55 protein-coding genes (2 of these 55 running past the window's edge) are annotated in these 57093 nt (G+C 64.7%); 36 read left to right on the forward strand and 19 right to left on the reverse strand.

Translation table 11 applies throughout. From position 1 onward, the window contains the following. Together IG178_RS06500 and IG178_RS06505 are read right to left on the reverse strand one after the other, a co-directional pair. Window positions 1–543, reverse strand: partial view of a PQQ-binding-like beta-propeller repeat protein gene (locus IG178_RS06500; RefSeq protein WP_193211715.1) — the 5' end (the start) only. Its footprint begins 672 nt before the window's first position; only the first 543 of its 1215 coding nucleotides appear in the window; it begins with the start codon at window positions 541–543; its stop codon lies off the left edge, out of view. Between the two features lie 42 nt (window positions 544–585). Then, window positions 586–2019: an outer membrane protein assembly factor BamB family protein gene (locus IG178_RS06505; RefSeq protein WP_193211716.1), complete on the reverse strand. Its 1434-nt coding sequence runs from the start codon at window positions 2017–2019 to the stop codon at window positions 586–588. 168 nt (window positions 2020–2187) lie between these two features. Here IG178_RS06505 and IG178_RS06510 point away from each other — a divergent pair, with 168 nt between their 5' ends. The 19 genes from IG178_RS06510 to IG178_RS06600 all read left to right on the forward strand — a co-directional run bounded on the left by IG178_RS06510 (window position 2188) and on the right by IG178_RS06600 (window position 26428). Next, on the forward strand, window positions 2188–4266 hold the full coding sequence (locus IG178_RS06510) for a TonB-dependent receptor (RefSeq protein ID WP_193211717.1): 2079 nt from the start codon (window positions 2188–2190) through the stop codon (window positions 4264–4266). A gap of 13 nt (window positions 4267–4279) precedes the next feature. Further along, window positions 4280–6514, forward strand: coding sequence for an outer membrane protein assembly factor BamB family protein (locus tag IG178_RS06515; RefSeq protein WP_193211718.1), 2235 nt, complete (start codon window positions 4280–4282; stop codon window positions 6512–6514). Between the two features lie 18 nt (window positions 6515–6532). Further along, a complete protein-coding gene (locus IG178_RS06520; RefSeq protein ID WP_193211719.1) occupies window positions 6533–7060 on the forward strand; it encodes a hypothetical protein in 528 nt (175 codons plus the stop codon). A gap of 12 nt (window positions 7061–7072) precedes the next feature. After that, a complete protein-coding gene (locus tag IG178_RS06525; RefSeq protein WP_193211720.1) occupies window positions 7073–8587 on the forward strand; it encodes an outer membrane protein assembly factor BamB family protein in 1515 nt (504 codons plus the stop codon). A 2-nt stretch (window positions 8588–8589) separates the two neighbouring features. Beyond that, window positions 8590–8814: a DUF3311 domain-containing protein gene (locus IG178_RS06530; protein WP_193211721.1), complete on the forward strand. Its 225-nt coding sequence runs from the start codon at window positions 8590–8592 to the stop codon at window positions 8812–8814. Between the two features lie 66 nt (window positions 8815–8880). After that, window positions 8881–10434 (forward strand): sodium:solute symporter family protein, encoded by a 1554-nt coding sequence (locus IG178_RS06535; protein WP_193211722.1) that lies wholly within the window; start codon window positions 8881–8883, stop codon window positions 10432–10434. A 4-nt stretch (window positions 10435–10438) separates the two neighbouring features. Next, a complete protein-coding gene (locus IG178_RS06540; protein WP_193211723.1) occupies window positions 10439–11509 on the forward strand; it encodes a hypothetical protein in 1071 nt (356 codons plus the stop codon). A gap of 41 nt (window positions 11510–11550) precedes the next feature. Beyond that, complete coding sequence (locus IG178_RS06545) at window positions 11551–12969, forward strand: aldehyde dehydrogenase family protein (RefSeq protein WP_193211724.1); 1419 nt, start codon at window positions 11551–11553, stop codon at window positions 12967–12969. Window positions 12970–13254: 285 nt separating this feature from the next. Beyond that, on the forward strand, window positions 13255–14382 hold the full coding sequence (locus IG178_RS06550) for an iron-containing alcohol dehydrogenase (RefSeq protein WP_193211725.1): 1128 nt from the start codon (window positions 13255–13257) through the stop codon (window positions 14380–14382). After that, window positions 14379–15554 carry an outer membrane protein assembly factor BamB family protein gene (locus IG178_RS06555; protein WP_193211726.1) on the forward strand — a complete coding sequence of 392 codons (1176 nt, stop codon included), beginning with the start codon at window positions 14379–14381 and terminating at the stop codon, window positions 15552–15554. The genes IG178_RS06550 and IG178_RS06555 overlap by 4 nt, the downstream gene beginning before the upstream one ends. 199 nt (window positions 15555–15753) lie before the next feature. After that, entirely contained in the window at window positions 15754–17085 is a 1332-nt protein-coding gene (locus tag IG178_RS06560) for a coproporphyrinogen-III oxidase family protein (RefSeq protein ID WP_193211727.1), read from the forward strand. 39 nt (window positions 17086–17124) lie between these two features. Beyond that, window positions 17125–17670: a hypothetical protein gene (locus IG178_RS06565; RefSeq protein ID WP_193211728.1), complete on the forward strand. Its 546-nt coding sequence runs from the start codon at window positions 17125–17127 to the stop codon at window positions 17668–17670. After that, on the forward strand, window positions 17667–18917 hold the full coding sequence (locus IG178_RS06570; RefSeq protein ID WP_193211729.1) for an NAD(P)/FAD-dependent oxidoreductase: 1251 nt from the start codon (window positions 17667–17669) through the stop codon (window positions 18915–18917). Before IG178_RS06565 ends, IG178_RS06570 begins: the two co-directional genes overlap by 4 nt. 55 nt (window positions 18918–18972) lie before the next feature. Then, the gene (locus IG178_RS06575) at window positions 18973–20259 is read left to right on the forward strand and encodes a glycosyltransferase (RefSeq protein WP_193211730.1); all 1287 of its coding nucleotides are present in this window, start codon (window positions 18973–18975) and stop codon (window positions 20257–20259) included. Then, window positions 20256–20690, forward strand: coding sequence for an acyl-CoA thioesterase (locus tag IG178_RS06580; RefSeq protein ID WP_193211731.1), 435 nt, complete (start codon window positions 20256–20258; stop codon window positions 20688–20690). The genes IG178_RS06575 and IG178_RS06580 overlap by 4 nt, the downstream gene beginning before the upstream one ends. Window positions 20691–20749: 59 nt before the next feature. Further along, window positions 20750–21292, forward strand: coding sequence for a hypothetical protein (locus IG178_RS06585; protein ID WP_226895009.1), 543 nt, complete (start codon window positions 20750–20752; stop codon window positions 21290–21292). A gap of 23 nt (window positions 21293–21315) precedes the next feature. Continuing rightward, window positions 21316–22524: a phenylacetate--CoA ligase family protein gene (locus IG178_RS06590; RefSeq protein ID WP_193211732.1), complete on the forward strand. Its 1209-nt coding sequence runs from the start codon at window positions 21316–21318 to the stop codon at window positions 22522–22524. Further along, on the forward strand, window positions 22521–23207 hold the full coding sequence (locus IG178_RS06595; RefSeq protein ID WP_193211733.1) for an ABC transporter ATP-binding protein: 687 nt from the start codon (window positions 22521–22523) through the stop codon (window positions 23205–23207). Before IG178_RS06590 ends, IG178_RS06595 begins: the two co-directional genes overlap by 4 nt. A gap of 17 nt (window positions 23208–23224) precedes the next feature. Next, window positions 23225–26428 (forward strand): ABC transporter permease, encoded by a 3204-nt coding sequence (locus tag IG178_RS06600; RefSeq protein WP_193211734.1) that lies wholly within the window; start codon window positions 23225–23227, stop codon window positions 26426–26428. A gap of 10 nt (window positions 26429–26438) precedes the next feature. Here IG178_RS06600 and IG178_RS06605 read toward each other — a convergent pair whose 3' ends face one another. The 4 genes from IG178_RS06605 to IG178_RS25405 form a co-directional block, all read right to left on the reverse strand. Next, a complete protein-coding gene (locus IG178_RS06605; protein ID WP_343225938.1) occupies window positions 26439–26795 on the reverse strand; it encodes a hypothetical protein in 357 nt (118 codons plus the stop codon). A 48-nt stretch (window positions 26796–26843) separates the two neighbouring features. Further along, entirely contained in the window at window positions 26844–27611 is a 768-nt protein-coding gene (locus tag IG178_RS06610; protein ID WP_193211735.1) for a hypothetical protein, read from the reverse strand. A 21-nt stretch (window positions 27612–27632) separates the two neighbouring features. Then, window positions 27633–28427, reverse strand: a complete 795-nt coding sequence (locus tag IG178_RS06615) for a DUF1194 domain-containing protein (protein WP_193211736.1) — start codon at window positions 28425–28427, stop codon at window positions 27633–27635. 93 nt (window positions 28428–28520) lie between these two features. Continuing rightward, window positions 28521–28661, reverse strand: coding sequence for a hypothetical protein (locus IG178_RS25405; RefSeq protein WP_226895011.1), 141 nt, complete (start codon window positions 28659–28661; stop codon window positions 28521–28523). 94 nt (window positions 28662–28755) lie between these two features. Between IG178_RS25405 and IG178_RS06620 the strand changes: the two genes are divergently transcribed. Further along, window positions 28756–29229: a hypothetical protein gene (locus IG178_RS06620; RefSeq protein WP_193211737.1), complete on the forward strand. Its 474-nt coding sequence runs from the start codon at window positions 28756–28758 to the stop codon at window positions 29227–29229. Window positions 29230–29235: 6 nt separating this feature from the next. Here the strand turns inward: IG178_RS06620 and lpxD are convergent, their stop codons facing one another. Together lpxD and IG178_RS06630 are read right to left on the reverse strand one after the other, a co-directional pair. After that, a complete protein-coding gene (lpxD, locus tag IG178_RS06625) occupies window positions 29236–30264 on the reverse strand; it encodes a UDP-3-O-(3-hydroxymyristoyl)glucosamine N-acyltransferase (protein WP_193211738.1) in 1029 nt (342 codons plus the stop codon). A 22-nt stretch (window positions 30265–30286) separates the two neighbouring features. After that, entirely contained in the window at window positions 30287–30916 is a 630-nt protein-coding gene (locus IG178_RS06630) for an OmpH/Skp family outer membrane protein (RefSeq protein WP_193211739.1), read from the reverse strand. 114 nt (window positions 30917–31030) lie between these two features. On the opposite strand from IG178_RS06630, the gene panC reads away from it, so the two are divergent. Next, the gene (gene panC / locus IG178_RS06635) at window positions 31031–31876 is read left to right on the forward strand and encodes a pantoate--beta-alanine ligase (RefSeq protein WP_193211740.1); all 846 of its coding nucleotides are present in this window, start codon (window positions 31031–31033) and stop codon (window positions 31874–31876) included. A 12-nt stretch (window positions 31877–31888) separates the two neighbouring features. Here the strand turns inward: panC and IG178_RS06640 are convergent, their stop codons facing one another. Then, window positions 31889–32131 carry a hypothetical protein gene (locus IG178_RS06640; RefSeq protein ID WP_193211741.1) on the reverse strand — a complete coding sequence of 81 codons (243 nt, stop codon included), beginning with the start codon at window positions 32129–32131 and terminating at the stop codon, window positions 31889–31891. Window positions 32132–32330: 199 nt separating this feature from the next. Between IG178_RS06640 and nadB the strand changes: the two genes are divergently transcribed. The 8 genes from nadB to IG178_RS06680 all read left to right on the forward strand — a co-directional run bounded on the left by nadB (window position 32331) and on the right by IG178_RS06680 (window position 41156). After that, window positions 32331–33944: an L-aspartate oxidase gene (nadB, locus tag IG178_RS06645; protein WP_193211742.1), complete on the forward strand. Its 1614-nt coding sequence runs from the start codon at window positions 32331–32333 to the stop codon at window positions 33942–33944. A gap of 71 nt (window positions 33945–34015) precedes the next feature. Then, window positions 34016–34894: a hypothetical protein gene (locus IG178_RS06650; protein WP_226895012.1), complete on the forward strand. Its 879-nt coding sequence runs from the start codon at window positions 34016–34018 to the stop codon at window positions 34892–34894. 55 nt (window positions 34895–34949) lie between these two features. Continuing rightward, entirely contained in the window at window positions 34950–37289 is a 2340-nt protein-coding gene (locus IG178_RS26150; protein WP_193211743.1) for an alkaline phosphatase D family protein, read from the forward strand. A 143-nt stretch (window positions 37290–37432) separates the two neighbouring features. After that, complete coding sequence (gene tal, locus IG178_RS06660) at window positions 37433–38392, forward strand: transaldolase (RefSeq protein ID WP_193211744.1); 960 nt, start codon at window positions 37433–37435, stop codon at window positions 38390–38392. Window positions 38393–38489: 97 nt separating this feature from the next. Then, window positions 38490–38717 (forward strand): AbrB/MazE/SpoVT family DNA-binding domain-containing protein, encoded by a 228-nt coding sequence (locus IG178_RS06665; protein WP_193211745.1) that lies wholly within the window; start codon window positions 38490–38492, stop codon window positions 38715–38717. Beyond that, window positions 38714–39115 (forward strand): type II toxin-antitoxin system death-on-curing family toxin, encoded by a 402-nt coding sequence (locus IG178_RS06670; RefSeq protein ID WP_343225939.1) that lies wholly within the window; start codon window positions 38714–38716, stop codon window positions 39113–39115. The genes IG178_RS06665 and IG178_RS06670 overlap by 4 nt, the downstream gene beginning before the upstream one ends. Beyond that, window positions 39112–40353 carry a thymidine phosphorylase gene (locus IG178_RS06675; protein ID WP_193211746.1) on the forward strand — a complete coding sequence of 414 codons (1242 nt, stop codon included), beginning with the start codon at window positions 39112–39114 and terminating at the stop codon, window positions 40351–40353. The genes IG178_RS06670 and IG178_RS06675 overlap by 4 nt, the downstream gene beginning before the upstream one ends. Further along, on the forward strand, window positions 40350–41156 hold the full coding sequence (locus IG178_RS06680; RefSeq protein WP_193211747.1) for a hypothetical protein: 807 nt from the start codon (window positions 40350–40352) through the stop codon (window positions 41154–41156). Before IG178_RS06675 ends, IG178_RS06680 begins: the two co-directional genes overlap by 4 nt. A 2-nt stretch (window positions 41157–41158) precedes the next feature. On the opposite strand, the gene IG178_RS06685 is transcribed toward IG178_RS06680, so the two are convergent. Then, window positions 41159–41599, reverse strand: a complete 441-nt coding sequence (locus tag IG178_RS06685; protein ID WP_193211748.1) for a DUF5069 domain-containing protein — start codon at window positions 41597–41599, stop codon at window positions 41159–41161. A 105-nt stretch (window positions 41600–41704) separates the two neighbouring features. Between IG178_RS06685 and IG178_RS06690 the strand changes: the two genes are divergently transcribed. The 3 genes from IG178_RS06690 to IG178_RS06700 all read left to right on the forward strand — a co-directional run bounded on the left by IG178_RS06690 (window position 41705) and on the right by IG178_RS06700 (window position 45696). Then, window positions 41705–43882 (forward strand): sulfatase/phosphatase domain-containing protein, encoded by a 2178-nt coding sequence (locus IG178_RS06690; protein ID WP_193211749.1) that lies wholly within the window; start codon window positions 41705–41707, stop codon window positions 43880–43882. 133 nt (window positions 43883–44015) lie between these two features. Then, window positions 44016–45041 carry a zinc-binding alcohol dehydrogenase family protein gene (locus IG178_RS06695; protein WP_193211750.1) on the forward strand — a complete coding sequence of 342 codons (1026 nt, stop codon included), beginning with the start codon at window positions 44016–44018 and terminating at the stop codon, window positions 45039–45041. Window position 45042: 1 nt separating this feature from the next. Continuing rightward, entirely contained in the window at window positions 45043–45696 is a 654-nt protein-coding gene (locus IG178_RS06700; RefSeq protein WP_193211751.1) for a phytanoyl-CoA dioxygenase family protein, read from the forward strand. A 4-nt stretch (window positions 45697–45700) separates the two neighbouring features. Here the strand turns inward: IG178_RS06700 and IG178_RS06705 are convergent, their stop codons facing one another. The 8 genes from IG178_RS06705 to IG178_RS06740 form a co-directional block, all read right to left on the reverse strand. Further along, window positions 45701–46186, reverse strand: a complete 486-nt coding sequence (locus tag IG178_RS06705; RefSeq protein WP_193211752.1) for an LURP-one-related family protein — start codon at window positions 46184–46186, stop codon at window positions 45701–45703. Window positions 46187–46282: 96 nt separating this feature from the next. Further along, window positions 46283–47314, reverse strand: coding sequence for a hypothetical protein (locus IG178_RS06710; RefSeq protein ID WP_193211753.1), 1032 nt, complete (start codon window positions 47312–47314; stop codon window positions 46283–46285). A gap of 6 nt (window positions 47315–47320) precedes the next feature. Beyond that, the gene (locus IG178_RS06715; RefSeq protein ID WP_226895020.1) at window positions 47321–48277 is read right to left on the reverse strand and encodes a hypothetical protein; all 957 of its coding nucleotides are present in this window, start codon (window positions 48275–48277) and stop codon (window positions 47321–47323) included. 117 nt (window positions 48278–48394) lie between these two features. Beyond that, window positions 48395–49543 (reverse strand): Gfo/Idh/MocA family protein, encoded by a 1149-nt coding sequence (locus tag IG178_RS06720; protein WP_193211755.1) that lies wholly within the window; start codon window positions 49541–49543, stop codon window positions 48395–48397. A 49-nt stretch (window positions 49544–49592) separates the two neighbouring features. Further along, on the reverse strand, window positions 49593–50903 hold the full coding sequence (locus IG178_RS06725; protein ID WP_193211756.1) for a hypothetical protein: 1311 nt from the start codon (window positions 50901–50903) through the stop codon (window positions 49593–49595). 43 nt (window positions 50904–50946) lie between these two features. After that, window positions 50947–51948: a sugar phosphate isomerase/epimerase family protein gene (locus tag IG178_RS06730; RefSeq protein WP_226895021.1), complete on the reverse strand. Its 1002-nt coding sequence runs from the start codon at window positions 51946–51948 to the stop codon at window positions 50947–50949. A 28-nt stretch (window positions 51949–51976) separates the two neighbouring features. Next, the gene (locus tag IG178_RS06735; protein WP_193211757.1) at window positions 51977–52291 is read right to left on the reverse strand and encodes a hypothetical protein; all 315 of its coding nucleotides are present in this window, start codon (window positions 52289–52291) and stop codon (window positions 51977–51979) included. A 196-nt stretch (window positions 52292–52487) separates the two neighbouring features. Then, entirely contained in the window at window positions 52488–53591 is a 1104-nt protein-coding gene (locus IG178_RS06740; RefSeq protein WP_193211758.1) for a hypothetical protein, read from the reverse strand. A 105-nt stretch (window positions 53592–53696) separates the two neighbouring features. Between IG178_RS06740 and IG178_RS06745 the strand changes: the two genes are divergently transcribed. The 4 genes from IG178_RS06745 (at window position 53697) to IG178_RS06760 (ending at window position 56489) form a co-directional block, all read left to right on the forward strand. Then, a complete protein-coding gene (locus IG178_RS06745; protein WP_193211759.1) occupies window positions 53697–54542 on the forward strand; it encodes a sugar phosphate isomerase/epimerase family protein in 846 nt (281 codons plus the stop codon). 82 nt (window positions 54543–54624) lie between these two features. Next, entirely contained in the window at window positions 54625–55245 is a 621-nt protein-coding gene (gene upp, locus IG178_RS06750; protein ID WP_193211760.1) for a uracil phosphoribosyltransferase, read from the forward strand. Window positions 55246–55334: 89 nt separating this feature from the next. Continuing rightward, window positions 55335–55490: a small basic protein gene (locus IG178_RS06755; RefSeq protein WP_193211761.1), complete on the forward strand. Its 156-nt coding sequence runs from the start codon at window positions 55335–55337 to the stop codon at window positions 55488–55490. Window positions 55491–55589: 99 nt separating this feature from the next. Continuing rightward, window positions 55590–56489, forward strand: a complete 900-nt coding sequence (locus IG178_RS06760; RefSeq protein WP_193211762.1) for a pseudouridine synthase — start codon at window positions 55590–55592, stop codon at window positions 56487–56489. A gap of 79 nt (window positions 56490–56568) precedes the next feature. Here IG178_RS06760 and IG178_RS06765 read toward each other — a convergent pair whose 3' ends face one another. Then, window positions 56569–57093, reverse strand: the 3' portion of a protein-coding gene (locus IG178_RS06765; RefSeq protein WP_193211763.1) for a hypothetical protein. It continues 114 nt past the right edge of the window; the window shows 525 of its 639 coding nt (coding positions 115–639); its start codon lies off the right edge, out of view — the gene reads right to left on this strand; the stop codon is at window positions 56569–56571.

Here is a 57093-nt window from a genome sequence, read left to right on the forward strand (position 1 = left end):
CACGCCGCCGTCCTTCGCGCAGGGCAGGCAATAGAGCAGGTCTCCTTGCACCAACGGCGATGCCGAGTAGCCCCAGCTCGGTGCCTTGCCCTTGAAGTCCGTCTGGTAGTGCTTGTGCCATTTCGGCTGGCCGTCGGCCATCGCCAGGCAGAACAGGTTACCGGTCCGGCTGAGGGTGTAGACCACGTCCCCGTCGATGGTGGGCGTGCAGTTCGGCCCGCCGTCGTAGAGCTTCGGGTCCAGTTTTTCGGGATACTTGTAGGTCCACACCTCGTCACCGGTGGCGGTGTCGAAGCACCAGACGATGTCCGTGTTGTCCTTGTTCCCCATCACCACCACCTTGTTGCCGGAGATGGCGAAGCTGGTGCAGCCCTGGCCGAGCTGCTTGCGCCAGAGTTCCTTCGGGGCGTTGTCCTTCCAGTCCGTGCGGAGGGTCCCCTCGATCTTCGCAGCACCGTCCGGCCCGAGATAGCGGGGCCAGTCCTGGGCATGCGAGACGACAGGCAGAAGCAAGGCGGCGGAGAGAAGCGGAATCCTGTTCATGACCGGTGATCCTAGGCCAACTCCCGGCGGCGGCAAGTTGCATCACTCCGACCGGAACGCGCGCAGCTTCTCCTGCGTCCGCAGATAGCAGAGATCGCCGTCGAAAATCGGCGTGCTGCGGAAGGGTTCCACCTTGGTCCGCGAGACCTCCGCGAAATCCTTGCCCGGCTTCACGAACGCCGCGTTGCCATCCTCCGCCCCGACGAAAATCACATCGCCCGCCAGCGTCAGGCTCGGGTAGGCGGTCCCGGTGAAGCCCTTCACCTTCTCCTTGTAGAAGACCTCGCCGCTGGCGGCATCGAGCGCCTGCATCCAGTACTCGCGGGAAATCAGATAGACGATGCCGTCATGGACGAGAGGCGAGGAGTAGTAGCGGTTCTTGTCGACCTCGGTGTGCCAGACTTGCTTCAAACCGTCCTTCTCCAGGGCCTCCGCGCTCGCCGGGATCTCCAGGCAATAGGCGTCGCCCTGCTCGCCCTCGCAGCCGTGGGCGGTGTAGATGCGGTTGCCGATCACCGACGGGGTGTTGAAGAAGCACCACGGCTTCGCGTCCGTCCTGAAATCCTGTGAGGGCAGCTTCTTGCCGTCGCTCACCCGGAAGAGCTCGCCTCGACAGGTGTAGAGGTAGTGCTTGCCCGCAACCTCGAAGCTCGCCGGGGCATTGAAGGTCACGCCGCCGGCCGGCGCCCGCCAGAGTTCGGACCCGTCCGCGGGATCGAGCGCCACATAGTCGCCGAAGCGGATGATCAGCTTGCCATCCACCAGGGTCGGCGAGGTGGCGCCGCCCCAGTCGTGGTCCGGGTTGTCGGTCCGCTTGTGCCAAAGGCGCTTGCCGTCGAGGTCGTAGCAAACGACCACGCCGATCCCGAAGCAGGCCCAGACGCGCTTCCCGTCGGAGACCGGGGTGTAGGACGAGTAGCCGTTCACATCATGGGCGGGCGGCTTGTCCATCGCCTGCCCCACCGGCCCGAGGGTCTTCTTCAGGTCGTCGATCCGCTTCCTCAACTCCTCGACCTCGGCCCGCAGTTCCTGGTTCCCCCGGTCCCGGCGCATCCGGCGTTGGGCCCGGTAAAGTTCCCGCTCCAGCGGTTCGGTCTGCTTGCTCAGCTCCGCCGCCTTCGCCTTGGCGGCCTCGATCTCCTCCCGCTTGCCGGGCGTCATCTCGATCAGATCGACGTATTCGTTCGGCTTCTGCCAGAGGATCTCCCCGCTTTGGGCATCCGCGCAGACCAGGGTCGCGGGTTCGGCGGTGAAGAACAGCTTCCCGTCGACCAGGATCGGGCAACCGTTGCTGGGCGCGGCCAGCGGCTTTTCCCACGCCACCCGCGACGCGTCCGTCCAGTCGAGGGCGGGCTGCGCCCCGGGGTAGAGCCCGTTGCCACCGTTGCGCCAGGCCGGGACATCCGCGGCCGCCAATGGAGAGAGGGACCCGGCGACAACCAGGCCGAACGAAATCGGGAGATGGAGGATTTTCATGAAAATTGTTGGAAGAAAACCGGTGCGAACACGTCCTGACAATCGCAAGCAACCCCTGTTAGTCGGCAAAGGTTGCTCGAAAAGTTCCGATGACAAGCAGTTGCCAGCTTGGGATTGACCCGTCCCCATCCATTCACAGACTCCCGTCACGATCCTCGAAAAAACCGCATGTCCACCACCCTAGGCCCCCTTTGTTCCGCCTCCTTCGCCTTCGCATTCTCCGGAGCCCTGCTTGCCCAGGATGCCGACCTGCTCGACCCCACCATCGTCGAGGCGGAACGGGTCGAGGATGAACTTTCCGCTGTCAGCGTGATTTCCCGGGATTCGCTGGAGCTGTTCCAGGCACGCTCCTTCTCCGACCTCACCGGACTCGTTCCCGGCTTCAACATCGTCTCGGCCGACTCGCGGGGTTTCGGCCAGGTCGTCGCGATGCGCGGATCGACCAACACCCTTTTCTTCGGTCCGCCGGCACTCGGCCTCTACGTCGACGATGTCCCGCTGGGCGACGCGTACAGCTACCCGTCCGAGCTGCTCGAGCTTTCCGAGGTCCGGGTTCACCGCGGTCCGCAGGGTCCTTACTTCGGCCGCAACGGCGCCGCGGGCATGGTGGAAATGTTCACCCCGCGCCCCGGCGACGAAAACGTCACCCAACTCACCGCCGAGTACGGATCCTACGACCACGTCGGTCTCGGGTTGCTCACCTCCGGCCCCCTCGGCGGGGATTTCTCCTACAGCCTCCAGCTCTTCCACGACCAGCGCGACGGATATGTCCGCAATGCCTTCTACGGCACCGAGCTCGATGACCGCGAGGCCAGCGGCGGACTCCTGAACCTCTACTGGAATCCCTGCGATGACTTCGAGCTGCGGCTGCGCTTCTACGCCGAGACCATCAACGACGGCTCCCAGCGCCTGACCTCGCTGTTCAGCCCGGACCCGTTCACCGACTCCTCCGACTTCCCGGGCGCGACCGACCTGGAGCGCTACCAGACTTCCATTCACTCGCGCAAGGACCTCGACTGGGGGAAAATCGAAACCATCTCGAGCTACCAGACCTGGGATCTCGACCCGTCGACCGTCGACCTCGACCTCACCTTCGCCAACCCGTTCAACGGCTTCGCCGACTCCCGCTCGACCATCACGCAGCACCAGGACCTGATCTCCAACGAGCTCCGCTTCTCGTCCAATGACGACGCCACCCCGGTGAGTTGGCGCGCGGGGCTGTTCCAGATGTGGATCGAAAACGAGGGCCTGGCCTCCCGCCAGTTCCCGGTTTTCTTCCCGGTGGCCGCCACGATCATCGAGGACACCAACTTCTCGATCGAGCAGCTCAACCTCGCCGCTTACGGCAATTTCACCTGGCATGCCACCGACCGCATGGCCGTCGATGCCGGCCTGCGGGTCGACTACCACGAATCGGAGATCGACCGAGTGATGCGGACCACCACGGTACCGAACTTCGGCATTCCAAACACCACGGTCCGCGGCGGCCAGGATGAATGGTTCGTCTCCCCCGCCCTCGGCGTGACCTACGGCGTGACCGACGCGGTCGATGTCTTCGTCCGCTCGAGCATCGGCAACAAGCCCTCCGGCTACTCCGCCTACGCCGACACCCTCGCGCTCGCCGCCTTCGACCGCGAGCAGAACTGGTCGAACGAGATCGGCATCCAGTACGACTGCCCGGCCTACGACCTCCGCGTCGGGCTCCGCGGCTTCTGGGACCAGATCGACGACTACCAGTTCAACGAGTCGGTCCCCAACTCCACCAACTTCGTCATCGTCAACGCCGACGAGGTCACCTCGCGCGGCGTCGAGCTCGACCTCGCCTGGACCCCGACCGATCACCTGACCGTCCGCGGCAGCTTCGGCTACGTCGACGCGGAGTTCGATTCCTACCAGAGCCCTTTCAATCCGGCCACCTACTACAACGGCCGCAAGGTGCCCTTCGTCCCCGAATACACCGGCAGCGCCGGCATCCGCTACGACTTCGACTGCGGCTTCTACGCCCAGACCTCGGTCCGGGTGAGCGGTCCCACCCGCTACGACGCCGCCAACACCACCACCTTCACCCAGGACGCCTACTTCAACTGGGACGCCGAGATCGGCTACAACTGGGAGAACTTCAGCATCGCCCTTTACGGCCGGAACCTTCTGGATGAAGAATACTACACCTTCGTCAATCCGCAGGTGTTCGCCGGAGCCCCCGGCGACCCACAGATCTTCGGCCTGCGCGTCCGCACCATGTTCTGAAACTGTCATTCCCATGAGACCGCTCCTCCTTACCCTGCTCCTCACGCTTCCCTCCTTCGGTGACGTATCCGGCTGGTTGAACTGGCGCGGCCCGCTGCATTCCGGGGTTTCCCTTGAAGAAGACCTCCCCGGGAAGCTCGATCCCTCCGCCCCGCTGTGGACCTTCGATGTCCACGGCGCCGGCACCCCGGTGATTGCCGACGGACTGCTCTACGCGTTCGGCTACTACGGCGAAACCGGCGAGGCGACCCAGGAGTCCCTGACCTGCCTCGACGCGGTGACGGGCGAGCTGAAGTGGGAGGCCCGCTTTTCCGATTACATCAGCGACGTCGTTTACAACCGCTACGCCATCGGCGCGCCGATCGTCGATCCGGCCACCGGCAACGTCTATCTCCAGACCTCCAACGGCCGCTGCGTCGGCTACACCCGCGACGGCAAGCAGCTGTGGGAGATCTCGCTGATGGAAGACTACGGCCGCCTGACCTTCCCCAACGGCCGCTCGGGTTCCCCCGCGGTCTTCGGCGATCTGGTCATCTTCCACTGCGTCACCGCCAACTGGGGAGCCACCGGCCCGGCCGCCGACCGCTTCTACGCCTTCGACAAGATGACCGGCAAGCTGGTCTGGGACTCGACGCCCGGGATCAGGCCGGTCGACAGCTCCTACGCGATGCCGGTCTTCGCCAAGCTCGAGGGCCACGACGTCTTTTACGCCGGCACCGGCTGCGGGAATATCGTCTGCGTCGATGCCAACACCGGCAAGCCGCTGTGGCGCTTCCAGCTTTCGCAGGGCGGGGTCAATTCGCAGATCCTGCTCGATGGTGACGACCGGCTGATCGCGGTTCACGGCGCGGAAAATACCGACGCCTCGACCACCGGGCGGCTGGTCTGCATCAAGATTCCGACCACCTATCCGAAGGAACAAATCGTCCTCGGCAAGGATGCCGAAATCTGGCGCAACGAGGAGCTCTGCGCGTTCTCCAGCTCGCCGGTGCTCGCCGACGGCAAGGTTTTCTCCACCGTTTCCACCGGCACCCTGGAATGCGTCGATGCCAAGACCGGCAAAACCCTCTGGTCCGAGAAGCTCGGCCACGACCAGATCCACGCCTCGCCGACCTGGGCCGATGGCAAGCTCTACGTGCCGATGCACGACGGCTCGGTGCACGTGGTCGACGTTTCGGGGGAGAAGCCCGTGAATCTCTCCAAGGCGGAGCTCGGAGCGAACTGCCTCGGTGCCCCGGCGATCTGGGCCGGAAAGATTTACGTCTTCAGCAAGGAGAAGCTGTTCTGCTTCGGTTCGAAGGAGGGAGAATACAAGGATGCTCCCGCGACCGCCGCGACTCCCGCCGGCACCGAAATCACCGCCTTGCAGGTCGTTCCCGCCGAGTTCGTGATGAAGGCCGGGGAGTCGGTCGATTTCACCGTCCACGGGCTCGACTCGAATGGTCGCCGGGTCAAGGAGGTCACGCCCGAGAAGTGGGAAGTCTTCGTGCCGCCCACCGCCCTGGTGAAAGCCCAGGTCGACGCGACTTGGGAGGGCAACACTCTCAAGGCCGGCCCGGACGCGAAGCTCTCCGCCGGCGCTTTCAAGGTCACCGTCGGCGGCCTTTCCGCCATCACCCGCGGCCGCGTTGTCGCCGGCATGAACTACGCCGAGGATTTCGAGGGCATCGAGCTCTCGATGAAGAACGAGTTCAACCCGGAGGAAGCCGTGAATTTCCCGCCGCTCCCTTGGCTCGGCGCGCGGGTGAAATGGTATGTGCTTGAGAAAGACGGCTCGAAGGTCCTCGCCAATCGGCTCGACAACATCTTGTTCCAGCGCACCACCAACTTCTTCGGGGCCACCGACATGCACGACTACGTGCTCGAGGGCGATGTCATGACCGACGGCACCCGCCGCATCATGTCCACGGTCGGCTTCGTCAACCAGCGGTATCTCATCGCCTTGGTCGGCAACGCCCAGATCCTTGAAGTCTCGTCGAACCACGAGCGGGTCAAGCAGTCGGTCAAGTTCCCGATCAAGCCGAACACCTGGTACCGTCTGAAGACCCGGGTGAAGGCGAGTCCCGACGGCACCGGCACCGTCTTCGCGAAGGCCTGGCCGCGCGGCGAGGAGGAACCCGAGGCCTGGACCATCGAGGTTCCGCTCACCAAGGCCCACCCCCACGGCGCTCCCGCCGTCTTCGCCTTCTCCCCGCAGGCCCAGAAGCGTGTTTACATCGACAACATCAAGCTGAGCCCGGCCGACTGACCGCCACCATCCGTCCTCATGAACCTCGCGCGCCCAGCCCTTCTCGCCGCCGTTTCCACGGCTCTGGCGGGCGCGCATCCCCACGAGGAACCACCGGTCGAGGCTTCGCAGGAAGAACGCGCCGCCATCACCGGATCAAAGGTGCTCACGGTTTCCGAAGGCCTGCCCCACCCCGCCAAGGAACCTCACCTGTATCCCGCCGAAGAGAAGCGCCGCGACACGCGCAAGCTGGCCGACTTCCCGTTCTACAAGCCCGACCTCAAGCCCGACGCCGGCCGCGTCGATCGACTCCGCAAGCTGCTCGCCGACCCCGGCAGCTACCTCGAGTGGAAGCAGAAGCGCTGCGGAGGCTTCCATCCCGACTGGTCCGTCAACTGGCGCGCCGGCCGCAAGGAGATCCACGCGCTGATCTGCTTCGGTTGCCAGGACATCATCATCGCCGGGCCCGACCAGCAACTCCGCTACGGGCTCTCGCCCGCCGCTTTCAAGCAGCTCCAATCCGAACTGATCCCGCTGCGGTCCAAGCGACCCGGCAACGCCAAGTAACTTGCCCACACCATGAAATCGTCCCTTCTCCTTCTCGCCCTTTGCACTCCCGTGTTCGCCGCCGACTGGCCGATGTGGGGCCGCACCGCCGACCGCAACATGGTGGCCGACGCCAAGAACATCCCCAGCGAGATCGAGGCCGGCGAGGTCGACGACAACGAGCAACCCGATCTCGCCACCGCCAAGAACGTCCTCTGGGCGGTCAAGCTGGGCTCCCAGACCTACGGCAATCCCGTCATCGCGGACGGCAAGGTCTACGTCGGCACCAACAACGAGTCCCCCCGCGATCCCAACCAAACCGGCGACCGCGGCAACCTGATGGTGTTCGACGAGAAGACCGGCAGCTTCCTCTGGCAGCTCATCATTCCCAAGCTCGGCGCCGGCAAGGTGAGCGACTGGGAGTATGTCGGCCTCTGCTCGTCGCCCTGCATCGAGGGCGACAAGGCGTGGGTCGTGACCAACCGCGGCGAGGTCCTCTGTCTCGACACGAAAGGGATGTCGAACGGGAACGACGGCCCCTTCAAGGACGAGGCGAAGTACATGTCCGCCGACGGCAAGCCGGTCGAAATTGGCGACCAGCACGCCGACATCCTTTGGAAATACGACATGCGCGAGGAGGTCGGGATTTTCCCTCACAACGTCTCGTCCTGCTCCCCGATGGTGGTCGACGGCATCCTTTACACCGCCACCTCCAACGGCGTCGACTGGTCGCACACCAACATCCCCGCGCCTCTCGCGCCGTCCTTGATCGCGCTCGATGCGAACACCGGCAAGCTTGTCGGGGAAGAAATCTCCGGGGTTTCCGACCGCGTTCTCCACGCGTCCTGGTCGTCGCCGGCCTTCGGCAAGGTCGGCGGCAAGGGCATGATCGTTTGGGGCGGCGGCGACGGCTTCGCCTACGGTTTCGAGCCCAAGCCGGTGATGGACGAGGAGGAGGGCATCGAGGTGCTCAAGGAACTCTGGCGCTACGACGGCAACCCTCCCGAATATCGCAAGAAGGACGGCGAGCCGATCAAGTACGCCACCTACCGTGGTCCGTCCGAAGTGATCGGCACCACCGTGCTTCACGAGGGCATGGCCTACGTGGTGATCGGCCAGGACCCCGAGCACGGCGACGGGGTCGGTCGATTGAGCTGCGTCGACGCTTCCAAGACCGGCGACCAGTCCGGCAAGGCCGTCTGGACCTTCGATGACATCGGACGGTCGATCTCGACCCCGAGCATCGCCGACGGCCTCGTCTTCCAAGCCGAGTATGACGGCGACCTCCACTGCCTGGACGCCAAGACCGGCAAGCAGCTCTGGGTTCACGAGACCCAATCGCGGATCTGGGGATCCACCCTCGTCGCCGACGGCAAGGTCTTCCTGCCCACCGAGGACGGCGAACTCCACATCCTCGCCGCGACCCGGGAAAAGAAGGAGCTCGGAACCGCCAGCTTCGGCGCGCCCATTTACTCCAGCCCGGTCGTCGCCAACGACGTGCTCTACATCGCGACGATGACCCACCTCTACGCCATCGGGAAAAAGTGATCATGAGAAAGCCGGTCCTCATCTCCATCGTCGCCTTCGTCGTCCTGTTCGCCCTCCACCACGACGCGTGGAACTGGGACAACACGACGCTGGTCCTCGGCTTCCTGCCCATTGGCCTCGCCTACCATGCCGGCTATTCGATCGTCGCCGGCCTGTTCTGGTATCTCGTCTCGAGATTCGCTTGGCCGGAATCGATCGAGAAGTGGGCTGACGAGCCCAACGACTGAGGCAGACGGCCTTCCACTTCGTAATTTTCATCTTTCACCCGGCACTCCCGCGAAGCGGGCCACTCCATGACCTCCCTCTACATCATCATCGGCTACCTCGCCCTGCTCATCGGTCTCGGGGTGATCAGCAACCGCTTCTCGAAGGGCACCTCGGCGGACTTCTTCATCGTCAACCGCTCGGTCGGCTCGTTCCTGCTGCTGATGTCGATCTTCGGCACCACCATGACCGGCTTCGCCTTGGTCGGCTCCACCGGCAAGGCCTACACCTCCGGAATCGGCACCTACGGCCTGATGGCCTCCTGGTCGGGACTGATCCACTCGGCCGTCTTCTTCCTCGTCGGCATCCGCCTGTGGGCCGTTGGCAAGCGCCACGGCTACCTGACCCAGTGCGAGTATTTCCGCAATCGCTTCGACTCGCAGGGCCTCGGCTACCTGCTGTTCCCGATCCTCATCCTCCTGCTCATCCCGTATTTGTTGGTCGGGGTCATCTCCGCCGGAAAATTCATCCAGGCCTCGACCAAGGGAATGTTCCCCGAGCAGTTCGCGCTCAACCTTCCGAACGGCAACCCTCACCCCCTCAGCGGAGGGATTCCCCCGGAGCTTGGCGGCGCGATCATCTGCGGCATCGTGCTGTTCTACGTGTTCTTCGGCGGCCTGCGCGGCGCGGTCTGGGCGAATACCTTCCAGACTCTGGTCTTCATGATCACCGGGGTCATCGCCTTCTGGATGATCTCCAGCCGCCTCGGGGGCCTCTCCGCTGCCAGCCAGGCCGTCCTCGACAGCGAGTTCGCGAAACCCCGCGCCGCCCGCGAGGGACTCATCGGCCAGGCCCAGTTCTTCACCTACTGCTTCATCCCGCTTTCCGTCGGGATGTTTCCCCACCTCTTCCAGCACTGGCTCACCGCGAAGAGCGCCAAGTCGTTCAAGCTCACCGTCGTCGCCCACCCGATCTTCATCATGATCGTCTGGGTGCCCTGCATCCTCATCGGAATCTGGGCTGCCGCCCACGTCGGGCCGCTCGGACCCGGCCAGTCGCCGAACTCGATCCTCGGCCGCATGGTCGAAAGCCTCGTCCACTCTCCCGTGCTTTCGGGCCTCGTCGGCGCCGGCGTGCTCGCCGCGATCATGTCATCGCTCGACTCCCAATTCATGTGCCTCGGCACGATGTTCACCAAGGACATCGTCCTGAAGAAGTTCGGCGAGGACCGGTTCAGCGATTCGCAGAAAGTCCTGATCGCCCGCGGCTTCATCCTCGCCATCGTCGCGATCACCTACGGCCTCTCGGTCTCGCTGATGAACAGCGCCCACGTCTTCGACCTCGGCGTCTGGTGCTTCAGCGGCTTCGCCGGCTTGTTCCCGCTGGTGGTCGGCGCCGTGTATTGGAAAGGCACCACCCGGCTCGGCGCCATCGCCTGCATCCTCGTCACCGCCGTCACCTGGAGCGTGCTCTTCTACCGCGACATCATCGCCGTGAAGCCGCCGGGGGCCGAGGACGAGTTGCTGATCGCGGGCATGATGCCCGTCACCTTCATCGTCGCCGCCTCGGCCATTTCCCTGGTGGTCGTCTCGCTGCTCACGCCGAAGCCCGCCGACGCCACCCTCCGCAAGTTCTTCGCGTAAGACCATGTCATCCCCGCTCACTCCCGAACAAGCCTCCGCCGAACTCGACGCCCACACCCGCGAGATGGTGCGGTGGCACTTTTCTCCGGAAACCGGCTGCCCCTACTGGCTCGACCGCGCCAAGACCTTCGGTTTCGACCCGCTCGAGGACGTCCAGTGCTTCGCGGACATCTCGAAGTTCGACCTCTTCGACGACGAGATCCTGCGCAAGGAAGACCCCGCCCGCTTCATCCCGAAGGCTTTCGGCGACCGGCCCTACAACGTCTTCGAGACCGGCGGTACCACCGGCATGCCGAAGCAACGCATCGGCTGGGACGACTACAAGACCGACTACACCGAGTTCTCCGACCACTACGGCCCCGATTTCTTCCCGAGCAAAGCGAACTGGCTGATGGTCGGACCGACCGGCCCGCGCCGCCTGCGCATGGCCATCGAGCACCTCGCCAACATCCGCGGCGGCGCGTGCTATTTCATCGACCTCGATCCCCGCTGGGTGAAGCGCCTCATCGGCATGGGCGAAATGAAGATGGCCAAGCTCTACCAGGAGCACGTCATCGACCAGGCCGCCACCATCATCCGCCACCGCGACATCGGCTGCCTTTTCACTACACCCAAGCTCCTTGAGTCCCTCGCCGAGCGCATGTCGCTGGCCGATGCCGGCATCCGCGGCGTGTTCGCCGGCGGCACCACCATGACCCCGCAGTATGTCCGCTTCATCGAGGAGGAAGTGCTCGAGGGGAAAATCAACTTCGCACCCACCTACGGCAACACCCTGATGGGCCTCGCCATCAGCAAAAAGCGCGGTCCCGGCGAATACAGTCTCACCTACCACGCCCCCCAGCCCCGCGCCGTGCTGCGCATCGTCAACCCGGACGCCCCGGAGGAGCTCATGCCCTACGACGAATACGGCCGCGTCGAGCTCACCACCATGACGAAGGAATTCTTCATGCCCCGCTTCCTCGAACGCGACGAAGCCATCCGCCGCCGCCCCTGCGACGAATTCCCCTGGGACGGCGTCGGCGACGTCCGCCCGTTCCAGTCCGGAACCAAGACCGTGATCGAGGGTGTCTATTGATCCAACCCCTGCTCACTGATCACCGATCACTCGGCACTTCCATGAACATCCCCATCCTCCGCCTCGGCCAAACCTACGAGAGCTACGACCAGGTCGAACTCGATCTCGGCGGCGGGGAAACGCTCGTCACCCACACCGCCAATCCCGGCCTGATCCGCCGCGACCTGCTGCGCATCGCCGAGGCGAAAGCGGCCCTCGACGCCATCCCCGCCGACACCCTGGCCAGCTACTGCGAGCAGGCCGCCGAGCTCTTCCTCCATGCCGAACTTCCTTGCGGCGACGCGACCCAGTCGCCGCGGCAGTACATCGAATCCCTCTCCGCCCTCACCCGCCTGCCCCACTCGCTGGTGCGCATGAACATGGGTAAGATCCATGCCGCGATGTCGCAGGTCCGCACCGTAATCAACGGCCTGACCCGCAACCTGCCGCTGGAGATTTTCGACCGCGGCCTCGCCTCCCTGACCGACCTCGCCGTCAACTACTACCCCGCCACGACTTCCCTCGGCGTCTCGCTGCCCAGCAACGCCCCGGCGGTCAACTCGCTGTGGATCCCCGCCCCGGTGATGAAAATCCCGGTCCTCCTCAAGCCCGGCCGCGAGGATCCCTTCACGCCGCTGCGCATCGTCCAGGCGATGATCCAAGCGGGCTTCCCCAAGGAGGCCTTCGGCTTCTACCCGACCACCCACGAGGGCGGCGACACCATCCTCACCTGCTGCGGCCGCGGCATCGCCTTCGGCAACGACACGACGCTGAAGAAATACGCCGCTTTCCCCAGCATCTCCGTCCACGGCACCGGCCGTTCGAAGATCCTGATCGGCGAGGACATGATCGGGCGCTGGCCCGAGTTCCTCGACGTCATCGTCCAGTCGATCTCCGCCAATGGCGGCCGCTCATGTATCAACACCTCGGCCATCCTCGTCCCGAGTCACCGCGACGAACTCGCCGACGCCATCGCCCGGCGTCTCGCCGAGATCAAGCCGCTGGCCCGCGACGACGAGCAGGCCCTGCTCTGCGGCTTCGCCAACCCCGCCATGGCCGACGGCATCGACGACCTCATCACCTCCCAGCTCAAGGAGCCCGGGGCCGAAGACCTCACGGCCCGGCACCGCGACGGCGAGCGCAAGGTCGGGGCCTTCGACCAGACCTACCTCCAGCCGACCCTCGTTTCCTGCAGCGACCCCGAACACCCGCTCGCCAACACCGAGTTCATGTTCCCCTACGCGAGCATCGTCGAGATCCCGCAAAAGGACATGCTCGAGAACATCGGCCAGACCCTCGTCGTTTCCGCCTTCACAGAAGATCCGGATTTCATCCAGCAGCTGCTCCTCAGCCCCGACATCGAACGCCTCAACCTCGGTCCCTACCCCACCAACCGCGTCCAATGGGAACAACCCCACGAAGGCAACCTCTTCGAGTTCCTCTACCACCGCCGCGCGATCCAGGGAGATCTAGTTACTTGATATGAACGAACCGCGGAGGCGCAGAGGTCGCAGAGCAGTCCGCAGAGATTCTCTCAATCACGAGGCAGCTCGATTCACGCCCACACACATTTCCCTCGTCCCTCCGCGCTCATCTCCGCGACCTCTGCGCCTCCGCGGTTCGTTTGACCCGATCCAACACATCCAGACGGCACTCAGCAAATCCCCGGAATAGAAGGCCTCTGCACTCCTCCCATCCCGGATCTCATCCATTCCGCGCTCACCTCCGCGACCTCTGCTCCTCCGCGGTTCGTTCGACCATCCACCATGACCTCCTTCGACGCCCGACCCAGCCCCCGAATCGTTTTCGGCGCCGGACGTCTCGCCGAGCTTCCCGAATGCGTCGCCACCCTCGGCGTCTCGAAGCTCCTCCTCGTCACCGACCCCGGCATCGTCGCCGCCGGCCACGTCGGACGCGCCACCGGCTATCTCGAAGCCGCCGGACTGTCGGTTACCGTATTCCAAGGAACCCACGTCAACCCCTCCGAATCCGACATCGAGGCCTGCCGCTCCTTCGCCACCGAGCTCCAGCCCGACGCCATCATCGGACTCGGCGGCGGCAGCAGCATGGACACCGCGAAGGGCTGCAATTTCCTCCTCCACAACCCCGGCCGCATGTCCGACTACCGCGGCTACGGATTGGCGAAGAACGCAATGCTGCCGTTCATCGCCATCCCCACCACCGCGGGCACCGGCAGCGAATGCCAATCCTACGCCGTGGTCTCGCGCGACGGCTCCCACGAGAAGATGGCCTGCGGCGACCCCAAGGCCCTTGCGAAGATCGCCATCCTCGACCCCGAGCTCACCGTTTCGCAGCCGCAGCCCGTCGCCACCCTGACCGCCCTCGACGCCCTCTCCCACGCGCTCGAGTCCGCCGTGTGCACCAAGCGCAACCCGATTTCCTCCGCTTACTCGGCCGAAGCCTTCCGCCTCATCGCCTCCGCCATCCGGCCGGTGCTCGCGGGCAGCGCCGGTCCCGACACCCGGGGCCGCATGTTGCTGGGCGCGGCCATGGCCGGCTCCGCGATCGAGAACAGCATGCTCGGCGCCGCTCACGCCACCGCCAACCCGTTGACCGCGCGCTTCGACGTCGCCCACGGCCACGCCGTCTCGCTGATGCTCCCGCACGTCGTCCGGCTCAACTCCGCCGACCCGGCCGCCGCCGCCATCTACGACGGCCTCGCACGCACGCTCGGCGAACCGCTGCTGCCCTGGCTGGAGGAAACCATCGCGCTCGCCGGACTCGACACGCCGGTGATCGACCCCGCCACCATCCCAGACCTCGCCGCCGATGCCGCCCGGCAGTGGACCGGTCGCTTCAATCCCGTCCCCCTCCGGGACCCGGAAATCACGTCGCTCTATCACTCAAGCTTCGCCGCGGCGGCCGCGCCATGATCCCGTTCACCCACCGCTATTGGCCGGTGACCGGCCTGCTTCCGCTCTCCGTCGTGCTGCTCAACGCCTGTGGAGAAAAGCAGGAACCCGCAACGCCCGCAGCCGAACCCCAAGCCATCGCTGCCAGCGCCTGGCCGATCACCCGCGGCGGCCCGGGCCTCCAGGGACGGATCGAGGGCCCGGCTCCGAAGCAGCCGGAGATCGAATGGACCTATGACCTCGGCAGCCCGGGCGTCGCCGAAGCGGCCGTTGCCGACGGCGCGATCGTCGTGGGCGACGTGATGGGCAACATCCACTGCATCGACCTCGAAACCCGCGAACGACGCTGGCTGCACGAAACCGACGACACCATCGAAGCCGCTCCCGCCATTTCCAACGGCCGCGTCTTTGTCGGATCCGGCGACGAGAAGTTCCTCGCGCTGGACCTGAAGACCGGCGATGAGCTCTGGCACCTCCAAGGCACCGAGAAATTCTCCTCCGCCGCCAACCTGGTAACCGCCCCCGGTGGCACCGACGAATGGGTTCTGGTCAACGGTTACGACGGCATCACCCGCTGCCTGCTGGCCGCCGACGGCTCCGAGGTCTGGACCTACAAGACCGACGACTACATCAACGGCACCCCGGCGGTCATTGACGGCCGTTACGTGGCGTTCGGCGGTTGCGACAAGGTCGTCCACGTCCTCAATCTGGCCGACGGCACCCTCGCCAACGAAGTCGTCACCGACGCCCAGATCACCAACTCGGTCGCCACCGCCGGGACCATGATCTATTGCGGCAACTACGCCAACCAGGTGATCGCCGCCGAGGCCACCGCGGAAAACCTCGCCTGGATCTACGAGGGCGACGACTTCCCCTTCTTCACCGCACCGGCCGTCGACGAACGGCACGTCTACATCGGCTGCCGCGACAAGAAGCTGCACGCCATCGACCGCGCCACCGGCAAGGCCGCGTGGACCTTCCAAACCGGCGGGCGGGTCGAGAGCTCGCCCCTCGCCTTCGACGATGCCATCGTCTTCGGGTCCAGCGACGGCCGTCTCTACGCCGCCGCTCCCGCCGACGGAGCAGAGCTCTGGCGGCTCGATCTGGGCGAAGACCTGACCGCCGCGCCGGTCTTCGCCGAGGGCCGGATCATCATCGCGGGTGGCGACGGCACGCTTTTCGTGCTCAAGTAGCTTTGGACTGCGGTGGCAGACCGAGTCTTCGAGCGCCGACACCGCTTTCGCGACACCCCAGGATCCTGCAAAGATCTCAGAACTCAGTCACCCGATTCGCCACCCCGACCGGATTCCCACCGAAACTTTCACGCGTCTCCCGACGTTCCCTTTCCGCCAAACGCCCACCGCCGCGGCAAGCCGCCGCACCCCGACGACCATGTCTGACACCACCTCGACCCCGCCGAAGAAGCACGCCACCCGTGCCGGCAATTATTTCATCTCGAACTACCCGCCGTTCTCGTTCTGGTCGGAGGACAACGCGGCCGCCGTCGAGGAAGCCTACTCCGCGCCCCACGAGGGCACCCCGCCGCCGCTCGGCCTCTACCACCACATCCCCTTCTGCCGGAAGCGCTGCCACTTCTGCTACTTCCGCGTCTACACCGACAAGAACGCTGACGAGATCAAGCACTACCTCGACTGCACCGTCCGAGAGCTCGAGATGATGGCGCGCAAGCCGCTCATCGCCGGCCGCAAGCCGCAATTCGTCTACTTCGGCGGCGGCACCCCGTCCTACCTCTCGCCGAGCCAGCTCACCGATCTCACCGACCGCATGAAGGCGCTGCTCCCCTGGAATGCCGCCGAGGAGATCGCCTTCGAGGCCGAACCCGGCACGCTCAACCCGAACAAGGTGAAAGCGATCAAGGACATCGGCGTCACCCGCCTGTCGCTCGGCATCGAGAACTTCGACGACCGCATCCTCGAGATCAACGGCCGCGCCCACCGCACCAAGGAGGTTTTCCGCGCCTACGAACGGATCCGCGCCGAGGGCTTCGACCAGGTCAACATCGACCTCATTGCCGGCATGCTCGAGGAGACCGAGGAGAACTGGCAGGAGAACATCGCCAGGACCCTCGAGCTCCAGCCCGACAGCGTCACGATCTATCAGATGGAGGTGCCCTACAACACCGGCATCTACAAGGACATGAAAGCCAGCGGCAGCCTGGTCGCACCGATCGCCGACTGGGAAACAAAGCGCCGCTGGGTCAAGGAGGCTTTCGCCGCGCTCGAGGCCGACGGCTACACCATCAGCTCCGGCTATACCGCGGTGAAGGATCCCAAGCGCACCAAGTTCATCTACCGCGACTCGCTGTGGGGCGGGGCCGACCTGCTGGGCATCGGAGTGGCCTCGTTCTCCCACGCCAAGGGCGTCCACTACCAGAACCTCACCGAGATCGACGACTACGACAAGGCTCTCGACGCCGGCCGGATGCCGACCAAGCGCGCGCTCAAGACCACGCCGGAGGAACGGATGATCCGCGAGTTCATTCTCCGCATGAAACTCGGCCGCGTCGATGCCGCCCATTTCCGCGACAAATACGACGTCGATGTCCTCGAACGCTTCGCCGCCCCCTTGGCGCAGATCCAGAGCGAAGGCCTGCTCAACATCGAGGACTCCGCCATCGTCCTCAACCGCGACGGCCTGCTCTGCGTCGACAACCTGCTGCACGACTTCTTCCTGCCGCAGCACGTCACCGACAAGATCGTCTGATCGGAGCGCCCTCCCGGAACCACCCGACAAACCCACCGCATGGAAACCGCGACACCCACCCTGCCCGAGGAACTTTCCCCCATCCTCGCCAGCTCCCGTCTCGGCACCACGCCCCTTACCTGGATCCCCGCGACCTCGGTCGTCCCGCCCTTCGACCGCCTGCTGGTCCACGACCACGACATGACCTCCGAGCTCGCCCGCTTCCACGGCGACTCGATCGCGCTCCAGATCCATCGCGCCCTGCATCAGGACGGCACCTATCTCCGCGAAGTGACCCTTCATGCGGCAGCCAGCGGCGAACCGGTCGAATACGGCCTGATCGAGATCCTGCTCGATTCATTCACCGCTCAACTCCGCCCGCGGATCCTCGCCGGCGACACTCCGCTCGGAGCCATCCTCAACGAATCCGGCCTTCCTTATGGCAGTGAGCCACAGGGCTTCTTCACGGTTCCGGTGGACTCTCTGCACGGGACATTTCCGAGATCCGCCGGTGGCGAAATCCTCTACGGGCGCTACAATCACCTGATTTCCCGCGACGGCCCTTGCCTCGCGCGCATCCTTGAGATTCTTCCGACCGTGCCATGAGCGACTACGACGCGATCATCATCGGCGGCGGCCCCGCCGGCAGCAGCTCCGCCGCCCTGCTGGCGGAAATGGGCCACCGCGTCCTTTTGTTAGAGAAGACGACTTTCCCCCGCTACCACGTCGGCGAGTCGCTGATGCCCTTCTGCTGGTTCATGCTCAACCGGCTAGGCGTCACCGGCAAGATGGACGAGATCGGCTTCCAGCAGAAGAAGTCCGTCCAGTTCGCCACCACCGACGGCCGCATTTCGGCGCCCTTCTACTTCTTCCAGCACTTCGACCACCCCGCCGCCACCACCTGGCAGGTCGAGCGGGCCGACTTCGACCTGATGCTGCTCGACAACGCCCGCGCGAAAGGCGCCGAGGTCCGCGAGAACACCACCGCGCTGGAGTTCCTCAAGGACGGCGAACGCGTCACCGGCGTCCGTGCCCGCAGCGGCGACGAGGATGCCTTCGAGGTCACCGCCACCGTCACCCTCGATTGCACCGGCCGCGACGCCCTATTCCAGCGCAAGCACGGCTGGCGCAAGCGCGACCCGATGCTCAACAAGATCTCGATCTGGACCTTCTTCAAGGGTGCCAAGCGCGACCCGGGGCTCGACGAGGGCGCCACCACCATCGCCTACCTCCCGGAAGGCGGCTGGTTCTGGAACATCCCGCTGCGCGACGACATCGTCAGCTCCGGCATCGTCGCCGAGCGCGACTACCTCTACCGCGACACCCGCGACCCGGCGGAAATCTTCGCCCGCGAGATCCACAACAACGCCTGGATCCACGACCACCTCTCGGCCGGCGAACAGTTCGGCCAATACTGGGTCACCGGCGAATATTCCTACCGCGCCGAACACTGCGCCACCGACGGTCTGGTCCTGGTCGGCGATGCCTTCGCCTTTCTCGATCCCGTCTTCTCCAGCGGCGTCTTCCTCGCCCTCAAGTCCGGCGAGATGGCCGCCGATGCCGTCCATGCCGCCTTGGAAAAAGGAGACACCTCCGCATCGGCATTTGCCAGCTACGGCGAACAGCTGTGCAGCCACATCGAGGTCATGCGCAAGCTGGTCTACGCCTTCTACGACCCGGAGTTCAGCTTTGGAAAACTCATCCGCATGCATCCCGACCTGCGCGGCAAGCTGACCGACTGCCTGATCGGCAACGTCGAGGGCCAGGACTACTCCGACCTCGCCGCCGCCATGGCCGAGATCGCCGAGCTCCCCGCCGAGCTGGACTACGGCCACGTTCCCGCCGGTGTGTGAATCGGGGATTTCCTCCCTGAAAACTGAACACTGAAAACTGGCAAACTTCTTTTCAGTGAACATCGCCATCCTCACCCCCGGCACCGGTTCCTACTACTGCGGTGCCTGCATGCGCGACAACGCCCTCGCCAAGTCGCTCCACGCCGCCGGCCACCGCGTGTCGCTGCTGCCGATGTACCTGCCGCTGCAGCTCGACGAGGACCAGCACCTGCAAGCCGACAACCCGATCTTCTTCGGCGGCATCAACGTCTTCCTCCAACAGAAGCTCGCGCTCTTCCGCCACACCCCGCGCTGGCTCGACTCCCTGCTCAACCACAGTGGCCTGCTGCGTTCCGCGGCGAAGCGCAGCCACATGACCTCCGCCCGCGAGCACGGTGAGATGGCGCTCGCGATGCTGCGCATCGAGGACAGCCACTTCGGCAAGGAACTCGACAAGCTCATCGACTGGCTCGCCACCGACAAGCCCGAAATCCTCGTCCTCGGCACCGCCCTCCAAGCCGGGATGATCCGCGAACTCAAGAGCCGCCTCGGCGTGAAGATCATCTGCTGCTTCCAGGGCGAGGACAGCTTCCTTGACGGCTTGCCCGAGCCCTTCAAATCCGGCAGCTGGTCCGAGCTCCGCAAGCGCCTTCCCGAGGCCGACCTGCTGGTCGCGCCGAGCGCCTTCTACGCCGACCTCATGCGCCGCCGGCTCGATGACCCCACCCTCAAGATCGAGGTCATCCCCAACGGCATCGACCTCGCCGGCTACCAGATTTCGAAGCCAGCACAATCGCCACCGGTGATCGGCTTCCTGGCCCGCATGATCCGAGAAAAGGGCGTCCATCACCTAGTCGAGGCCTTCATTCATCTCCGCACCACGCTCCAGCACCCCGATGCCCGTCTGCACATCGCCGGTGCCTCCACTGCCGGCGACGTCAAGCTGGTGGACGAGCTCAAGCAACAACTCCACGCCACCGGCCTCAGCGACCACGTCACCTGGTCGCCCAACCTTTCCCGCGACGACAAGGCCGCGATGCTCTCGTCGCTGACCCTCTTCAGCGTCCCGGCCACCTATCCGGAGGCCTTCGGGCTCTATCTGGTCGAAGCCCTCGCCAGCGGGGTGCCGGTGGTCATGCCCCACGCTTCCTCATTCCCCGAAATCATCACCCCCAGCGAAGCCGGCCTGCTGGTCCCGCCCGACGACCCGATCGCCCTCGCCACCGCTTGGCACGAGCTGCTCCAGCGCCCCGACCAGCTCCGCGACTTCCGGGAAAAGGGTCGCCGCGCCGCCGAGCAATCTTATAGCGTCGAGGCCATGCGCGACCGCTTCCTGGCCGTCGCCGAATCCCTTCTTCCATGAGCAAGCCCGTCTTCGAAATCCAGCGCCACGTCGAGTTCTACGAGACCGACATGGCCGGCATCGTCCACTTCTCGAACTTCTTCCGCTACATGGAAGCCTGCGAGCACGCCTTCGTGCGCAGCCTCGACCACGAACTCCACGGCATGCTCGACGGCCTCGAGACCGGCTGGCCGCGGGTCAACGCGACTTGCGACTACCGCGCCCCCGCCCGCTTCGGCGACCTGCTGACGATCCGCCTCTACCTCGAGGAAATCCGCAACCGCTCGGTGCGCTACCGCTTTGAAATCTCCCGCGACGCCATCCTTGTCGCCGAAGGCGCCATCGCCGCCGCCCACGTCGCCATCACGCCCGACGGGATCAAGGCCGTCCCCCTACCCGAACCGCTCAAGCTCAAACTCCAATCACTGATCACGGATCACAACCGAACGTAGTGAGATGGAGCCACTGAATGCTTCAAACTCCTTGGCTCAAATCACTTGGCACTTCCCCGATGAAATCCATGAACTGGCTCTACCTCGCCCTCGTTACCGTCGCCTGCTGGGGACTCTACGGCATCTTCCTCCACGCCGGCCAGGTCGGCATGAAGGATCCGGTGCTCGGCCGCTACAAGGCCTTCCTCTTCGTCGGCATCGCCTACTTCCTCACTGCCGTCCTCGCACCGCTGATCATCCTGCTCACCTCGAAGGGCATGGACTGGAACATGCCGCCGAAGGGCATGTGGGTCTCGCTCTTCGCCGGCATCCTCGGCGCCATCGGCGCCTTCTTCGTGCTGCTCGCCATGGGATCCGGTGCCAAGGCCGGCATGAACCCGGGCATCGTCGCGGTCTCGGTGATGTCGATCATTTTCGCCGGCGCGCCGATCGTGAACGCGATCGTCGGCATTGCCATGCACCCGCCGAAGGGCGGTCTCTCCGCGATCCCCTGGCAATTCATCTGCGGCATCCTGCTGGCTGCGCTCGGTGGCTTCATGGTCACCAAGTTCAAGCCGGCACCGGCGCCTCCGGCGGCGGTCGCGGCGCCAGCTGAGAAATAGGACCTATACGACCGATAGGACCCATGCCCGACACCCTGGACAGCCTGAACCGGCTTTTCGCCGCCATCCTCCCGGCGAACGCCTTCTACCAACGAAAACTCGGCGACCTTCCTTCCTTCAATTCCATTGCCGAGTTCTCCGCATCGGTCCCCTTCACCACCAAGGAAGAACTCGCCGCCGACCACGAGGAACACCCGCCTTACGGGAGCACCCATAGTTTCCCGCTCGCAAGCTACCACCGCTTCCACCAGACCAGCGGCACCCGCGGCAAGCCGCTGATCTGGCTCGATGATCCCGCCGGCTGGTCCTGGATCCTCGACAACTGGGAGTGGGTCTGGCGCGGGGCCGGCGTGGCGGCAGGCGACACCGCCTTCTTCCCCTTCTCCTTCGGACCCTTCCTCGGCTTCTGGGCCGGCTTCGAAGCCGCCACCCGCATGGGCATTCGTGCGGTCCCCGGCGGCGGGCTTTCGTCCGAAGACCGCCTCCACCTGCTCCAGCGCAGCCAGTCGACCGTGCTCTGCTGCACCCCCACCTACGCCCTCCGCCTCGCCGAGGTCGGCGGGAAGATCGGCCTGCCGGTCGCCTCGCTCGGGGTCACGACGATCATCGTCTGCGGCGAACCCGGCGGCTCCATCCCCGCGGTCCGTGCCCGCATCGAGACCGCGTGGGGTGCCCGGGTCTTCGACCACCACGGCATGACCGAGGTCGGCCCGGTCTCGGTCAGCTCGGCATCCGATCCCGACCTGCTCCTGCTACGTCACGAATCGTACTTCGCCGAGGTCATCGACCCCGCCAGCGGCCGGCCTGCCGCCGACGGGGAGAGCGGAGAACTCGTCCTTACCACGCTCGGCCGCCACGGCTCGCCACTGGTCCGCTACCGCACCGGCGACCTCGTTCAGCCGGTCCCGCATGGCGACCGCTTCGCCCTCAAGGGCGGCATCCTCGCCCGCACCGACGACATGGTGGTGGTGCGCGGCATCAACATCCACCCCAGCTCGATCGACGCCGTCGTCCGCTCCATCGACGGCATCGCCGAGTATCAGGTCGAGATCGACCAGCGCTCCGCCCTCACCGAGCTGGCCCTCCAGGTCGAGGCGCCCGACGAGCTCGCTGCGGCCCTCGCCCAGAAGCTCCGCTCCACCTTCAGCCTGCGCATCCCGGTCACCCCCGTCGCCCCGGGCAGCCTGCCCGCCTTCGAGGTGAAGGCCAAACGCTGGAACATTCTCCGATGATCGAAGCCCACCAACTCTGCAAGTCCTACGAAACCCCGGGCGAAACGATCCGGGTGCTGCAGGATCTCGACCTCACGCTGGCCGACGGCGAGACCGCGTCCATCGTCGGCCCCAGCGGCAGCGGCAAGTCCACCCTGCTGAACCTGCTCGGTGCCCTCGACCGGCCGACTTCCGGCAGCATCGCGATCGGCGGCCAGGATATCTCAACCCTCACGACAGAGCAGGCCGCCGCCTTCCGCAACCACCAGCTCGGCTTCGTCTTCCAGCAGCACCACCTGCTGCCCCAGCTCACCGTCCTCGAGAACGTCCTCGTGCCGCGACTCGCCGGCGACTGGCAGGAATCCGCCGCCAGCACCGAGTCCCGCGCACGAGATCTCCTCCAGCAAGTCGGCCTCGGCGAACGCCTCGATCACCTGCCCTGGCAGCTCTCCGGCGGAGAAAAGCTGCGCACCGCCGTCGCCCGCGCCCTGGTTAACCAGCCCAAGCTCATCCTCGCCGACGAACCCACCGGTTCCCTCGACCCGGCGTCCACCGACACCGTCGCCGACCTGCTTCTCCAGCTCAACCGCGAGCAAGGCGTGACCCTCCTCGTTGTCACCCACAATGCCGCCCTCGCCAGCCGCATGTCCAAGACCTTCGAGCTCCGCAACGGACGCCTTTCCCCACGGATCACTGCCCATTGATCACTCGGCACTTCAAGATGACCGCCCGCACCTTCATCCTCCGCGGCCTGCGCCACTACCGGGGCGCCTACCTCGGCGTGCTGCTCGGCTCCGCCCTCGGCGCGATGGTTCTGTTAGGTGCCTTGTTTTCCGGCGACTCGGTCAAGTCCACACTGCGCCAGATTGCCGAGGAACGAACCGGCCGCACCACCCTGGTCCTGGCCGGCGGCGAAAACTTCTTCCGCGCCGCCTTGTCCGATGGTATCCCCGACACGGCCCCCATCCTTCAACTCCGCGGGCAGGTCGACACCCCCTCCGGCCGCTCGACGGGCCAGGTCAATCTCTTCGGCGTCACCCCGGACTTCTGGTCCTTCTCCAGCGGCGACACCACGCCCGCCCCGCTCGACAAGGAAGCCTGGGCGATCAACCGCGAGCTCGCCCGCAGCCTGGACCTCAAGACCGGCGACACCCTCGTCATCCGTCTCGGCAAACCCGGCCTCGTCTCGCGCGACGCCCCGCTTTCCGGCGAGCCCGAGGAACTGGTCACGATCCGCGGCAAGGTCGCCACGATCCGCGACGATGACGCCATGGGCCGTTTCGGACTCGAAGCCACCCAACTCCCCTCCCCGGCCATCTTCCTGCCGCTCAACCGGCTCGCCACCTCGATCGAGCGCCCCGGCGCCGCCAACCTGTTGCTTTTCGGTGGCGACCTGACTGTGGCCGATGCCACCACCGCGATTCGCTCCTCGACCCAGCTCGCCGACTACGGCCTCTCGCTGCAGGAGATCCCGCTTTCAAATGCCACCGAGATCCGCAGCGACCGCATTTTCCTGCCGCCGGTGATCGAGGGCAAACTGCGCCAGCTTCTTCCCGCCGCCCGGCCGCTCGTCACCTACCTCGCCAACACCATCGCCTCCAAGGGCAAGGAAACGCCCTACTCGATGGTCACCGGTGCCGACCCCGCCGCCGTATCTTTCCTGCCAGACGACCTTGCTCCGGATGAGATTGTGCTCAATTCCTGGGAGGCGGAAGACCTCGGCGCCGGCCCCGGTGACAAGGTCACCTTGAGCTACTACGTCCTCGGTAGTGGCAACCGGCTCGACGAGGATTCGTCGACCTTCACCGTGCGCGACATCGTCCCGCTCGAGGGAGCGGCCGCCGACAAGCTGTGGATGCCGGACTTTCCCGGCATCGCCGAAGCCGACAACTCCTCGGACTGGACACCTGGACTGCCGCTCGACCTGACCCGCATCCGCGACAAGGACGAAACCTACTGGGACGACCACCGCGGCACCCCCAAGGCCTTCATTCCCTACGCCGCAGCGGAGAAGCTCTGGAGCAACCGCTGGGGCTCGGCCACCGCGCTGCGATTCCCCGCCGGCGAGGGCAACCTGGAGCAGCGTATCCTCGATGTCCTGGAACCCGCCGATGCCGGACTGCTGCTCCGCGACCTCGGTGCCGAAAGCCGGGCCGCCGCGGCTTCGCCGGTAGACATCGCCGGCCTGTTCCTGAGCATGTCCTTCTTCCTGATCCTCGCTGCCGTCGCCCTCACCGCGATGCTCTTCCGATTCAACGTCGAGCAGCGTAACCACGAGAGCGGCCTGCTCGCCGCGCTGGGCATCCCGGCCGGGAAGATCCTGCGCTGGCGTTTGCTCGAAGGCGCGATCGTGGTGACCATTGGCAGCATCCTCGGCGCCCTGCTCGCTTTTGCCTACACCCGCGGCCTGCTGCTGTTCCTGGAATCGATCTGGAACCGCGGCGGCGAGCGCTTGTTCCGCTTCCACGCCGCACCGGCATCAGTCGTCGGCGGCATCCTCGGTTTCATCTTCCTGATGATGGTCACCATCTGGTTCGTGACCCGCCGCCAGGCCAAGCGCGCCGCCAGCCTGCGGCTTGAGTCCGGCACCGAAGAGGTCATCCGCCCGGGCAAGTCCCGAGCCCGCTGGCTTGCTCCGGCCGCGGCCCTCGCCGGGCTGGCCGCCATCCTCTCGGCCAAGGCCATCGGACCGCAAGGTGCCTTCTTCCTCGCCGGCTTCTCTTTCCTCGTCGCCGGTCTTGCCCTCTTCAAGGCCCGAGGCGTTTCAAAGCTGACGGGCGAACTCACCCCCGCCCGCCTGGCCCGACTCAACATCGTCCGTCGCCCAACCCGCTCGCTGGTCGTCGTCGGCTGCCTCGCTGCGGGACTGTTCCTTGTCGTATCGGTCACCGCGTTCCAGAAGCACGGCGGCGACGAGTGGAAAGAACGCTCCAGCAGCGCCGGCGGCTTTGCCTTCTGGATCGAGACCACCACACCCGTCCACCGCGGTGCCGCAGACGACAGCACCGCCGACCTCTTCAAGCTCGGCGACCAGCGGCAAGAACTCGGCGAGATCCTCCCCTTCCGGGTTGGCACCGGCGACGACGCGTCCTGCTTCAACCTGAACTCCGTCACCCGCCCGCGCCTTCTGGCCACGGATACGGCTGCCCTTGAGAAACGCGGTTCCTTCACGGTCAAGGCCGCGGCTCCCGGGATCGAAGCCAACTGGTCCGCACTCCGGGAGGGACCCAACATGCGGGCCTTCATCGACGAGACCACCTTGCTGTGGGTCCTCAAAAAGAAGCTCGGTGACACGATCGACTACACCGACGAGCAGGGCTCCACCTTCCCGGTCGAGATCGCCGGCACCCTCGACGGCAGTGTCTTCCAGGGCAGCTTCGTCGTCGACGAACAGCGCTTCCTCGAACGCTATCCCTCCACCGGCGGCTACCAGTTGTTCCTGGCCGATGCCCCCGGCGACCTCGAAGCCACCCGCGCCCTGCTCCAACGATCGCTCACCGACCTCGGTGCCACCGTCACCCCGACGGCCGAGCGCCTGGCGGCCTTCCACAGCGTCGAGAACACCTACATCTCGATCTTCAACGTCCTCGGCGGCCTCGGAGTCATCCTCGGCGCCGCCGGGCTCGGCCTGGTGACCGCACGCAACCTGGCCGAGCGCAACGCCGAGTTTGCCCAGCTGCAGCGGCTCGGCATCGCACCAAGGGTCATCCGCTCCATCGTCTTCCGCGAGACCCGCCGCTTGCTCTTCTGGGCGCTCGGCATCGGCCTGGTCGCAGCCCTGGTGTCGATCCTGCCAGCGCTACCCAAGGGCGACCTGATCACGACCCTGTCATGGATCGCCTCCCTCGCCCTGATGTTCCTGGCAATTGCCGCGGCCTGCGCCTGGCTGGCTTACCGCAAGGCGACACCGCTGGCGACGTCGTGAGGTTCCGTGCTTACTCGTCGCGGCTGATGATCTTCCCACCGCGATCCTTCACGGCCGCCATCAACGGAATGTTCGGATCCACGAACTCCGCGGAGTAGCCTTTGGCGTAGGAGAAGAGATGTTTGTGCAGGTATTCCTCAAACTGCGCCCGCTCCTCCTTCTTCAGGCGATACCAGATGGCGATGTTCAGGGTCCTGCTGACCTTCATCATCATGGCGAGCGTCAGACGCCGCCCGTTGCGGGCACGCTGGACCTGCTTGTGGGTCAGCTGCTCCGGCGACGCATCCACGAGATCGTGGTTGCTCAGTCCCCAGGCGTCCATCAGCCCGGCCAGGGGCTGGATTCCATGCTCGCGTTCTTCGTTCACGGGCCGGATGTAGCAGGCTATCGCCCGAGGGAAACCGGAAATCGGCAATTACTCCGCGAACGCGGCCTGTTCGTTTCCGGAGGCAAGCCCCGGAAGTTGCCCGGGCGTGATCTTCGGCTTCACCAATTGAGGCACCTCCCGGGGCATCTCCTCCGCCGGCGGTGACGCAATCCGCTGGATCACCTCCGGGGAAGTGTGGGCGATCAACTTGGCACCGAAACACAAGGATCCGAAACAGGCCAGCGAGCAGGCGCTCGCCAAACCAAGGTTCCAGCCCAGCATCACCCAGCGCTTTGGCAGGACAACCCGCAGCAGCAGCACGCCGCCCACCGTGATGAAACCGCAGATCAGCGCCACCGCGGGAATCAGCCGTTCGATCCGGTCGGGGATGAACTCCCCGAACAGACGGCCCGCGCTGGCAATGGTGCCGGCGGATCCCAACAGCAGGATCGCCAGCCAGATGAATGACAAGCGGGGCTTCGCCAGGTTCAATTGGCCGCCACGGTTCGAGCGCTGGAGCAAGTCCTGGACGGTCTTGACGCCGAGGCAAGTGGTCAGGCGACGGGCTTCAAAGGATTTCGCCTTCGCCCGCCGCTGGCGGTTGCGCGAAGCCACCTGCTGCATGCGGATCCTTGCGTAGGCGGCCAGGGCTTCCTGCCTCCGGCCTCCACTGACAGCCAGGGCATTCGCCCAGGCGGCCGGCTCAAGTTCATTCTTCAGGATTTCCTGTCCCACCTGTTCGGCAATCTCCGGGTCGATTGCCCGGCTGGTCGGCGCAGGCCGTTTGGCTGGAAGAGTGACGGCGAAGAGTCTCATGGCCGTAATTCCACGGGAAACTCACCGGCTGCGATGGCGGCGAATCAACAGGATCGAGAGCCCAGAAATCAAACCGATGACCGGCGACGGCTCGGGCACCGAGGTGAGAGAGTCGGAAGCCGCCGCCGCCACCCCACCCGACAGCTGGCCGGAAAGTAGTGCCGGCAGCGCCGTGTCGATCGCCGACGAGGTGCTGGATGCCGCGAGGCCACCGACATCTCCCCCGATCACGTTGGCAGCAAAATAGGCCTCCACGTCGGTGCTCTTGTTGCCGAGCGCGATTGCATTGATCACATCCACCCCGGATGCCAAAGCCGCGTCCCGGGCGGCGGTGACCTCGGCGGTGGTCTTCGCCTTGGGCTCGGTTGCCACCACCAGTTCGATCATCTGTGAAACACTCTGGAAACCGTTGTCGCTGGCACCGGTCTCGCTTCCGAAATAAAGCGCAGCCGCTTCCAGCGCCGGGGCCAGCGCCGAGTTGCCACCGGATGAGGGGATGCTCACACCGCGGATCAAGTCGGCGAACTGCTGTGCATCGGTCGAATTCCCGATCATCATCCAGGGAATCCCCACCGTTTGGGTGGAGGAGTCGCCGTAGAACATCAACGACACCGCGATGCGGCCGTAGGCGCCCGACTGGATGGAATTCATGACATCGCCGCTGCTCATCGCGTCGGCCAGACCTCCGATGACACTGCTCATTTCCCCGGGATTGAAACCGGGCGAAGTGACATCAACCAAAAGGATCAATTCGCTGTCGACGGGTTCCGGAGCAGTTTGCGCCTGCAGTCCCGCCGTGAGGATGCCGAATGACATCGCACAGAGGAGACTCAGTTGGGAACGCAAACCGCGAAGTGGGAGAATCGCAGTTTTCATGTGTTATTGGGTGGGCAGCAGGGACATAAAAACTTAAGCTTGCTTAACCGTCAAGATTTTTAAAAACTTCGGCATGCTTAATCCTAAAGATGCTTCACGGAGCCCGCTCTCCTCGCGCATCGCCTTGTCGCTTGCATTGTTGCTGGCCGGGATTTTCGGGCTGATTGCGGCCATTCTCTTACCCTCCCCCACTCTAAAAAAAGAAAAGCCGGCCGCACGAACCGCTCCCGCAGCCCCCCATGGCAATCCGTCACCGGGCTTGGCGCGGGTGCCAGAGGGAGACGTTCCCGCCCCCTCCACCGACGAACTCGTCCAGTTCTGCTCCCGGCATGTCAGCGAGGACCGCAGCTTCGTGCTGTTCCGCCGAGGCACCTGTGTCGTGGTCTCCGAGCCCTGCACCGACCCCTTGGCGGAGGCCCGCAAGATGCTGTCGAACTGCGCCGAGGATGACGCGAGGTTCGTTCCCGAACCGACGATCGAGGGCGACCTGATCATCACCTTCAAGGAGCCGGTTTTCCATCGCTTCACCCATAGCGAACTGGATGTGCTGCGGCCATGGCTCGACCAGATCGCGCCGGCTCTGCTCAGTCCGGCCGAAAGCGTGGCGGCCGGGGACCGCTGGGCCCCCCATCAGAACGCCAAGGCGGGATTGCTGGCCCGCCGCCGGATGCTGGAAGACGCCACCAATGCGGTGCCGGTGAAAATCATCCGCGCCAAGAGCCGGGCGACTGCCGCCCGCTGAGCCGGATCATTTTCCGGTTTGCTTTTCCAGCGACTTCACCCGCTCCACCAGCTTCGGCAGCTGTCGGATCAAGGCCCGGGAGCGCTGTTCTTCCATGAAGGGCCGGGCCGGGAAACCGCCGTAGGTTTGGCCGCCTTCGAGATCGGTGGTCGCGCCGGCACGACCGGCGAGCACCGCCTTGTCGCCGATCTTCACATGACCACCGATTCCCGCCTGGGCGGCGACGACGACGTAGCTGCCGGTGCGCGAACTTCCAGCCAGGCCCGACTGCGAAACCAGCAGGCAGTGCTTGCCAAGCTGAACGTTGTGGGCAACCTGCACCAGATTGTCGATCTTGGTCCCCTCGCCGATCACGGTCCGGCCGAAGCGGGCCCGGTCGATCGTGGTGTTGGCTCCGATCTCGACGTCGTCCTGGATCTCGACGATCCCGACTTGATCGACCTTGACGTGGCGACCTTCCACGACCTCGTAGCCGTAGCCGTCGGAACCGATGACCGCTCCGGGCTGGATGATCACCCGATCACCGAGGATGCAGCGCTCGCGCACGGTGACATTGGCATGAAGAAGGCAATCCTTGCCGACCGCCACATCCTCTCCCACCACGCTATTCGGACCGACCTCGCTGCCTTCGCCGATCACGGCTCCGGCCATGATGACGGCTCCGGCGTGAATCCGCACCTTGGTAGCATCGAGGCTTGCCGCTTCATCGACGATGGCACGGGGATGAATCCCCGGCTGGAAAGTCCGGGCGGTCGCGGCGACGAAGAGCTTCACCGCCAGGCCGAAGGCGAACGACGGATTGTCGGCCGCGATCAAGGCGACGCCCTCCGGGCCTTCGGCGACCCCGCGCGGGACGATCACCGCCCCCGCCCGCGTGGTCAGGAACTGGGACCGGTACTTCTCGTTGCCGAGGAACGACAGCTCGGCACTCCCCGCCTCATCGAGAGCGGCGATGCCTTCCACCAAAAAATCGAGCTCGCCGCGGACGATGTCACCATCGACCAAGCGGGCGAGCTCGGAAAGCGTCAAGGCCACGGGCAGGACGGCTGGACTGGGATCACTCGCCGCCTTCAGCGGGAGCCGGGGCTTCTTCGGAAGGAGCCTCTTCCGCCGGGGCGTCCTTGTTCAGCTCCTTGAGCAGCCCGTCGGTGATGTCGGTCGCGTCCTTGGTGTAGAGGAAGAAGGGCACCTGCGAGGTGCTGAGGCCGGACTTGTCGAAGACGTAGTCGTAGTCTTCCTTCTGGGCCTTTTCCTCCACCAGCTTGCGGATTTCGTCGAGGATGCCCTTCATCCGGGCCACCATCTTCTCGTTGAGCGATTGGTTGCGGCGCTGGAGGAACTCGCGGCGTTCACGATCGAGGGCGATCCCCTCCTGCTGCTTGATGTTCCACTCGTTGAAGACGCTCTGCTTCTTGGAATCGGAAATCGACGGATCCTCCAGCTGCTTGCGCATGTTCTGGAGATCGGTGTCCAGCTCGCGGATGCGGCCCAGGCGGTCGTTGTTGTCCTTCTGGATCCGTGCGCGCTCGACGTTGATCTCTTTCTGCGCCTCGTTCGTCCGGTGGTATTCCTTGAAAAGCTGCTGCATGTCGACAGTGGCGATCTTGAGCTTGCCCTCTTGCGCCGAGGCGGACCCGAGCAGGGCAACGGCGGCGAGGACTGCGGAAATTCGGCGAATGATGGTCATGAATGAGTGGGGTTCCCGGCGGGATTGGAGCGGAGGTTGAACCGAATTCCCGGCAGCGTCAACGCCCCATCCCGGCCTTGCCGAAGGGCCCTCCGCCAACGATCTTCCGGCGCCATGCGGACCGCAGACACCCCGGAAAAACTTCGCTTGCAGGTCGCCGATCTGCCGCGCCCCTTGATCCTCGTGCCGACCATGGGTGCCCTCCACCAAGGCCATCTCGCCCTGATCCGGAAGGCCCGTGAGATCGCCGGATCCACGGGCAGCGTGGCGGTCTCGATCTTCGTGAACCCGATCCAGTTCGACCGCCCCGCCGACCTGGCCGCTTACCCCCGTCCGCTCGCCGACGACCTCGCCCAATGCCAGGCCGCCGGGGTCGATCTCGCCTTCGTCCCGGCGAGCGGCTCCATGTATTATCCGGACCGTTCCGTCACGGTGACCGAAACCCTGCTTTCCAAGCACCTCTGCGGGGCCACCCGGCCGGGGCACTTCGACGGGGTTTGCACCGTCGTGCTGAAGCTGTTCAACCTGTTCCAACCCGAGGCGGCGGTTTTCGGGGAAAAGGACTTCCAGCAGCTCGCCATCCTGCGCCGCATGACCCGCGACCTCGACGTGCCGGTTGAAGTCGTCGGCCTCCCGACCGTCCGCGAACCGGACGGCCTCGCGATGTCCTCGCGCAACGTCCGGCTCACCGCGGAGCATCGCGCCGACGCCCCGCGGATCCAGCGCGCGCTTCAAGGGGTGCTATCGCTTCTCCGCTGCGGCGAAAGGAGCGGCGACCTCTTCCTGGCCCGCGCCCGCAAGCACCTCGAGGAATCGCCGTTCCTCAGGATCGACTACCTCGAACTCGTTGATGCCGAAACCTTGCAACCGGTCGGCCGGATCCAGCGCCCGGCGGTGCTTGCGACCGCGGTTTTCTACGGCGATGTCCGGCTGATCGACCATGTGACGCTGTGCCCCTAGCAAGGCATCCCGTCACTCGCCCCGTTTTCTCCGGCGCATTTCCTTCATCAGATCGTGCTGGCGTCCCATGTTGTAGAGGTAGCTTGTCCGATCCGCATCGGTGTAGATGATTTCAAGACTTCCGAGTTTACGCAAAACTAGGACTGTCAGGAAAAAGGACACGTTCCCCACGATGGTTCCCCAGAAAAGGAATCCCCCCACGACGGGCCACCACTCCTCGGACCCGAAGAAAATCGCACCGCCAAACGAGCTCATGATCAGAAACGAGCCGAGCGCGAACGACCGCCGGACTGTTCGGTAGGAAAGCGTTTTCAGCGGGCTGAGCGTGGATGTGCGGATTAACCCTGTCGAGGGGCATCGCGGGGCTCCGAGCCAGAGTTCAACGGACCAATGCCCCCTCCCTGACGGTTTTTGGCCTTTTCGTCACCTTCAGGCCGGGCATCCTGCCGCCCCCATGACGTCAGACTTCCTGGTGATCGGGTCAGGCATTGCCGGCCTCTCCTTTGCCATCCGTGCCGCCAGGCACGGGTCGGTGGTGGTGCTGACCAAGGGAGCCGCGATCGACTCCAACACCGCCTGGGCGCAGGGCGGGCTCGCCTCGGTTTTGCCCGAGGGTCTGCGCGATGAAGGCGACAGCGTCGAGCTTCACATCGCCGACACCCTCGATGCCGGCGCGGGCCTCTGCAAGGAGGACGTGGTGCGAACCATCGTCACCGAAGGTGCCGCCACCGTGGACGACCTGCTGGGCTACGGGGTCGATTTCGACAAGGAGGGCGACCATTTCGCCTTGGGGAAGGAAGGCGGCCACTCGAAGCGCCGGATCCTTCATGCCCGCGACACCACCGGCCGGGAAATCGCCGAGTCCTTGATCGAGGTGGCGCGCCGCACGCCCAACCTCACCCTGTTGGAGAATCACTTCAGCATCGACCTGATCACCACCGGCAAGCTCGGCAGCGTGACCGAGGACCGGGTGCTGGGCGCCTACGTCCTGGAGAAGGAGTCCGGCGAGGTGAAGATCTTCCGCTCCGACCGGGTGCTGCTGGCGACCGGCGGCTGCGGCAAGGTTTACCTCTATACCACCAATCCGGATTCCTCCACCGGCGACGGCGTCGCGATGGCCTGGCGGGCTGGGGCCAGCGTGGCGAACATGGAGTTCATCCAGTTCCACCCCACCTGCTTCTACAACCCCGCGGCCACCGGCCCGGAGGCGCGATCCTTCCTCGTCAGCGAGGCGGTGCGGGGCGAGGGCGGAATCCTCATCAACTCCCGCGGCGAGGACTTCACCCGCAAGGTCGACCCCCGCGGCTCGCTCGCCCCGCGCGACATCGTCGCCCGCGCCATCGACCGCGAAATCAAGCGGACTGGCGCGGCATGCGTCTATCTCGACGTGACCCACAAGCCTGCCGGGTTCATGAGAGAGCGCTTTCCGTTCATTTATGAAAAGCTCCGCAGCTATGGCCTCGACTGCGAGAAGCAGCCGATTCCGGTGGTTCCGGCGGCCCACTATCAATGTGGCGGAGTCCTCACCGACGTGAATGGCAAGACCACCATCCGCGGGCTGTATGCGATCGGCGAGGTGGCCAGCACGGGACTCCACGGCGCCAACCGGCTGGCGTCGAATTCCCTCCTCGAAGGAAATGTCACCGCCCGCCGGGCGCTCGACGACATCCTCCACCACTATCAGGTGCAGCGCCACGCCGACGAAGCCCCGGACATCCCGGAGTGGCACCATGGCGACGTCACCGCCCCGGACGAGCTGGTGGTGATTTACCACAACTGGGATGAATTGCGGCGGTTGATGTGGGACTATGTGTCGATCGTCCGCACCGACAACCGCCTGCGCCGGGCCGCCACTCGCCTGCGGAACCTCAAGAAGGAGGTCCGCGAGTTCTACTGGGGCCACCGCGTCACCGCCGATATTCTGGAGTTGCGCAACCTCGTGGCAGTCGCTTCCCTCGTCGTCGATTGCGCCATCCGGCGCCGCGAATCGAGGGGCTTGCATCATACGCTAGACTACCGCGGCACCGACGAGCGGTTCCTGAGGGAAACCGTGCTCAGGCGGTTCTAATCCAACGCGACACGATGGGAAGATCGACCACCACCACAACAATCCCAGGCACCGGGCCATCCTCCCGCGGCTTGTTTCTGGCGGCGCTTGTTTTTCCCCTCTTCGGCACCCAGCTCTTCGGCCAGGCGGCAACGACCCGGACCAATCTCCCGCGCGTGGTGATCCCGACCTCGAACCGGCCGACGGCCCCGGTGCGCCCGGTCAACCCGGCCAACGGGATGCTCTACCCGTGGCGCCAGAACATCACCGCCACGGTGTTCTGGATCGGTGAGCAGCCGACCCAGAACAACCCGACCCCCAACGACAAATCGTCGTGGGACCAGGCATGGAAGCAGAACTTTGGCGGTTACGACGATCCGGATCCATCCGCCCGGATCGCCGACCACCGCACCGGCGAGTTCCGTCCGAAGGGATTCACCCCCCGGCTCAACCCGTTTTACATCGCGCTGCCCTACAACGACGTCGCCGGTTGGTCGCGCCACAAACCCGAGGCGTCGAAGGTCATCCCGTGGTTCTCCAGGGTCGCCCCCAAGCCGGGCAAGACCGTGCTGAAAGGCCGCTGGGTCCAGATCTACAACGGCAAGCGCAGCTGCTACGCACAGTGGGAGGATTGCGGGCCGTGGGAGACCGACGACTGGCAGTATGTCTTCCAGGGCAAGCAGCCCCGCAACCGCTCCAACAAGAGCGCGGCGATCGACATTTCCCCGGCGATCCGCGACTACCTCGACCTCCAGTCCGGGGAGAAATGCCACTGGCGCTTCGTCGAAGCCGCCCAGGTTCCCTACGGCCCGTGGAAGAAATACGGCCAGCAAACGCCCGGCAACAACGCCCCGGTCGGCCCTGGCGGGCAGGACCCGGAAGCACAACGGCGCTACCTCGAATACCTGCGCAAACTCCGGGACGAGCAGTACTTGAAGAAGTCCAAGTACGACATGGAGAACGGCCGTTGACCGGGGCCCCACTCCGCGATTGCCCTGCGGCGGTGCCCGCCCCTAGTTTGACGGGGTGATTTGCCGCTTCCTCCTCCCCCTGCTGTTGCTCGCCGGTCCGGTCCTGGCGCAAGGCTCTTTCATTCCCGACATCGCGGCCAACGTTCGCCGCCCCTGGACCGGCAAGGACTTCTGGGCGAATCCCGCCGAGGATTGGCACGTTTCGAAGGGCCGCTTCGAGAATTCCTTTTCCGGCGGAAACCGGAACATTGTCCTGCTGACCGCGGAGCTGGGCAAGGATGCCGCGCCGTTCACCGTCAGGGCACAGGTCGAACAGATTTCGTTCGAGTTGTTCGGCGAGGGTTTCGTCGGATTCCAATGCGGCCTCCGCGGCGCCAGCGACGACTACCGGGAGGCGGCGATCAGCGGCACCGGCTTCGCCGCCGGCATCGATTTCACGGGCCGGCCGTTCATCGGTGGCACCAAGGCGGAGGATGCACCGCTCCCGCTGCCACTGCGCGGCGTGGTGCTGGAACTCAAGGGCGAAGCCGCCGGTGAGTTCCAATACAAACTGAGCCTGCTGGTGCAGGATGGTGCGGGCAAGATCCTCAAAACGGTGACCACCACCGCTGACGCCAGCTGGCTTCCGGGGCTCGTTTCGCTGACGGCCTCCACGCGTCCGGGATCCACGGCGGACCTGTCCATGGCCCGTCCCCCACGCGTGGCCGCGCCCTCCCAGGAACGCAAAGGCGAGGGCCGTTTCGCGTTCAGCAAACTGGAACTCGCGGGTACCAAGGTGATCCGGCATCCCGAGCGGGCCTTCGGTCCGATCCTCTGGACGACCTACACCCTGGACAACAGCGGCACCCTCTGCCTCCTCGCCCAGGCAGCCCCGTTCGCCACCAGCGAACGGATCGAAGCCCAGTTGATCCTGCCCGGCCGCGACCCCCAGTTCGCAACCCTCGATCCGACATCCCGCACCGCCCGTTTCCGGGTCCTGCGCATGGATCCGTCGAAAGACCTGTCCTACGAGGTGACCATGCTGGGAGATTCCTACAAGGGAACCATCCGCGCCGCACCGACCGGCCGCGCCCTGAAGGTCGTCTCGATGTCCTGCAATGATGCCACGGGCTTTCCGCACCAGGACCTCGTTGCCAACGTCAGCGCCCAGAAACCCGACCTCCTCACCTTCCACGGGGACCAGATCTACGAAGGGGTCGGCGGTTACGGGCTCGTCTACGACCACCGGCCGGGCGACCGCGCCGTGATCTCCTACCTGCGCAAGTACTTCATGCACGGCTGGACCTGGCGGGAGCTCCTGCGCGACACGCCCTCGATCACGATTCCCGACGACCACGACGTTTTCCATGGCAACCTCTGGGGAGTCGGCGGCGAACAGGCCGACATTACGAAAGGCTACGGCAACTTCGCCCAGGACTCCGGCGGCTACAAGATGTCGCCGGAATTCGTCAACGTCGTGCACCGCACCCAGACCGGGAACCTGCCGGATCCCGCCGACCCCTCGCCCTGCCGCAGCGGCATCAGCGTGTATTTCACCCGTCACGCCTACGGTCCACTGGACTTCATTATCCTCGCCGACCGGCAGTTCAAATCCGCCCCGAAGGACCTCCTGCCGGATGCCAGGATCGAGAACGGATGGCCGGCCAACCCCCAGTGGGACGCGAAAACCACCCCGGATCCCGCGGACTGCCAGCTGCTCGGCGTCCGTCAGGAAGCCTATCTCACACGCTGGTCGAATTCCCCGGCCAAAGACACGACCTTCCGCATCGCCATCTCACAAAGCCCTTTCTGTGCTCCCCAGACCCTGCCGAAGAACATGGTCTCGGACGCCGAGGTCCCGGACCTTCCAGTTTACAAGGAGGGGGAGTATGCGCCGGATGATGAACCGAAACCCGACTATGATACCAACGGCTGGCCCCACGATGCGCGCATGCGGGCGGTCGAGCTCCTGGCCAAGGCCCACGCCGTCCACCTCACCGGGGACCAGCATCTCGGCAGCACCGGGCAGTACGGATTGAAATCCTGGGGCGACGGCCCGTGGTGGATCAGCTCGCCGGCCACTGCCAATCTCTGGCCGCGCCGCTGGATGCCCTCGACCGACGGCAAGAACCGCCGCCCGGGCGCCCCGAAGTGGACCGGCGACTACGAGGATGCTTTCGGCAACCACATCACGCTGCACGCCGTGGCCAATCCCCGTAAAACCGGGCGAGAACCCGCCAGATTGTTCGATCGCGCCGTCGGCTACAGCGTCACCGTCTGGGACCCTTCCACCGGTCAAGTTCGTTTGGAAAACTGGCCATATTGGGCCTCGCCCGACAAGGATGCTCCCGACAACACGCCTTACCCCGGCTGGCCCGTCACGATCGAACCCGCGAGTGGCAAACGGGTGGATTGACTCCTTCAGGCAGAGGGAAATGAGCGGCATTTTTGCCGGTCATGAGCGGCGCTTGACGATTTCGCCGCATTGGTATGTTTCTCCCGCCCGCTGAATTTTTCGCCTCGCCACGCGGCCCAATCCCGCCTACCCCGCCCCCAACCATGAGCGCCACGCAACTCGACCAACTGAAGCAGTTCACCACCGTCGTCGCCGATACCGGCGACTTCGAATCGATGAAGGCCTACAAGCCGCAGGACGCGACCACCAACCCGTCGCTCATCCTCCAGGCCGCCGCCAAGCCGGAATACAAGCACCTCGTCGACCAGGCGATCACCGAGCACAAGGGCTCCAGCCTCACCGGCCAGGCTTTGATCGACTCCGTCCTCGACCGCATCCTGATCATCTTCGGCCTGGAGATCCTCAAGATCGTTCCCGGCCGCGTGTCGACCGAAGTCGATGCCCGCCTCTCCTTCGACACCGAAGGCACCGTCGCCAAGGCCCACCAGCTGATCGCCGCCTACGAAAAGGAGGGCATCTCCCGCGACCGCGTCCTGATCAAGATCGCCTCCACCTGGGAAGGCATCAAGGCCGCGGAGCAGCTCGAGAAGGAAGGCATCCACTGCAACCTCACCCTGCTGTTCTCCTTCGCCCAAGCCGTGGCCTGCGCCGAAGCCGGCGTCCAGCTGATCTCGCCCTTCGTCGGCCGCATCCTCGATTGGTACAAGGCCTCCACCGGCGAGAACTACGAGGGCGACGCGGATCCCGGCGTGATCTCGGTGAAGCAGATCTACACCTACTACAAGAAGTTCGGCTACAAGACCGAGGTGATGGGCGCTTCCTTCCGCAACACCGGGGAGATCCTTTCGCTCGCCGGTTGCGATCTTCTCACCATCAGCCCCGGCTTGCTCGGCCAGCTGCAGGACTCGACCGAGGCCGTCGAGCGCCGCCTGTCCCCCGAGGACTCCGCCGGCGCCGACATCGAGAAGGTCAGCTTCGACGAGAAGTCCTTCCGCCTCGCGTTCAACGAGGACGCCATGGCCACCGAAAAGACCGCTCAGGGCATCCGCGGATTCGCCGCCGACATCGTCAAGCTGGAGAAGCTCGTCGCCGAGCTGCTCTGAACCGGAGGACGTCTTTCCAAGCCCGCACGTCGCTCACGGCGTGCGGGCTTTCTTGTTTCCGGATCGACAAGTAGAACATCCGTTATAACGTCCTGCCATGACCGCGAAACTGAAGATCACCGCCATCGGCAATTCCGCCGGGGTCATCCTGCCCAAGGAAGTGCTCGAGAAGTTGCGGGTGGAAAAGGGCGACACCTTGTTTCTGACGGAAACACCGAACGGCATCGAGCTGTCCGCCCACGACGATGAAGTTGAGCTCCAGATGGAGATCGCGGAAAAGATCATGCGTGAGAACCGCAACCTTCTCCGCAAGCTCGCACAGTGAGCCGGAAACCACCGGTATGGCTGCAGCTTGAGTTCATCCGCAGGATGCACGCTCGCCAGCTCGCTGAGCATGGAGGAAGGACGGGAGTCCGCGACGAGGACCTGCTGCGGTCGGCGTTGAACCGGCCCCTCGACAAGTGGGATTACACTGAGCCGAAACCGGATCTCTGCGAGCTCGCCGCTGCCTATGCGTTCGCCCTTGCGAAAAACCACCCGTTCTTTGATGGCAACAAGCGCACCGCGGCCGTGGCGTGCGAAACCTTTCTGGTTCGCAATGGCTTGCTTCCGACTGCAAGCGAAGAAGAAAAGTACCCCTTTTACCTCGGCCTCGCCTCCGGCGAAATCGACGAATCCAGCTTTGCCAACTGGCTCCGCGGCCACACGGCTCCCCTTTCATGAAACTCCACGTCCCCACCCTCATCTCCCGCAAGCGTGAGGGAGAAGCTCTCGATCCCGCCGAGATCCGCCTGTTGGTCGACGGTTACACCTCCGGCGAAATCCCCGACTACCAGATGTCCGCCTTTGCGATGGCGGTCTATTTCAAGGGCATGAATGCCGTGGAGACGGCCGCCCTGACGCGCGCGATGCTGGAAAGCGGCGACGTCTTCGAACATCCGGCCGGACATCCGCCGGTGGTCGACAAGCACTCGACCGGCGGCATCGGCGACAAGGTTTCGTTGATCCTGGCCCCCTTGGTCGCCTGCACCGGCGTCTGGGTGCCGATGGTCTCCGGCCGCGGCCTCGGCATCACCGGCGGCACCCTCGACAAGCTCGAATCGATCCCCGGGTTCAAGGTCGGCATCTCCCTCGCCGAGGCAGGGACGATGCTGGAAAAGATCGGCGTGGTAATGATGGGCCAGACCGACCGCTTCTGCCCGGCCGACAAGAAACTCTATGCCCTCCGCGACGTCACCGGCACGGTGCCGTCGATCCCGCTGATCACCGCGTCGATCATGTCCAAGAAGCTCGCCGAGTCGCTCGACAAGCTGGTTCTCGACGTGAAGTTCGGCAGCGGCGCCTTCATGAAGACCGAGGCCGATGCACGCGTGCTGGCCGACTCGATGATCGCCGTGGGCAAGGAGATGGGTGTCGAGGTGCACGCCATCCTCAACCCGATGGCCGAACCGCTGGGTCGCGCCGTCGGCAATTCCCTTGAAGTCGTCGAGTCGCTGGATTGCCTCGAGGGCGGCGGCCCCGCGGACCTCCGTCAACTGGTCCTCGATCTCGCGGAGAAGATCAGCCCGGTTCCGCGCGTGGAACTCGAGGGCATGCTCGACGACGGCCGGGCCCGCCGGAAGTTCGACGAACTGGTATCCGCCCACGGCTGCAATCCCGCTGACCTGCCGCGACTCGGAGACATCCACCGCGCCCCCCTGATTCGCGAATTCCCCGCTCCCGACACCGGCACGGTGGTCAAGGTGGACGCCGGGATCGTCGGCCAGGCGGCCCTCCAGCTCGGCGCCGGCCGGGCCCGCGCGAACGATGGTGTCGACCATGCCGTCGGCTTCGACCAACTGGTCAAATGCGGCGAGCCGATCCACCAGGGCCACCCGCTTTGCCGTATCCATGCGCGCACCGTGGTCGACTTCGAAATCGCGGAAGCCATGCTCGGGCAAGCCATCGTCATCGAACCATGAGCCGCAAGCCCCATCCCGCCGTCCGCCTGGTCGGAGGCCTCGTCATCCTCATTCCCATCGGCCTGATCGTCTGGAAGCTCACCGGGCCCGGCAAGCAACCGGATTACCCGCGTTGGGAAAAAGAACAGAAGCGGATGGAGGCGGCCGTGAAGAAGTTCGAGACCCGCCAGGCGGAAGACGCGGACATCCAGCTTGTCCGCAAGCTGCTCGCCGAGGACCTCGACGACCGCGACTTCTCGTTCGCCACCGTCGCCGGGGCCTGCTCGGGCAGGAACGTCATCCCCCTCGACGGCCGCGAGAGCCACCGCCGGGTGGTCGCGGCCGTCAACGCGGCCCTCGACCGCGCCATGGCCGACCTCGGGGCCGAAGGTTCCCCCGTCCGCTCGCTCCGCCGCATCAACGAGGTGTCCCGCTACTTTGAGGACGCCTTGCACCGGAGTCTCGATGCCGAACCCGACCTCGCTTGCGATATCCCTCACAACAAGCGGGGCGAAGCCCAGCGCAGCGGCTACCCCGACTTGCGGATCGTCCACCAGCCGACCGGCGACGTCTTCTACCTCGACCCCAAGCTCGTCCAGGACGACTCGTGGAAGAGCACCCTGCGCTCCTTCTACTTCGCCCCGAAGGACGAGACGCTCAAGATCACCGACGACGCGGTCCACCTCCTCGCCGGCATCGGCCACGATGGCAACGATGGCGCCTGGAAGTTCACCGGCCACAAGCTGGTCGATCTCTCGAAGCTCCGCGTCCGCCTGAAAGCCGAGTTCCAGGCGTCCAACGCGGACGTCTATCCCGCCGATTGACGCTATTTCAGGAGGGCGGCGTGGATTTCCTGCCAGTCGTCCAGGTTGTTCAGGTTGACCGCGTCGCGGAATGCCGTCGCGTCGTCCGGCAAGCCGGAAGCCGCCAGAATCGACCTGCGGGTTTCATCGTCATGATGGTAGCCGGCGATCGCGGCATTCAGCTTCGAAACCGTCTCCGGATCCGTCTTCACCCCCGGGCGCGATGCGACCCATTCCTCGAACCGGGGATAGGTCGGCCGCTCGTCCGCGATGAAGGCCAACACCTCCGCACGGTCGAGGCCGAGGCCATCGATCACCATTTGATCGAAGCCATGCCCCGCACCGGGATACCCGTCGGCAAGCAAGCCCTTCGCCTCGAGCGAGACCTTCAACCACAGGCGGGGCAAATGGAGCACGCCGAGGGGGCCGGCGATGGCGGAACTGATGAGAGGAACAATTTTCATGGCAGCCTCAACCAAGACACGGAGCGGGCTCCCGTCAAATGGCCGCTTGCAGTGCCCCACCCGATCCTTGCAAGACCGCACCGGTCCCGCCGTATGCTCGGATCCATGCGAGCACTCCTGTCCCTGCTACTCGTCGGCACCGCCCTTTCCGCGCCGGAGCGGCCGAACATCCTTTTCCTGTTCTCCGACGACCACGCGCTGAACGCGATCTCGGCCTATGGCGGCCCCCTGAAAGACCTCGCCCCCACCCCCAACATCGACCGCATTGCCAACGAGGGGGCCGTCTTCACCCGGTCCTATTGCTGCAATTCGATCTGCGGGCCTTCACGCGCTGCCATCCTCACCGGCAAGCACAGCCACATCAACGGCTTCCTGGACAACGACAAGGCCCGCTTCGACGGCAGCCAGACCACCTTTCCCAAGCTGCTCCGCAAGGCCGGCTACCAGACCGCGCTGATCGGCAAGTGGCACCTCGTCACCCGGCCGACCGGCTTCGACCACTGGGAAATCCTCCCCGGTCAGGGAAGCTACTACAACCCTGACTTCATTACCCCCACCGGCAAGAAGCACGAGGCGGGCTACGCCACCGACATCATCACCGACAAGGCGATCCGGTGGCTCGACCAGGAGCGCGACAAGTCGAAGCCCTTCGTCATGATGTGCCAGCACAAGGCGCCCCACCGCAACTGGTCCCCTGCTCCCCGCCATCTCGGCCTGTTCAAGGACGTGACATTCCCCGAACCCGCCAGTTTCCGCGACGACTACGCCAACCGCAGCGCGACCCTCGGCGAGCAGGAGATGACCGTGGCGCGCCACATGTCCTGGGCGCACGACATGAAGTTCAAGGGCCCCAACCTCTTCCCCGACACCTTCACCCAGATCGGCAACGGCGAGTACGCCCGCATGACACCGGCTCAGAAGGAATCCTGGGATGCCGCCTATGAGCCGGAAAACCAGGCGTTCATCGCCGACATGAAAGCCGGCAAACTCGACGAAAAGACGGTCACCAGCTGGAAATACCAGCGCTACATCAAGGACTACCTGCGTTGCGTGCGCGCCGTCGACGAGAACGTCGGCCGGATGCTCGACTACCTCGACAAGAGCGGTCTCGCGAAGAACACCCTGGTCATCTATTCCTCCGACCAGGGCTTCTACCTCGGCGAGCACGGCTGGTACGACAAGCGCTGGATGTTCGAGGAGAGCCTCTCCATGCCCTTCATCGCCCGCTGGCCGGGGGTGGTGAAGCCCGGCACCCGCAACGACACCCTGATCCAGAACATCGACTACGCCCCGACCTTCCTCGAGGCGGCCGGCGTGGAGGTTCCCGCCGCGATCCAGGGCAAGAGCCTCATCCCCGTCCTCAAGGGCGAAACGCCAGACGACTGGCGCAAGGCGATCTACTATTTCTACAGTGGTGAAGCCACCCACCACGTGCCGGCTCACGACGGCGTCCGCAGCGAACGCTACAAGCTGATGTATTTCCCCGTCACCGGGGAATGGAACCTCTTCGACCTGGAAAAGGACCCGCATGAAATGCAGTCCGTCCACGCCGACCCGGCCTACGCCCCGGTGCTCGCCGAGATGCAGGAAACCTACTCGAAGCTGCGCGCAAGCTACCACATGAGCGCCGCCACCGTGCCCGCCAACCGCTTCGGCGAGGATTGGTGGAAGAAGCGCCACGAAGCCAAGGTCCCGCTGGCGAAAAAGGGCGGCCACGACCTGGTGTTCATCGGCGACTCCATCACCCAGGGCTGGGAAGGCCACGGCAAGGCGACCTGGGAGAAATACTACGGCAAGCGGAATGCCCTCAACCTCGGCTACTCCGGCGACCGCACCGAACACGTCCTGTGGCGGCTCATGAACGGCGAGCTCGAGAACGTCGACCCGAAGCTCTTCGTCATGATGATCGGCACCAACAACACCGGCCACCGCCAGGATCCCGCGGAGCAAACGGCCGATGGCATCAAGTTGATCCTCGACCTGCTCCGCGACCGCAAGCCGGATGCGAAGATCCTGCTGCTCTCGATCTTCCCCCGCGACGAGAAGCCCGATGGAAAACTCCGCCAGCTCAACAACGCCATCAATGCGCGGATCAAGGAATACGCCGACGGCGACATGATCCATTGGCTCGACGTGAGCGGAACCTTCCTCACCGCCGATGGCATCCTGCCCAAGGAAACCATGCCCGATTTCCTCCACCCCCAGACGGCGGGCTACGATATGTGGGCCAAGTCGATCGAAGCCAAGGTCGCCGAGTTGACCGGCACGACCGAGGTCAACTGAGGCCCCGCAGGCGCGGTGGTGTCACCGCGGTAGCCGCCGCTGATCCCGGCAGCCATTCAACTTCCCGCGGTTTCACGATCCCGCCTACGGTTGGGGATGACAGGTCAGCCTCAAGTGGACTACATCTAACGCCATGAAAGCCATCGCCATCACCCGCAAGCTGCCGCTCGATCACCCGGAGTGCTTCGTCGAACTCGACCTTCCCGATCCGGTCCCCGGCCCGCGCGACCTGCTGGTGAAGGTCAAGGCGGTCGCGGTGAACCCGGTCGACTACAAGGTCCGGCAGATGCGGGCGGAAAGCGACACCGCGCCGAAGATCCTCGGTTGGGACGCAGCAGGGGTGGTCGAAGCCGTCGGCAACGAGGTCTCGCTGTTCCGCCCCGGCGACGAGGTCTTCTACGCCGGCGACATCACCCGCCCCGGCTCCAATGCCGAGCTGCAATTGGTCGACGAACGGATCGCCGCGAAGAAGCCCGAGACCCTCGGTTTCCCGGAGGCCGCCGCGCTGCCGCTGACGGCCATCACCGCTTGGGAATGCCTGTTCGACCGGATCGGTCTGACCGCAGGCGACCTCGACCATGGCAAGGACAAGGCCCTGCTCATCCTCAGCGGAGCCGGCGGCGTCGGCTCCATCGGCATCCAGCTCGCCACCACCCTCACCGGCTACACCGTGGTCGCCACCGCCTCGCGGCCCGAGAGTATCGCCTGGTGCCAGGAAATGGGAGCCCACCGCGTGATCAACCACCGCGGCGACTGGCCCGCCGAACTCAAGCAGCTCGGCTTCCCCCACGCCGACGCCATCGCCTGCTTCGCCGACACCACCGGCCATTGGAAAGCCATGGCCGACGCCATCGTTCCCCAAGGCACGATCACCGCCATCGTCGAATCACCGACCGTGCCCGACATCGGCTTGTTGAAGCCCAAGAGCGCGACCTTCGCCTGGGAGTTCATGTTCACCCGCCCGATGTTCCAGACGCCGGACATGATCGAGCAGCACAAGCTGCTGAAAGAGGTCGCCGCCCTGGTCGACGCCGGCCGCATCCGCACCACCATGCGCGAGAACGGCGGTCTCCTCACCCCCGGCTCCCTCGCTGCCGCCCATCGCGACCTCGAGGCCGGATCGATGATCGGCAAGCGGGTGCTGGAAACCTCGTGGTGATATGAGCCTCGACCCGCACGGCTGGGACCGGGTGCCGTCACACCTTCCACCGCAACTCCTGCGGACCTTGCGCGACGAAGCCTTCAAGGCGGGATCCGCGGGAACCCGCTGCCTGCTCGACAATCCCGCCGTGGCGGAGGCCTCGCGCGAAGTGAAGCGACGGCTGCAAGCGCTGGGCATCCTGCCCGCCGCGGCGGTGGCGATCCAGGCGATCGCCTTCAACAAGACGCCGGAGATCAATTGGAAAGTCGCCTGGCACCAGGACCTCATGTTCCCCTTCGCCCGTCCGGTCAGCAGCCCGGGCTACGATCTTCCTTCCCGCAAGGCAGGCATCGACTATGCCCGCCCGCCACTCGCCGTGCTGGAGGACTTGCTCGCTGCGCGACTTCACTTGGACGATTGCCACGATCAGAACGGTCCATTGCGGGTCAGCCCCGGCACCCATCGTTCCGGGATTATGTCATCGGACCACGCGGCCGCCGCCGGCCGCAGCGGCGAAGTCACCTGCCTTGCCGGCGAAGGCGACCTGATCCTGATGAAGCCCCTCGCTCTCCACGCCTCTTCGCCCTCCCTCATCCCGGGGAACCGCCGGGTGCTGCACCTCGTCTACCATTCCGGGAGCCGGCTGCCGGAAGCATGGCACCGGGCGTTGTGAAACGTCACGACTCCGACTCGTCGTGCAACACCTGGTCGATGACGATGCACGCCGCGAGGATGGACACCTCGTCCTCACCCTCGGCAATGCGGACGCCATAGGTGTCCGACATGCTGAAGAACTCCTTGTCGACCGTGGCAACCACCCGCCCACCGCGGATGAACTCATAGTCATGCGTCCAGAACCGCCCCTGGATCGTGTAGTCGTTGGGCCCCGGCACATCGAGGGTGAACTCCTTGCTGAACCAGCCGAACTCCTTCACGACCTCCGCGAACAAGCTACCATTCCGATGGATCTCGTAGCGGGGCATCATCGAGAACATCTTCTGCGCGATGAAGGCAAGCTCCCGCCCGGCGGGATCCTGGAAGGAAAGCTTGTCGCCCCACGAGAATGCTTCTCCCTCCACCCGGAACGCGGTGTTTCCCGCCGAGTCGCGGATCACGAAGTCATCGCCCCAAGACCAGAACTTTTCACGAATCTGATAGATCACGCCGAAGACTCGGAGAACACCGCGTCAGCTGCAGCTACAATCTCCTGCCCGTCTTCGACTCACGGGAGAAGAACATCCAATCCCACGGATCGCAATTCACCTCCCCCCGTCGGATTTCAATATCTCCATGATTTCGTAACGAAGATCGTCCGGCACCCTGGATGGTTCCACCTCCCTCGCCGGATCATCAGGATCGAGCAGCTTGTTTGCATACGCAACGAGATAGAACCGCCGAACCTCGGGCCGATGTGCCCCGTAAATCCCGGCGACCAAGGTCTCCTCGGTCTGTTTTCGAGACATGTAGCTCTCAGCCGTGGTGAGCAACCTTCCGCTGGAATCCTCTCCGGCCAGGGCAATCACCCGATCGACGACTTCCGTGGAAACCGCTCTCGACGTCCCGATGCGGTGCGCTCCCCTGAGGGCTGCACAAATCGCCTCTTCCCGGGACCCCGGCATGGTTCCCCTGACGGTTCGTTGCGGCCCCAAATCACGGGTGACTCCGGCATCGGGACCGGTCGCGAACGGATCCGGATCCCCGGACGAAGCAGTACCAAGCCACCCCTTGCTCCATGGCGGGTCGGCAGGTAGTTCGTCGAAGAGACCAAGCAATTCGACGGGATCCTGCCATCCCATGATTTCGGTCCAAACGGGGCGAAGCCGCGCCGTCGAAAGACCGAAGGTCCGGTTCCGGATCAATTCCCAAGCAAGGTCCGGCCGGGCGGTGATCCCTGCTCGACACACCTCGACCGTTGAAAGGCCTGAAAACCCCCGCTCCCCGTGAGCCTCGTTGAATCCGGCACCCAGCGCGGCCTCTAGGTCGACCAAGCACCACTCTCCGAGCAATTCGCATTGCAGGTCCGAAATCTCATGAGGAGCAAATCGCCCTTCCCCGAGGATCTTCCATGCCGCTGCGAAGGCCGCCGCGGGCGCACTCTTCTCCGGACGACCAAAGCGACGGGATCCTTGCTCCCCGGACTGCATTCCGGATCGATGTTTTGAATTGGTCCCATCCAAATCCGCAACCTGATGCCTCCCCTCCGGATTCCTCCCAAACCCCGACATTGCAACTGCTACGCCCGTGATCAGCGCGGCAAGCAGGGTGGGCCAATAGCGAAGGGATGCGTTCATCTCGACCTAACGGGATTCAAGACCGTTCCGAATGTCATCCGACCCGATGAGTTCGCGGAATTGATGATAGATTGCCCCGTCGTTGTTTCCGAAATGAGGGAGCATTGCCGCGATGGCGAGGTCCCTTTCCATCCCGGCCGGAAGCCCCGCCGCCCATGACAAATAATCGCTCCCATAGCTTTCGAGAAAGCGCGGTGTATGGTCTTCCCAGACAGACCGGCGAGCTTTCACCGAGACTTCCTCGTTTTGCTCCGGGATGGTCCCCAACAACGAAAGAAGCTCCGCCGGACCGAATTCCGAACGATACCCCCTGGCAGCCCAATACTTTGCACCCGTCGCCTGTTGCTGCGGAAGGGTGTCGAGCAATGGACCTGCGCGGACAGGGTCAAGCTGGACGAGACTGTCGTACAAGCAAAGCCGGAGGACTTCAGTGCGCGCGACCTCGGGCAAGATCTCCGCGAAATGATCGTGGATTTCCATTGCTTCCATTTCACCGTGACGGAACGCGCAGGCAAAGTTGCGGCCGCCATCCCATTCGATTTCCGGCAGGAGAATTGCATAAAGGCACGATAGATAGAGGGCCTTGCGGGCCCGCTCACCTCGGCCATCCGACGGGTGCCCCGTAGACGCGGCGCTGCCGTCGAGATTGATCCCGATCTCGCCAAGTGCTTGGGTCAATCGCTCGGGGAGCGACGATGGCATCTCCTCACGATCGGGAGATTCGGACTTGAATGTGAAAAAGTCCGACGTGCCTCGGGATGTCTTCGCCCGCAGTCGCTTGAGGAGCCGTTGCCCCGCGACCGTAGCATCGCCGGAAATGTCGCGAGCCACCCTAGTGGCGACCCCGTCCACGGATCGCAAATCGCCTTCTGACTTTGAATCCAGGGATTCCACCGCGACGACTGCTCCCCACCCCGCGAACCCGGCGACCAGATGTAGGAAGATGATGCGAACCTTTGGCATTCTCCGATTACCCCTCGGCGCTGCATCGAAGTCAAATCACAAGCCGGAAAGGACAAGCCGGCACGAAAACGCCACCGTTCCCGGAGGAACGGTGGCGCCGGGAAATCGAGGACGAACTCAGGACTTCTTCACGTCAACCCACTGCCCGGTCCGGGCGGACTCGAGCACGGCGTCGCAGACGTACTGGGTGCCCAGGGCGTGGCGGAAGTCGGGATAGCGCTTCTCCGCCGACGGCTCGTCGAGCGACTTGAAGAACTCCGCCAGCTCGTGGGTGAAGGAGTGCTCGTAGCCGAGGCAGAGGCCGGGGACCCACCAGTTCCCGGAGTACGGGTGGTCGCCGTCGGTGGTGTGGATGTTGGTCCAGCCGCGGCGATCGCCGGGGACGCCGTGGTCGAAGTACGAGAGGTAGTTCATGTCGTGGAGGTCCCACGCCAGCGACTTCTTCTCGCCGTTGATCTCGAAGGTGTAGAGCGCCTTGTGGCCGCGGGCGTAGCGGGTGCTCTCGAAGATCGCCAGCGAGCCGTTCTCGAAGCGGGCGAGGAAGGCGCAGGCGTCGTCGATGGTCACCGCCTGCTTCTCGCCGGTCGCCGTGTGGACACGCTCCTTGATGAAGGTCTCGGTCATCGCGCTGACCTGGACGATGTCGCCGTTGATCCAGCGGGCGGTATCGATGCAGTGGGCGAGCAGGTCGCCGGTGACGCCGGAACCGGCGGCCGCGGCATCAAGGCGCCACAGGCCGGCGCCGCCTTGCGGCAGTTCTTCGGAAATCGTCCAGTCCTGCAGGAAGTTCGCGCGGTAGTGGAAGACCCGGCCGAGTTCGCCGGCATCGACGATGTTCTTCGCCAGCGTGACCGCGGGCAGGAAGCGGTAGTTGTACCACACCAGGTTCGGCAGGCCGGAGGCCTCGACGGCCTTGACCATTTCCTCGCCCTGCTCGCCGTTGAGGGCCAGCGGCTTCTCGCAGAGGATCATCTTGCCGTGCTTGATGCACTCGAGCGCGATCTCGGCGTGGGAGTCGTTGGGCGTGCAGATGTCGACCGCGTCGATGTCGTCGCGCTTCACCAGCTCGCGCCAGTCGGTTTCGTAGGAGGCGTAGCCCCACTTCTCGGCGAACTCCTTCACCTTCTCCTCGCTGCGCCCGCAGACCGCCTGGCGGACCGGGACGTGGGTGGTGTCGAAGAAGTGGCTGAGCTGGGAATAGGCGTTCGAGTGGGTGCGGCCCATGAAGCCGTAGCCGATGAGGCCGATGCGGATTTCTTTTTTCATAATGATGAAGAGGGTCGTGTGTTGGGTTGATATTGGATTCCAATCGGCGTCAGACAGTGCCCGGTGTCCGGGTATGCGCGTGCTGTGGGAAGTCGAAGGTCAGGACGAGCGGTTCATCTCCCGTGTTCTCGATTTCCACACCACCACGATCCAGCGCGGCCTGGGTGATGAATCCGATCTCGGGATAGATTTCGCCGAGCTTCATGTCCTGGTGATAGCGCACTTCGAGTTTTCCAACCCGGCCGCGTCCGCCGTTCGTGTGGAACAGCGCGGGACTTTCCGGGCGGAAACTCGTCCTGGCTCCAGGCGCAAGGGTCAATCGGAGAATGGAGCACTTCTGGTCACCGAGGATATCACCGTAAACAATCCACTGTGCGTTCACTCCGTCGCCGGAAAACTCTTCGGCGGCGATCGCCGGACGCGAATTCTTCCGAACGAAGTCGGGATCCTGGTTCGCCTCGAAGTCGAACTTGTCGACCAGGTATTCCCAGTCTTCGTGCCGGTCTTTCGGATAGTCCTCTTCCCGGCAGGCGTAGAACGCATCGGCCGCTCCGATCCTTCCGTCGAGCGTCAGGTCCTCGGCCAGGAAATGCTCGTCCATCGTGACGTGCAGCTCGTGGGTGCAAAGGTCCGTCGGCGAGTGCAGCACACCGTTCGGCATCACGAAGCCGTCGTCCAGTTTCATCATCGTGTGCGACGACAAATGCCGCACCCCGTTGTATTCGCCCTGCCCCCAACGCTTCATGCAGGCAAGGAAATCGTCCTTGGTGACGAACGGATACAGCCCCATGGCCGTGGTGTGATAATGCGACGGGCTGACCCCGGGATTGTCGAAGGAATTGATGTCGTAGACCTCCCACTTCGACCAGTGAAGGTGGTGGGGAATGGGGTTCAGGTTGTCGAACTTCTTGGACACGATCGGCCAGGTGACCCGGCCGAACAGGGATTGGGAAACCGCCATGAGCTTCTCTCCCATGACCGCCTCGGGATGGGTCTCGATCAGATCCTGAAGCGAGATGACCTGCCCGCCCGGAGTGAGCACGTGGGCCTCTCCCTCACGGAACGGCGCCTTTCCCGTGCGGGTATCGATGACACCGGTCACAATGGGCACGGTGCAGCACATCCAGACTTCATCGAGTCCGGTTCCGCCCATGTAGTCCGGATAGTAGGATTTTTCATCCAGGCGAAGGCGTTTGCCCGGGGAGCAGAAGGTCCGGCCGGCGTAGCGGTGCAGAAGCTGCAGCACCCCGTCATTCTGATCGAGGCAGTCATCGAGAATCGAATCCGATCCTCCGTCGATGACATCATGATGGGGATACTCGTGAAGTTTCTCCGCGAGAATGGAAGTCGAGGCAGCCATGGTAGGTGGTTCCTGAAGAATGGGTAGTGGAGTGGCAGCAGCTTCAGAGTGCCTGGTCGACTTCGATCATCTTGCCGAGGATGGTCTCCCAGGTGCGGGCGTCCTCGAGGATCTCGTTGGCGAACATGCAACCGTCCCAACAGATGTGCTTCATCCCGCGGGCGGCTGCGTCCTTGAGCCAGAAGGCTGAGCACCTGGCGATGTCGAGCTTGCCGTTCGGGTCGTCGGCGCGGCAATGGCGGCCGGTCTTGTCGTGGCTGCCGGTACCGTGGACCGAGCCGTCGTTCTGGGCGACGTGGAAGTCGATCGTCCACGGCCGCAGGGCGTCGGTCAGCTTCGTGTAGGCCGGCCAGAATTCCTCGTCGCTGTAGCCTTCCTTGAGCAAGGCGGCTTCCGGGGCGTTGTAGCCCATCAGGTAGAGGTAGGTGTGGGCGAGGTCGGCCTGGAAGCCGACGGTTTCCGGCATGCCGGTCGCTTCGAGCGTGTCGATCATCGCCTTCCAGGAATGCATGCCGCCCCAGCAGATTTCTCCTTCCGCTGCCAAGCGCTCGCCGTGCTGCGCGGCGACCTTGCCGGCCTCGCGCCAGGTTTCGGCGATCTTCTTCGTGTTGCCCGCCGGGTCCTTCGCCCAGTCGGCCACGCCGCCGGCGGAGTCGATGCGGATTAACCCGTACTCGCGCACGCCGTGGGCCTTGAGAATGTCCGCGATGCGGCAGGCCTTCTCGACGGCGAGGATGAAGTTCTTGCGGTCGTAATCGGAGCCGAAAGCCGGTCCGCCGACGGTGCCCGGCCAGACCGGGGCCACCAGCGATCCGACCTTGAGGCCCTTGGCGGCAATCTGGTCGGCCATCGCCTTGATCGCGTCGTCGGTGGCGTCGGGATCGGTATGCGGGTGGAACAGGAACAGGTCCACGCCGTCGTACTTGCGGCCGTTGACGGAGGCGGCGGCGGTCATGTCGAGCATGTGCTCGAGCGAGATTGGCGGGTGGTCGGTGCCGGCCTCCTTGCCGACGAGACCGGGCCACATGGCGTTGTGAAGTTTCATGATCTTGGGTTGTGCGGTGTGTTGTTAGTTAGAACGGTTGATAGGGATTGAGGGTGCGGGTGATGCGGAAGCCGGAGATCCGGGCCGAACGCCCCGCGGGATCGGCCTCGACGAGAACCAAGCCACGTTTGAAATCCACGGGCACGTGGTGACCCAGCGGCAACTCGTGGAGCTTCGCGGACGACCCGACTTTCACCATCGCCGAAGTGGCTTCGACGGAATCCAAGATAACCACGCGCTCCACGATCGAGACGGACTCATGCTGCCTGACCAGCACTCCCTCGCCGCCCCCTCCATCATGGATGGCACAGGAAGAAACGAGGCATGTGGTCGTGGCGAACACGAGATGGCGCGTAACCTTGGATCCCAAGGGCTTCATCTTTTGTGAGCACCCATCGCCGGGGTGCCGGGATTCTTTACCGGGCCGAAGTAGCGCAGGCAGACCGGCGCTTCAGTGCCGGAGCTGCGCCTGCGCAGGTCTTGGACAACGTGGGGATGATTCATGGTCTTGGGTTCAGGAATCTTGGGATATCAGTGGATCAGAGAGGATATTTCCAGTCGACGGGAGTCCGCACGTTCTGGCCGGACTCGCCGGTGATGACGACGAAACCGGGGCCGTCGGGGACAATGGACCGGACCGCGCCGAATCCGTCCGGCACCGCGGCGACGGCCTGCACGATACGCAACGAAACCGTCTGGTCCTTCTTGAAAGCACGGCTGGTCGGGATGCTGCCGGACGCCAGCAAGTCCTTGCGGGCGACATCCACCCCATCGGAAAAATGCGAGCAAACCTCCTCGATCCCGAGCCGGCCGAAATGCGATCCGTCCCAGGGGGCCGCGTGGCGGCCGCCGTTGGAAATCCAGAACAGGGTCGCCGGGAAGTCGGCGGGGTTTTTCAGCGAATACCACACGTAGCCGTCAAGCACGGCGGCCGACCACGCGAAAGGCTGCTTCGGGGTGGTCGGCTCGTTCACCATCATCACCAGGTCATCGTACCCCTGGCGGGCGGGATAGCGGGTCAAGTCGGTGCTCCCGCCGTTCGCAAGCGGCACCTCGCCCAGCTCCGTGAAGCGAGCGCCGGGAAGCAAGGCACCGTACTCGCGGTTGCGGGGATCGGAGAAGGCACCGGGATACACCGATGCCCACCGGAAGCCGGACACACTCACCCTGCCTTCCCCTTCTTCCAAGCCCGAAAAATCGAGGATCGGATGGGTTCCATAGTTGAAACTCCCCTCCACCCCGGAGATCCGGTGATCGCAATAAATGGCGGTCTGCCCCTCCTTGATCAGGACAATTTTCTCCATCCACCCCCCACTATCCGGATCATCCATCCCGAGATGAATGCGATCATCCCCGCCGGAAACCACCTGCCACGCGGCATTCGCGGAAACCCCGTGCGGCGGGCCCTTCCGCTGCGGCCCGAAGGGAAAGCAAAAGAAGTCGCCACGCAGGACGGCGAGCAATCCAGGCAGCTTTGAATCCGCCTCGTCACCGCGCCACGGTGCCATCGCGTATGGCGAGACAACCCGCTCCCCGAGGTCGAATTCGACCGGGGCAAGGTGCCCGCCACGGCAGGTAATCCACAACTTCACGAGGTCGTGGGAGAGCTGCCAGCTGGGTTCACCGTGGACAAGATCGTTCATGCAGGTCACCGATTCAGAAAAAATCTCACAATAACGGAAGCAAAATCACATCGGTCCGAAAAATGAATCGCCCCGGACCGTTTCGGCACCTACTCCAATTCCACCATGAATATCGGCTTCAACACCCTCCTCTGGGGTCCCGGACTTTCGCTGGAACTCTTCCCCCTGCTCGATTCCCTCAAAGGCGCCGGCTACGATGGCGTCGAGATCCCGATCTTCGCCGCCGACGTCGCGCACCACAAGGTGGTCGGCCAGGCCCTGAAAGACGCGGGTCTCCGCTCGACCGCCGTGACGGTGATCCCGGACGAGGAACACAATCCGTGCAGCCCCGTCGCCGCCCACCGCGCCGGAGCGGTGGATTACCTGAAGGGCATCATCGACACCTGCCAGGCCGCCGGCACCGAGATCCTGATGGGCCCCTATCACCAGCCGCTCGGGGTGTTCTCCGGCGGCGGTCCGACCAAGGATGAATGGGAACGCGCGGCGGAAGTCCACCGCCAGGCCGCCGATTACGCGCAGCAAGCCGGCGTGAAGCTGATCATCGAGTGGCTCAACCGCTTCGAATGCTATTTCATCACCACCATGCAGCAGGGTGCCGACTACGCCGCGCTGGTGAACCACCCGAACTTCGGCACGATGTTCGACACCTTCCACGCCAACATTGAGGAAAAGGACCCCGCCGCCTCGCTGAAGAAGCACCTCGGCGCCGTCGGCCACGTCCACATCTCGGAAAACGACCGCGGCACCCCGGGAACCGGCCACGCCGCGATCCGCGAAAGCATCCAGGTCCTCAAGGAAGGCGGCTACGACGGCTGGCTGACCATCGAGGCCTTCGGCCGCTCGCTGCCCGAGCTCGCCGCCGCCACCCGCGTGTGGCGCGACCTCTTCCCGTCACCGGAAGAGGTCTACACCAAAGGCATCGCCTATATCAAAGAGTGCCTTGCCGACTGAGACTCTGGCCATCCCCAGACCGGGAGCAGACGGAATCACTCCCCGCTTGCCTCCCGGCACGGATCGCGCTTTCTCATGGAGCGTGGTTTATGTTGTCGATCATCCGCTCATCCTTGCCGAACTGACCGGCATGCGCGACCGGACCTGTCCGGGGCCGGAATTCCGCCAGCGCCTGCGCCGCATCGCCTCCTTGATGGTGCCGGCCGTCACCGCCGATTTCGAAACCAAGGTGGTCAGCTGTGAGACCCCGCTCGAGGTGACCAGCGGGCAAAAGGCCGCCCGGCGGATCATCCTCACCCCCATCCTGCGGGCGGGCCTCGGCTTCCTCGACGGCTTCTTCGACCTTCTTCCGGACGCCGCCGTGGCCCACATCGGCCTGGCTCGGAACGAACTGACACTCCAGCCGGAGCCCTATTACATCAAAACGCCGCCGGTGATCGCCGACTGCGAGGTGATCCTGCTCGACCCGATGCTCGCCACCGGCGGCTCCGCGGTGGAGGCCGTGCAACGGCTCGTCGACCTCGGCGCCACCCACCTGCGCTTCGCCTGCCTGGTCGCCGCACCGGAAGGGATCGCCACCTTCGAGGCGGCGTGGCCGGATGTCCCCGTTTTCACCGCGTCGATCGACCGCGGCCTGAACGACCGCGGCTACATCCTCCCCGGACTGGGGGACGCTGGCGACCGCCTGTTCGGCACGATTTGAAGAATCCCTGAAATGACCGGATTTTCCCATTGCCAACGGGACCGGACCTTCCTAGTTTCCGCGCCCCGTTCAGCAACAACGATTTTCCCATGTCCAAGCACAGCAGCCTCAAAGCATCCGGTTCCGCAGCAGGAAAGCGCTCCGTCATGAAGCGCTTCGAGCGCGTCAAGCTCCTCAAGGAGCGCGGCCAGTGGAAGGCCGGCACCAGCCCGATCGGTCTCCCGAAGACCAAGGGTGAAGCCTGAATCCGGGAATCCCCGATTTTCCGCAGACGCGCAGTGCCCGCAAGGGTCTGCGCCTTTTGCGTTTCTAGAGCCTGAATCCTCCATCCCGACCCGACCGCCATGCCCGAAGGCACCCGATTGAACAAGTTCCTCGCCTCCTGCGGGGTCGGCTCCCGCCGTGCCTGCGACGCCTTGGTGCAGGAGGGTCACGTGGAAATCAACGGCAAGCCCTGCCTCAATCCGGCCCAGCGGGTCGAAGCGACCGATTTCGTCCGGGTCGACGGCCGCCGCGTCCAGGAGAAGCAGACGACCACGGTGATGTTCCACAAGCCCCGTGGCTACGTCTGCTCGCGCGAGGATGAACTCGGCCGCGACACCATTTACAAGGTCATCCCCCTCACCCTCCAGCACCTCCATCACGTCGGCCGCCTCGACCGCGATTCCGAGGGGCTGCTGATCCTGACCAACGACGGCGACCTCTCGCAGTCGCTGATGCACCCTTCGAAGTCGGTCGAAAAGGAGTACATCGTGACCGCCAACCAGCCGGTCCTCAACGAGCACCTCGACCTCTTCCTGTCCGGCGTCTACGTCGAGAAGACCCGGATGGTCGCCAAGGAAGTCGCGCGCCTGTCGTCGCGCCGCTACCGGATCGTCCTCGAAACCGGCCTCAAACGGCAGATCCGCATGATGTTCCAGGCCCTGGGCTACAAGGTCCAGAAGCTGGTCCGCCTGCGCATCGGTTCACTTGAGCTCGGGCCGCTGCCCGCAGGCGCCTGCCGGTTGATCGACGACCCCGAGATCGATCTGCTCCGCCGCAATCCCAAACGCAAGCCGGCCCGCCGCCCGGCCGCCAAGACAGCCAAGAAGGTCGCCCGCAAGGTGGCCAAGCCGGAACCGGGAACATCCCGCCCCGCCCCGCCGGCCAAGGCGGCACGCCGCCCGGCAAGCGGCAACCTGCCGCCGTCGGCCCGGCATACCTCGAAAAAGTCGGCCAAGCGGGGACCGCGGCGATCCTCCTGAGCCACTGCCCGAGCCCCTCCGCTTCACGAGCCAGACCACTCGGGAAAACTGCGGCCACCCTCTTTGCCTCTCCTCGGGGTTACCCCTCGCCTTGATACTCGGCGCCGGTGCACTTGGTGCCGTCGTGGTAGCAACGCCACGGCTTCTCCGCGCTGTCGACCTTCACGTCGATGATGAACGAGTTCTCGCCTCTCTTGGACGAGATCACCTTCATGCCCGTCTCGTTGCCGACCTGCTTGCGCAGCTCGGCGAGGCAGTCGTCGATCACCTTCTGCGGGACCGGACCGGTCGCTGGTACTTCCTCGTCGACCGGCTGCTTGTCAGTGACTCGAACCATCAGCTTGTACTCCGCGACCTCTCCCCGGCGGGCGGCGGCACGGTTCTGGAAGATCGAGATCGTGTGGTCGCCGGTCTTGTAGAGTTGGCCGAGATACTTCATACCGCCGGTCGCGGAGGTGTAGAGGGCCTCGTCGCCGGGACCGCGACCCGGGATGTAGATGTTGAAGTCGGCGCTCTTGCCCTCCGGCAGCACGGTCACCTGGAGGAACTGCTTGTCCTTGGCGTTGAGCTTGTAGAGCACCGAGTCGCGTCCGGTGATCTTGCC

It is taken from the genome of Neoluteolibacter marinus (genome assembly GCF_014904755.1).
GTDB lineage: Bacteria > Verrucomicrobiota > Verrucomicrobiia > Verrucomicrobiales > Akkermansiaceae > Haloferula > Haloferula marina.

Coding starts and splice junctions, on each gene's coding strand:
- IG178_RS06710 (WP_193211753.1), bottom strand. CDS start 47,314: ATGAACGCATCCCTTCGCTATTGGCCCACCCTGCTTGCCGCGCTGATC.
- IG178_RS06555 (WP_193211726.1), top strand. CDS start 14,379: ATGATCCCGTTCACCCACCGCTATTGGCCGGTGACCGGCCTGCTTCCG.
- IG178_RS06545 (WP_193211724.1), top strand. CDS start 11,551: ATGAACATCCCCATCCTCCGCCTCGGCCAAACCTACGAGAGCTACGAC.
- IG178_RS06580 (WP_193211731.1), top strand. CDS start 20,256: ATGAGCAAGCCCGTCTTCGAAATCCAGCGCCACGTCGAGTTCTACGAG.
- IG178_RS06595 (WP_193211733.1), top strand. CDS start 22,521: ATGATCGAAGCCCACCAACTCTGCAAGTCCTACGAAACCCCGGGCGAA.
- IG178_RS06755 (WP_193211761.1), top strand. CDS start 55,335: ATGTCCAAGCACAGCAGCCTCAAAGCATCCGGTTCCGCAGCAGGAAAG.
- IG178_RS06725 (WP_193211756.1), bottom strand. CDS start 50,903: ATGGCTGCCTCGACTTCCATTCTCGCGGAGAAACTTCACGAGTATCCC.
- IG178_RS25405 (WP_226895011.1), bottom strand. CDS start 28,661: ATGGCCGCAATCAGCCCGAAAATCCCGGCCAGCAACAATGCAAGCGAC.
- IG178_RS06685 (WP_193211748.1), bottom strand. CDS start 41,599: ATGAAAATTGTTCCTCTCATCAGTTCCGCCATCGCCGGCCCCCTCGGC.
- IG178_RS06530 (WP_193211721.1), top strand. CDS start 8,590: ATGAGAAAGCCGGTCCTCATCTCCATCGTCGCCTTCGTCGTCCTGTTC.
- IG178_RS06535 (WP_193211722.1), top strand. CDS start 8,881: ATGACCTCCCTCTACATCATCATCGGCTACCTCGCCCTGCTCATCGGT.
- IG178_RS06640 (WP_193211741.1), bottom strand. CDS start 32,131: ATGAGCTCGTTTGGCGGTGCGATTTTCTTCGGGTCCGAGGAGTGGTGG.
- IG178_RS06745 (WP_193211759.1), top strand. CDS start 53,697: ATGAATATCGGCTTCAACACCCTCCTCTGGGGTCCCGGACTTTCGCTG.
- IG178_RS06565 (WP_193211728.1), top strand. CDS start 17,125: ATGGAAACCGCGACACCCACCCTGCCCGAGGAACTTTCCCCCATCCTC.
- IG178_RS06615 (WP_193211736.1), bottom strand. CDS start 28,427: ATGTCATTCGGCATCCTCACGGCGGGACTGCAGGCGCAAACTGCTCCG.
- IG178_RS06760 (WP_193211762.1), top strand. CDS start 55,590: ATGCCCGAAGGCACCCGATTGAACAAGTTCCTCGCCTCCTGCGGGGTC.
- nadB (WP_193211742.1), top strand. CDS start 32,331: ATGACGTCAGACTTCCTGGTGATCGGGTCAGGCATTGCCGGCCTCTCC.
- IG178_RS06600 (WP_193211734.1), top strand. CDS start 23,225: ATGACCGCCCGCACCTTCATCCTCCGCGGCCTGCGCCACTACCGGGGC.
- IG178_RS06675 (WP_193211746.1), top strand. CDS start 39,112: ATGAAACTCCACGTCCCCACCCTCATCTCCCGCAAGCGTGAGGGAGAA.
- IG178_RS06730 (WP_226895021.1), bottom strand. CDS start 51,948: ATGAAACTTCACAACGCCATGTGGCCCGGTCTCGTCGGCAAGGAGGCC.
- IG178_RS06700 (WP_193211751.1), top strand. CDS start 45,043: ATGAGCCTCGACCCGCACGGCTGGGACCGGGTGCCGTCACACCTTCCA.
- IG178_RS06560 (WP_193211727.1), top strand. CDS start 15,754: ATGTCTGACACCACCTCGACCCCGCCGAAGAAGCACGCCACCCGTGCC.
- IG178_RS06540 (WP_193211723.1), top strand. CDS start 10,439: ATGTCATCCCCGCTCACTCCCGAACAAGCCTCCGCCGAACTCGACGCC.
- IG178_RS06715 (WP_226895020.1), bottom strand. CDS start 48,277: ATGCCAAAGGTTCGCATCATCTTCCTACATCTGGTCGCCGGGTTCGCG.
- IG178_RS06505 (WP_193211716.1), bottom strand. CDS start 2,019: ATGAAAATCCTCCATCTCCCGATTTCGTTCGGCCTGGTTGTCGCCGGG.
- tal (WP_193211744.1), top strand. CDS start 37,433: ATGAGCGCCACGCAACTCGACCAACTGAAGCAGTTCACCACCGTCGTC.
- IG178_RS06695 (WP_193211750.1), top strand. CDS start 44,016: ATGAAAGCCATCGCCATCACCCGCAAGCTGCCGCTCGATCACCCGGAG.
- IG178_RS06630 (WP_193211739.1), bottom strand. CDS start 30,916: ATGACCATCATTCGCCGAATTTCCGCAGTCCTCGCCGCCGTTGCCCTG.
- IG178_RS06515 (WP_193211718.1), top strand. CDS start 4,280: ATGAGACCGCTCCTCCTTACCCTGCTCCTCACGCTTCCCTCCTTCGGT.
- IG178_RS06585 (WP_226895009.1), top strand. CDS start 20,750: ATGAAATCCATGAACTGGCTCTACCTCGCCCTCGTTACCGTCGCCTGC.
- IG178_RS06680 (WP_193211747.1), top strand. CDS start 40,350: ATGAGCCGCAAGCCCCATCCCGCCGTCCGCCTGGTCGGAGGCCTCGTC.
- panC (WP_193211740.1), top strand. CDS start 31,031: ATGCGGACCGCAGACACCCCGGAAAAACTTCGCTTGCAGGTCGCCGAT.
- IG178_RS06520 (WP_193211719.1), top strand. CDS start 6,533: ATGAACCTCGCGCGCCCAGCCCTTCTCGCCGCCGTTTCCACGGCTCTG.
- IG178_RS06690 (WP_193211749.1), top strand. CDS start 41,705: ATGCGAGCACTCCTGTCCCTGCTACTCGTCGGCACCGCCCTTTCCGCG.
- IG178_RS06510 (WP_193211717.1), top strand. CDS start 2,188: ATGTCCACCACCCTAGGCCCCCTTTGTTCCGCCTCCTTCGCCTTCGCA.
- IG178_RS06570 (WP_193211729.1), top strand. CDS start 17,667: ATGAGCGACTACGACGCGATCATCATCGGCGGCGGCCCCGCCGGCAGC.
- IG178_RS06740 (WP_193211758.1), bottom strand. CDS start 53,591: ATGAACGATCTTGTCCACGGTGAACCCAGCTGGCAGCTCTCCCACGAC.
- IG178_RS06550 (WP_193211725.1), top strand. CDS start 13,255: ATGACCTCCTTCGACGCCCGACCCAGCCCCCGAATCGTTTTCGGCGCC.
- IG178_RS06610 (WP_193211735.1), bottom strand. CDS start 27,611: ATGAGACTCTTCGCCGTCACTCTTCCAGCCAAACGGCCTGCGCCGACC.
- IG178_RS06720 (WP_193211755.1), bottom strand. CDS start 49,543: ATGAAAAAAGAAATCCGCATCGGCCTCATCGGCTACGGCTTCATGGGC.
- IG178_RS06525 (WP_193211720.1), top strand. CDS start 7,073: ATGAAATCGTCCCTTCTCCTTCTCGCCCTTTGCACTCCCGTGTTCGCC.
- IG178_RS06665 (WP_193211745.1), top strand. CDS start 38,490: ATGACCGCGAAACTGAAGATCACCGCCATCGGCAATTCCGCCGGGGTC.
- IG178_RS06590 (WP_193211732.1), top strand. CDS start 21,316: ATGCCCGACACCCTGGACAGCCTGAACCGGCTTTTCGCCGCCATCCTC.